57 protein-coding genes and 1 riboswitch (2 of these 58 cut by a window edge) are annotated in these 54,781 nt (G+C 71.5%); of the genes, 23 read left to right on the top strand and 34 right to left on the bottom strand.

The features are described from left to right. The 5 genes from carB to pyrR all read right to left on the bottom strand — a co-directional run. Positions 1–2,484: the 5' portion of a carbamoyl-phosphate synthase large subunit gene (carB, locus tag ACTWPV_RS11915; protein WP_443151781.1), read on the bottom strand. The gene continues 804 nt to the left of window position 1, outside the view; 2,484 of the gene's 3,288 nt are visible here — the first part of the coding sequence; the start codon lies at positions 2,482–2,484; its stop codon lies beyond the left edge, outside the window. Further along, positions 2,471–3,565, bottom strand: coding sequence for a glutamine-hydrolyzing carbamoyl-phosphate synthase small subunit (carA, locus tag ACTWPV_RS11920; RefSeq protein ID WP_443151782.1), 1,095 nt, complete (start codon positions 3,563–3,565; stop codon positions 2,471–2,473). Before carA ends, carB begins: the two co-directional genes overlap by 14 nt. Positions 3,566–3,657: 92 nt before the next feature. Next, complete coding sequence (locus tag ACTWPV_RS11925; RefSeq protein WP_443151978.1) at positions 3,658–4,947, bottom strand: dihydroorotase; 1,290 nt, start codon at positions 4,945–4,947, stop codon at positions 3,658–3,660. A 32-nt stretch (positions 4,948–4,979) separates the two neighbouring features. Beyond that, on the bottom strand, positions 4,980–5,897 hold the full coding sequence (locus ACTWPV_RS11930) for an aspartate carbamoyltransferase catalytic subunit (RefSeq protein ID WP_347642702.1): 918 nt from the start codon (positions 5,895–5,897) through the stop codon (positions 4,980–4,982). Further along, the gene (gene pyrR, locus ACTWPV_RS11935) at positions 5,894–6,439 is read right to left on the bottom strand and encodes a bifunctional pyr operon transcriptional regulator/uracil phosphoribosyltransferase PyrR (protein WP_347642701.1); all 546 of its coding nucleotides are present in this window, start codon (positions 6,437–6,439) and stop codon (positions 5,894–5,896) included. The genes ACTWPV_RS11930 and pyrR overlap by 4 nt, the downstream gene beginning before the upstream one ends. A gap of 287 nt (positions 6,440–6,726) precedes the next feature. On the opposite strand from pyrR, the gene ACTWPV_RS11940 reads away from it, so the two are divergent. The 5 genes from ACTWPV_RS11940 to bldD all read left to right on the top strand — a co-directional run bounded on the left by ACTWPV_RS11940 (position 6,727) and on the right by bldD (position 12,099). Next, complete coding sequence (locus tag ACTWPV_RS11940) at positions 6,727–7,980, top strand: arginine deiminase (RefSeq protein ID WP_347642700.1); 1,254 nt, start codon at positions 6,727–6,729, stop codon at positions 7,978–7,980. Beyond that, positions 7,980–8,915, top strand: coding sequence for a carbamate kinase (arcC, locus tag ACTWPV_RS11945; RefSeq protein ID WP_443151783.1), 936 nt, complete (start codon positions 7,980–7,982; stop codon positions 8,913–8,915). Before ACTWPV_RS11940 ends, arcC begins: the two co-directional genes overlap by 1 nt. 10 nt (positions 8,916–8,925) lie before the next feature. Continuing rightward, positions 8,926–10,347: an amino acid permease gene (locus ACTWPV_RS11950; RefSeq protein ID WP_443151784.1), complete on the top strand. Its 1,422-nt coding sequence runs from the start codon at positions 8,926–8,928 to the stop codon at positions 10,345–10,347. A gap of 89 nt (positions 10,348–10,436) precedes the next feature. Beyond that, entirely contained in the window at positions 10,437–11,303 is an 867-nt protein-coding gene (locus ACTWPV_RS11955) for a universal stress protein (RefSeq protein WP_443151785.1), read from the top strand. Positions 11,304–11,604: 301 nt separating this feature from the next. Then, a complete protein-coding gene (gene bldD, locus ACTWPV_RS11960) occupies positions 11,605–12,099 on the top strand; it encodes a transcriptional regulator BldD (RefSeq protein ID WP_026214021.1) in 495 nt (164 codons plus the stop codon). 269 nt (positions 12,100–12,368) lie between these two features. Here the strand turns inward: bldD and ACTWPV_RS11965 are convergent, their stop codons facing one another. From ACTWPV_RS11965 to ACTWPV_RS11975, 3 genes are all read right to left on the bottom strand, one after another. Beyond that, complete coding sequence (locus ACTWPV_RS11965) at positions 12,369–12,815, bottom strand: SAV_6107 family HEPN domain-containing protein (RefSeq protein ID WP_347642696.1); 447 nt, start codon at positions 12,813–12,815, stop codon at positions 12,369–12,371. 458 nt (positions 12,816–13,273) lie between these two features. Continuing rightward, positions 13,274–13,465, bottom strand: coding sequence for a ferredoxin (locus ACTWPV_RS11970; RefSeq protein WP_347642695.1), 192 nt, complete (start codon positions 13,463–13,465; stop codon positions 13,274–13,276). A 6-nt stretch (positions 13,466–13,471) separates the two neighbouring features. Next, positions 13,472–14,665: a cytochrome P450 gene (locus tag ACTWPV_RS11975; RefSeq protein ID WP_443151786.1), complete on the bottom strand. Its 1,194-nt coding sequence runs from the start codon at positions 14,663–14,665 to the stop codon at positions 13,472–13,474. 96 nt (positions 14,666–14,761) lie between these two features. Between ACTWPV_RS11975 and ACTWPV_RS11980 the strand changes: the two genes are divergently transcribed. Further along, the gene (locus tag ACTWPV_RS11980; protein ID WP_443151787.1) at positions 14,762–15,367 is read left to right on the top strand and encodes a TetR/AcrR family transcriptional regulator; all 606 of its coding nucleotides are present in this window, start codon (positions 14,762–14,764) and stop codon (positions 15,365–15,367) included. A 54-nt stretch (positions 15,368–15,421) separates the two neighbouring features. Continuing rightward, positions 15,422–15,955, top strand: coding sequence for a hypothetical protein (locus ACTWPV_RS11985; protein ID WP_443151788.1), 534 nt, complete (start codon positions 15,422–15,424; stop codon positions 15,953–15,955). A 33-nt stretch (positions 15,956–15,988) separates the two neighbouring features. Here ACTWPV_RS11985 and ACTWPV_RS11990 read toward each other — a convergent pair whose 3' ends face one another. Further along, the gene (locus ACTWPV_RS11990; RefSeq protein ID WP_347642691.1) at positions 15,989–16,822 is read right to left on the bottom strand and encodes a L,D-transpeptidase family protein; all 834 of its coding nucleotides are present in this window, start codon (positions 16,820–16,822) and stop codon (positions 15,989–15,991) included. A 98-nt stretch (positions 16,823–16,920) separates the two neighbouring features. Between ACTWPV_RS11990 and ACTWPV_RS11995 the strand changes: the two genes are divergently transcribed. Continuing rightward, entirely contained in the window at positions 16,921–17,397 is a 477-nt protein-coding gene (locus ACTWPV_RS11995; RefSeq protein ID WP_443151789.1) for a YbaK/EbsC family protein, read from the top strand. 274 nt (positions 17,398–17,671) lie between these two features. Further along, positions 17,672–17,980, top strand: a complete 309-nt coding sequence (locus tag ACTWPV_RS12000) for a GNAT family N-acetyltransferase (protein WP_347642689.1) — start codon at positions 17,672–17,674, stop codon at positions 17,978–17,980. A gap of 428 nt (positions 17,981–18,408) precedes the next feature. Here ACTWPV_RS12000 and metF read toward each other — a convergent pair whose 3' ends face one another. Next, entirely contained in the window at positions 18,409–19,329 is a 921-nt protein-coding gene (gene metF / locus ACTWPV_RS12005) for a methylenetetrahydrofolate reductase [NAD(P)H] (RefSeq protein WP_443151790.1), read from the bottom strand. 90 nt (positions 19,330–19,419) lie between these two features. On the opposite strand from metF, the gene ACTWPV_RS12010 reads away from it, so the two are divergent. Beyond that, positions 19,420–20,487, top strand: coding sequence for a polyprenyl synthetase family protein (locus ACTWPV_RS12010; RefSeq protein WP_443151791.1), 1,068 nt, complete (start codon positions 19,420–19,422; stop codon positions 20,485–20,487). Between the two features lie 41 nt (positions 20,488–20,528). Here the strand turns inward: ACTWPV_RS12010 and thiE are convergent, their stop codons facing one another. From thiE to ACTWPV_RS12025, 3 genes are read right to left on the bottom strand one after another with little or no spacing between them, the layout of a single operon-like run. Next, on the bottom strand, positions 20,529–21,164 hold the full coding sequence (gene thiE / locus ACTWPV_RS12015) for a thiamine phosphate synthase (RefSeq protein ID WP_443151792.1): 636 nt from the start codon (positions 21,162–21,164) through the stop codon (positions 20,529–20,531). Then, positions 21,142–21,516, bottom strand: coding sequence for an Rv2175c family DNA-binding protein (locus ACTWPV_RS12020; protein ID WP_443151793.1), 375 nt, complete (start codon positions 21,514–21,516; stop codon positions 21,142–21,144). The genes thiE and ACTWPV_RS12020 overlap by 23 nt, the downstream gene beginning before the upstream one ends. 30 nt (positions 21,517–21,546) lie before the next feature. After that, positions 21,547–22,710 (bottom strand): NAD(P)/FAD-dependent oxidoreductase, encoded by a 1,164-nt coding sequence (locus ACTWPV_RS12025; RefSeq protein WP_443151794.1) that lies wholly within the window; start codon positions 22,708–22,710, stop codon positions 21,547–21,549. 59 nt (positions 22,711–22,769) lie between these two features. Beyond that, a riboswitch (TPP riboswitch) is annotated at positions 22,770–22,886 on the top strand. Here ACTWPV_RS12025 and thiO point away from each other — a divergent pair. The 4 genes from thiO (at position 22,876) to pknB (ending at position 27,258) form a co-directional block, all read left to right on the top strand. After that, the gene (thiO, locus tag ACTWPV_RS12030) at positions 22,876–24,012 is read left to right on the top strand and encodes a glycine oxidase ThiO (RefSeq protein ID WP_443151795.1); all 1,137 of its coding nucleotides are present in this window, start codon (positions 22,876–22,878) and stop codon (positions 24,010–24,012) included. It overlaps the preceding riboswitch by 11 nt. Further along, entirely contained in the window at positions 24,009–24,209 is a 201-nt protein-coding gene (gene thiS, locus ACTWPV_RS12035; protein ID WP_132510617.1) for a sulfur carrier protein ThiS, read from the top strand. Before thiO ends, thiS begins: the two co-directional genes overlap by 4 nt. Continuing rightward, complete coding sequence (locus ACTWPV_RS12040; RefSeq protein WP_443151796.1) at positions 24,202–24,957, top strand: thiazole synthase; 756 nt, start codon at positions 24,202–24,204, stop codon at positions 24,955–24,957. The genes thiS and ACTWPV_RS12040 overlap by 8 nt, the downstream gene beginning before the upstream one ends. A 381-nt stretch (positions 24,958–25,338) precedes the next feature. After that, entirely contained in the window at positions 25,339–27,258 is a 1,920-nt protein-coding gene (gene pknB, locus ACTWPV_RS12045) for a Stk1 family PASTA domain-containing Ser/Thr kinase (RefSeq protein ID WP_443151797.1), read from the top strand. A gap of 57 nt (positions 27,259–27,315) precedes the next feature. Here the strand turns inward: pknB and alc are convergent, their stop codons facing one another. The 4 genes from alc to ACTWPV_RS12065 form a co-directional block, all read right to left on the bottom strand. Next, a complete protein-coding gene (alc, locus tag ACTWPV_RS12050; protein WP_443151798.1) occupies positions 27,316–28,275 on the bottom strand; it encodes an allantoicase in 960 nt (319 codons plus the stop codon). Then, complete coding sequence (gene allB / locus ACTWPV_RS12055; protein ID WP_443151799.1) at positions 28,276–29,586, bottom strand: allantoinase AllB; 1,311 nt, start codon at positions 29,584–29,586, stop codon at positions 28,276–28,278. After that, entirely contained in the window at positions 29,583–30,812 is a 1,230-nt protein-coding gene (locus tag ACTWPV_RS12060) for a glycerate kinase (protein WP_443151800.1), read from the bottom strand. The genes allB and ACTWPV_RS12060 overlap by 4 nt, the downstream gene beginning before the upstream one ends. Before the next feature lie 370 nt (positions 30,813–31,182). Continuing rightward, positions 31,183–31,383, bottom strand: coding sequence for an EF-hand domain-containing protein (locus tag ACTWPV_RS12065; RefSeq protein ID WP_443151801.1), 201 nt, complete (start codon positions 31,381–31,383; stop codon positions 31,183–31,185). Positions 31,384–31,459: 76 nt separating this feature from the next. On the opposite strand from ACTWPV_RS12065, the gene ACTWPV_RS12070 reads away from it, so the two are divergent. Continuing rightward, entirely contained in the window at positions 31,460–31,981 is a 522-nt protein-coding gene (locus ACTWPV_RS12070; protein ID WP_347642677.1) for a GNAT family N-acetyltransferase, read from the top strand. On the opposite strand, the gene ACTWPV_RS12075 is transcribed toward ACTWPV_RS12070, so the two are convergent. From ACTWPV_RS12075 to ACTWPV_RS12105, 7 genes are all read right to left on the bottom strand, one after another. Further along, positions 31,971–33,395: an 8-oxoguanine deaminase gene (locus tag ACTWPV_RS12075; RefSeq protein ID WP_443151802.1), complete on the bottom strand. Its 1,425-nt coding sequence runs from the start codon at positions 33,393–33,395 to the stop codon at positions 31,971–31,973. The two genes, ACTWPV_RS12070 and ACTWPV_RS12075, sit on opposite strands and share 11 nt — an antisense overlap. After that, complete coding sequence (locus ACTWPV_RS12080; RefSeq protein WP_347642675.1) at positions 33,392–33,862, bottom strand: (2Fe-2S)-binding protein; 471 nt, start codon at positions 33,860–33,862, stop codon at positions 33,392–33,394. Before ACTWPV_RS12080 ends, ACTWPV_RS12075 begins: the two co-directional genes overlap by 4 nt. Next, positions 33,862–34,722, bottom strand: a complete 861-nt coding sequence (locus tag ACTWPV_RS12085) for an FAD binding domain-containing protein (RefSeq protein ID WP_443151803.1) — start codon at positions 34,720–34,722, stop codon at positions 33,862–33,864. Before ACTWPV_RS12085 ends, ACTWPV_RS12080 begins: the two co-directional genes overlap by 1 nt. A 6-nt stretch (positions 34,723–34,728) precedes the next feature. Then, positions 34,729–35,589: a factor-independent urate hydroxylase gene (pucL, locus tag ACTWPV_RS12090; RefSeq protein WP_443151804.1), complete on the bottom strand. Its 861-nt coding sequence runs from the start codon at positions 35,587–35,589 to the stop codon at positions 34,729–34,731. Beyond that, positions 35,590–35,889: a hydroxyisourate hydrolase gene (gene uraH / locus ACTWPV_RS12095; RefSeq protein WP_347642672.1), complete on the bottom strand. Its 300-nt coding sequence runs from the start codon at positions 35,887–35,889 to the stop codon at positions 35,590–35,592. Next, positions 35,886–36,395 carry a 2-oxo-4-hydroxy-4-carboxy-5-ureidoimidazoline decarboxylase gene (gene uraD / locus ACTWPV_RS12100; RefSeq protein WP_443151805.1) on the bottom strand — a complete coding sequence of 170 codons (510 nt, stop codon included), beginning with the start codon at positions 36,393–36,395 and terminating at the stop codon, positions 35,886–35,888. Before uraD ends, uraH begins: the two co-directional genes overlap by 4 nt. Positions 36,396–36,503: 108 nt before the next feature. Further along, complete coding sequence (locus ACTWPV_RS12105; protein ID WP_443151806.1) at positions 36,504–37,445, bottom strand: NADP-dependent oxidoreductase; 942 nt, start codon at positions 37,443–37,445, stop codon at positions 36,504–36,506. 233 nt (positions 37,446–37,678) lie between these two features. Here ACTWPV_RS12105 and ACTWPV_RS12110 point away from each other — a divergent pair, with 233 nt between their 5' ends. Then, positions 37,679–38,518, top strand: coding sequence for a deoxyribonuclease IV (locus ACTWPV_RS12110; RefSeq protein ID WP_443151807.1), 840 nt, complete (start codon positions 37,679–37,681; stop codon positions 38,516–38,518). Between the two features lie 368 nt (positions 38,519–38,886). On the opposite strand, the gene ACTWPV_RS12115 is transcribed toward ACTWPV_RS12110, so the two are convergent. From ACTWPV_RS12115 to ACTWPV_RS12135, 5 genes are all read right to left on the bottom strand, one after another. Continuing rightward, on the bottom strand, positions 38,887–40,428 hold the full coding sequence (locus ACTWPV_RS12115; RefSeq protein WP_443151808.1) for a sodium:solute symporter family transporter: 1,542 nt from the start codon (positions 40,426–40,428) through the stop codon (positions 38,887–38,889). Next, positions 40,425–40,724 (bottom strand): hypothetical protein, encoded by a 300-nt coding sequence (locus ACTWPV_RS12120; RefSeq protein ID WP_347642667.1) that lies wholly within the window; start codon positions 40,722–40,724, stop codon positions 40,425–40,427. Before ACTWPV_RS12120 ends, ACTWPV_RS12115 begins: the two co-directional genes overlap by 4 nt. 22 nt (positions 40,725–40,746) lie before the next feature. Further along, a complete protein-coding gene (locus ACTWPV_RS12125; protein WP_443151809.1) occupies positions 40,747–41,487 on the bottom strand; it encodes a LytR/AlgR family response regulator transcription factor in 741 nt (246 codons plus the stop codon). Between the two features lie 69 nt (positions 41,488–41,556). Next, positions 41,557–42,756 (bottom strand): sensor histidine kinase, encoded by a 1,200-nt coding sequence (locus tag ACTWPV_RS12130; protein ID WP_443151810.1) that lies wholly within the window; start codon positions 42,754–42,756, stop codon positions 41,557–41,559. 65 nt (positions 42,757–42,821) lie between these two features. After that, positions 42,822–43,418 (bottom strand): molybdopterin-dependent oxidoreductase, encoded by a 597-nt coding sequence (locus ACTWPV_RS12135; RefSeq protein WP_347642664.1) that lies wholly within the window; start codon positions 43,416–43,418, stop codon positions 42,822–42,824. A gap of 238 nt (positions 43,419–43,656) precedes the next feature. On the opposite strand from ACTWPV_RS12135, the gene aroF reads away from it, so the two are divergent. Continuing rightward, a complete protein-coding gene (aroF, locus tag ACTWPV_RS12140; protein ID WP_443151811.1) occupies positions 43,657–44,688 on the top strand; it encodes a 3-deoxy-7-phosphoheptulonate synthase in 1,032 nt (343 codons plus the stop codon). A 121-nt stretch (positions 44,689–44,809) separates the two neighbouring features. On the opposite strand, the gene thiI is transcribed toward aroF, so the two are convergent. The 3 genes from thiI to macS form a co-directional block, all read right to left on the bottom strand. After that, complete coding sequence (gene thiI / locus ACTWPV_RS12145) at positions 44,810–46,006, bottom strand: tRNA uracil 4-sulfurtransferase ThiI (protein WP_347642662.1); 1,197 nt, start codon at positions 46,004–46,006, stop codon at positions 44,810–44,812. Between the two features lie 61 nt (positions 46,007–46,067). After that, entirely contained in the window at positions 46,068–46,709 is a 642-nt protein-coding gene (locus ACTWPV_RS12150; RefSeq protein WP_347642661.1) for a response regulator transcription factor, read from the bottom strand. Between the two features lie 80 nt (positions 46,710–46,789). Continuing rightward, entirely contained in the window at positions 46,790–47,896 is a 1,107-nt protein-coding gene (gene macS / locus ACTWPV_RS12155) for a MacS family sensor histidine kinase (protein ID WP_443151812.1), read from the bottom strand. Between the two features lie 112 nt (positions 47,897–48,008). Between macS and ACTWPV_RS12160 the strand changes: the two genes are divergently transcribed. Both ACTWPV_RS12160 and ACTWPV_RS12165 read left to right on the top strand, forming a co-directional pair. Continuing rightward, the gene (locus ACTWPV_RS12160) at positions 48,009–49,025 is read left to right on the top strand and encodes an MHYT domain-containing protein (protein WP_443151813.1); all 1,017 of its coding nucleotides are present in this window, start codon (positions 48,009–48,011) and stop codon (positions 49,023–49,025) included. 60 nt (positions 49,026–49,085) lie between these two features. Continuing rightward, positions 49,086–49,901 (top strand): MHYT domain-containing protein, encoded by an 816-nt coding sequence (locus ACTWPV_RS12165; protein WP_443151814.1) that lies wholly within the window; start codon positions 49,086–49,088, stop codon positions 49,899–49,901. A gap of 137 nt (positions 49,902–50,038) precedes the next feature. Here the strand turns inward: ACTWPV_RS12165 and ACTWPV_RS12170 are convergent, their stop codons facing one another. Continuing rightward, positions 50,039–51,064 carry a 6-phosphofructokinase gene (locus tag ACTWPV_RS12170; protein ID WP_132514396.1) on the bottom strand — a complete coding sequence of 342 codons (1,026 nt, stop codon included), beginning with the start codon at positions 51,062–51,064 and terminating at the stop codon, positions 50,039–50,041. Between the two features lie 566 nt (positions 51,065–51,630). Between ACTWPV_RS12170 and ACTWPV_RS12175 the strand changes: the two genes are divergently transcribed. Genes ACTWPV_RS12175 through ACTWPV_RS12185 form a run of 3 tightly spaced genes read left to right on the top strand, consistent with a single transcriptional unit; the run spans position 51,631 to position 53,681 of the window. Beyond that, positions 51,631–52,440 carry a HesA/MoeB/ThiF family protein gene (locus tag ACTWPV_RS12175; RefSeq protein ID WP_443151815.1) on the top strand — a complete coding sequence of 270 codons (810 nt, stop codon included), beginning with the start codon at positions 51,631–51,633 and terminating at the stop codon, positions 52,438–52,440. Next, complete coding sequence (locus ACTWPV_RS12180; protein WP_443151816.1) at positions 52,437–53,324, top strand: hypothetical protein; 888 nt, start codon at positions 52,437–52,439, stop codon at positions 53,322–53,324. The genes ACTWPV_RS12175 and ACTWPV_RS12180 overlap by 4 nt, the downstream gene beginning before the upstream one ends. Before the next feature lie 33 nt (positions 53,325–53,357). Beyond that, positions 53,358–53,681 carry a hypothetical protein gene (locus ACTWPV_RS12185; protein ID WP_443151817.1) on the top strand — a complete coding sequence of 108 codons (324 nt, stop codon included), beginning with the start codon at positions 53,358–53,360 and terminating at the stop codon, positions 53,679–53,681. Here ACTWPV_RS12185 and ACTWPV_RS12190 read toward each other — a convergent pair. Beyond that, entirely contained in the window at positions 53,674–54,576 is a 903-nt protein-coding gene (locus ACTWPV_RS12190) for a lactonase family protein (RefSeq protein ID WP_443151818.1), read from the bottom strand. The two genes, ACTWPV_RS12185 and ACTWPV_RS12190, sit on opposite strands and share 8 nt — an antisense overlap. A gap of 94 nt (positions 54,577–54,670) precedes the next feature. Here ACTWPV_RS12190 and ACTWPV_RS12195 point away from each other — a divergent pair, with 94 nt between their 5' ends. Further along, positions 54,671–54,781 carry the beginning of a bifunctional helix-turn-helix transcriptional regulator/GNAT family N-acetyltransferase gene (locus ACTWPV_RS12195; protein WP_443151819.1) on the top strand. It continues 750 nt past the right edge of the window, so 111 of the gene's 861 nt are visible here — the first part of the coding sequence; it begins with the start codon at positions 54,671–54,673; its stop codon lies beyond the right edge, outside the window.

Genomic DNA, 54,781 nt, shown 5'->3' on the forward strand with positions numbered 1-54,781 from the left:
GACGTTCAGCAGCCCGCGCACCCCCACCCCGGAGGCGATGGCCTCGGTGGCGGCGCGGATGCGCTTGATGTCGTTGCCGCCGAGCGTGATGGGCGGCAGCGCGCACGCCGAGTCGCCGGAGTGGATGCCGGCCTCCTCGATGTGCTCCATGACGCCCCCGAGATAGAGCTCCTCGCCGTCGTAGAGGGCGTCGACGTCGATCTCGATGGACTCGTCGAGGAACTTGTCCACCAGCACCGGATGGCCGCCCTCCTGGGCCGCCATGTAGGTGGCCAGCGTCTCCTCGTCGTAGACGATGGCCATGCCGGCCCCGCCCAGCACGTAAGAGGGGCGCACGAGCACCGGGTAGCCGATGTCCTCGGCGATCTCCAGCGCCTCCGGGACGGTCAGCGCCGTGCCGTGCTTGGGCGCGGGCAGCCCCGCCTCGGCCAGCACCCGCCCGAACGCGCCGCGCTCCTCGGCCAGGTGGATGGACTCCGGCGAGGTGCCGACCACGGGCACGCCCGCGTCCTTCAGCGCCTGCGCGAGCCCCAGCGGCGTCTGGCCGCCGAGCTGCACGATCACGCCCGCCACCGGTCCTGTCTGCTGCTCGGCGTGCACGACCTCCAGGACGTCCTCCAGGGTGAGCGGCTCGAAGTAGAGCCGGTCGGAGGTGTCGTAGTCGGTGGAGACGGTCTCGGGGTTGCAGTTGACCATGACGGTCTCGAACCCGGCCCGCGACAGCTCGAACGAGGCGTGCACGCACGCGTAGTCGAACTCGATGCCCTGCCCGATGCGGTTGGGCCCGGAGCCGAGGATGATGACCTTCTCCCGCTCGCCGGAGGGGACCTCGCTCTCCTCGTCGTAGGTGGAGTAGAGGTAGGGGGTCTTCGCGGCGAACTCGGCGGCGCACGTGTCGACGGTGTTGTAGACCGGCCGCAGCCCGAGAGCGTGCCGCAGGTCGCGCACCCGCGCCTCGTCGATGCCGCGGATGTCGCCGATCTGCACATCGCTGAACCCGTGGCGCTTGGCGCGTTCGAGCACCTCCACCGTCAGCTCGGCCGCCGCGGCGACCGTCTCGGCCTCCTCGTGCAGCAGGAAGAGCTGGTCGATGAACCACGGGTCGACGCGCGTGGCCTCGAACAGCTCTCCGGGCGTGGCGCCCGCCCTGATGGCCTGCTGCATGGTGTGCAGCCGCCCGTCGTGCGGCGTGCGGCACTCGGCCAGCAGCTCGTCCTTCGGCCGGAGCTCGCCGGCCCAGGTGAAGGAGGAGTCCTTCTTCTCCAGCGACCGCAGCGCCTTCTGCAGCGCTTCGGGGAAGGAGCGGCCGATGGCCATGGCCTCACCGACCGACTTCATGTGCGTGGTGAGCGTCTGGTCGGCGCCCCTGAACTTCTCGAACGCGAACCGCGGCACCTTCACCACGATGTAGTCGAGCGTCGGCTCGAAGGAGGCGGGGGTCTCCTTCGTGATGTCGTTGGGGATCTCGTCGAGGGTGTAGCCGATGGCCAGTTTGGCCGCGATCTTCGCGATCGGGAAGCCGGTGGCCTTGGACGCCAGCGCCGACGAGCGCGACACGCGCGGGTTCATCTCGATGACGATCATGCGGCCGGTGCGCGGGTCGACCGCGAACTGGATGTTGCAGCCGCCGGTGTCGACCCCGACCTCGCGGATGACGGCGATGGCGACGTCGCGCATGTTCTGGTATTCGCGGTCGGTCAGGGTCAGCGCGGGCGCGACGGTGACGCTGTCGCCGGTGTGGACGCCCATCGGGTCGATGTTCTCGATGGAGCAGACGATGACGACGTTGTCGGCCTTGTCGCGCATGACCTCGAGCTCGTACTCCTTCCAGCCGAGGATCGACTCCTCGAGGAGCACCTCGGTGGTCGGCGACGCGTCGAGCCCCGCGCCGGCGATGCGCCGCAGGTCTTCCTCGGTGTACGCGAACCCGGACCCGGCGCCGCCCATGGTGAACGACGGCCTGACCACCACCGGGTAGCCGAGATCGCCCGCGGCGGCCAGGCACTCCTCCATCGTGTGGCAGATGACCGACCTCGCGGACTCGGCGTTGAGACCGTGCTCGCGGGCGACCTTGGCGACGATCTCCTTGAACCGCTCGCGGTTCTCGCCCGACTGGATCGCGTCGAAATCGGCGCCGATCAGCTCGACGTCGTACGTGTCCAGGACGCCCGACTCGTGCAGCGCGACCGCCGTGTTGAGCGCCGTCTGCCCGCCCAGCGTCGGCAGCAGCGCGTCGGGGCGCTCCTTGGCGATGATCTTCTCGACGAACTCGGGGGTGATGGGCTCGACGTACGTGGCGTCGGCGAACTCCGGGTCCGTCATGATCGTCGCGGGGTTGCTGTTGACCAGGACGACGCGGAAGCCCTCGTCCCGCAGCACCCGGCACGCCTGGGTGCCGGAGTAGTCGAACTCGCACGCCTGTCCGATCACGATCGGCCCGGAGCCGATCACCAGGACCGACCTGATGTCCTCACGCTTGGGCACGGGTCATGACCTCACAGAACTCGTCGAAAAGGTAGGCGGCGTCGTGGGGCCCCGCGGCGGCCTCCGGGTGGTACTGCACGCTGAAGGCAGGCTGCTCCAGCAGGCGCAGGCCCTCCACACAGCGGTCGTTGAGGTTGACGTGGCTGACCTCGGCCGGCCCGTACGGCGTCTCGAACGGCCCGTCGAGCGGCGCCTCCACCGCGAACCCGTGGTTGTGCGCCGAGATCTCCACCTTCCCGGTGCGCACGTCCTGCACCGGCTGGTTGACGCCCCGGTGCCCGTAGCGCAGTTTGTACGTCGACAGGCCGAGGGCCCGGCCGAAGAGCTGGTTGCCGAAGCAGATGCCGAAGAAGGGCACCCTGGCCTCCAGCACCTGCCGCAGCGCCGACACGTCGGCGGTGGCGGGGTCGCCGGGGCCGTTGGAGAAGAACACGCCGTCCGGCTTCACCGCCATGATCTGCTCGTACGTGGCGGTCGCGGGCAGCACGTGCACCTCGCAGCCGCGCTCGGCCATCCGGTGCGGCGTCATGCCCTTGATGCCCAGGTCGACGGCCGCCACCGTGAACTTCTTCGGCCCCGCCGCGGGCACGACGTAGGGCTCGGCCGTGGCCACCTGGGCGGCCAGGTCGGCGCCCTCCATGCCGGGCGAGCGGCGCACCCGCTCGACCAGCTCCTCGACGGGCTCGGACGGGCCGGTGAAGATGCCTGCGCGCATGGCGCCGCGTTCGCGCAGGTGGCGGGTGAGCGCGCGGGTGCCGGAGATGGCGATGCCGACGACGCCCTGTTCCTTGAGGTAGGCGTCGAGCGATCGGTTGGCCCGCCAGCTGGAGACCACCCTGGACGGTTCGCGCACGACGTAGCCGGCCACCCAGACGCGCGACGACTCGGGATCGTCGTCGTTGACGCCGGTGTTGCCGATGTGGGGCGCCGTCATGGCGACGATCTGCCGGTGGTAGGACGGGTCCGTCAGCGTCTCCTGGTAGCCGGTCATGCCGGTGTTGAAGACCATCTCGCCGAACGTCTCGCCTTCGGCGCCGTACGGGGTTCCGTGGAAGACGCGCCCGTCTTCCAGGACGAGCACCGCCCCTCGGTGGGCTGCGCCCCCCAAGTGCCCCCCGAAGGGCGTGGCGCCGCTTCGCGGCAGGTTGTCATTCACGTCAGCAGGGTTGTCGTTCAAACCAGCTTCCCTTCGAGAACGGTCGGCCTGCCGCGCAGGAACGTGGCGACGACCCGGCCCGGCAAAGTCATGCCTTCGTAGGGTGTGTTCCTGCTCTTGGACGCGAAGGCGGAGGGGTCCACCTCGGTGCGCGCGGTCGGGTCGTACAGCATGATGTTGGCCGGCTCGCCCGCCTCGAGCGGACGGCCCTGGCCGGGCAGGCGGCCGATGCGCGCGGGAAGCGCGGACATCCGCTGCGCGACGCCCGCCCAGTCGAGCAGCCCGGTCTCGACCATGGCCTCCTGGACGACGCTGAGCGCCGTCTCCAGGCCGACCATGCCCAAGGCCGCCGCCGACCACTCGGTCTCCTTGTCCTCGACCGGGTGGGGCGCGTGGTCGGTGGCCACGATGTCGATCGTGCCGTCGGCCAGCGCGGCGCGCAGCGCCTCCACGTCGGCGCGGGTGCGCAGCGGCGGGTTGACCTTGTAGATCGGGTTGTAGGCCCCTACCGGCGACTCCTCGACCAGGTCGTCGGTCAGCAGGAGGTGGTGGGGGGTGACCTCGGCGGTGACGTTCCAGCCCTTGGACTTGGCCCAGCGGATGATCTCGACCGAGCCCGCCGTGGAGACGTGGCACACGTGCAGCCTGGAGCCCACGTGCGCGGCCAGCAGGCAGTCGCGGGCGATGATCGCCTCCTCGGCGACCGCCGGCCAGCCGGCCAGGCCGAGCCTGCCGGAGACGACGCCTTCGTTCATCTGGGCGCCGGAGGTGAGCCTGGGCTCCTGAGCGTGCTGGGCGACGACGCCGTCGAACGCCTTGACGTATTCGAGGGCGCGGCGCATGAGAACGGCGTCGTCGACGCACTTGCCGTCGTCGGAGAAGACGCGCACGCGGGCGGCCGAGTCGGCCATCGCGCCCAGCTCGGCCAGCTGCCTGCCCTCCAGGCCGACGGTGACCGCGCCGACGGGGTGCACGTCGCACAGGGCGTGTTCGCGGCCCAGCCGCCACACCTGCTCGACCACGCCGGCGGTGTCGGCGACGGGCGAGGTGTTGGCCATGGCGTGCACGGCGGTGTAGCCGCCGCGGGCCGCCGACTGCGTGCCGGTCCGCACGGTCTCGGCGTCCTCCCGGCCCGGCTCGCGCAGGTGGGTGTGCAGGTCGACCAGCCCGGGGAGGGCGATCGCTCCCGCGCCGTCGATCGCCTCGGGCGCGTCCATGCCCGGCGCGACCTCCGCGATCACGCCGTCGGCGATCCGGATCGAGACCGGCTCGCCGCCGAGAATCCTGACGTTCTTGATGATCATCATGCTGTGCCCGTCGGTTGGTTCGCTGCGCTCTTTCACGTGGTCTCTCCTCCGAGCAGCAGGTAGAGGACGGCCATCCGGATGGTCACGCCGTTGGCGACCTGCTCCACGATCGTCGAGCGCGCCGAGTCGGCCACCTCGGCGGCGATCTCCATGCCGCGGTTCATCGGACCGGGGTGCATGACGATCGCGTCGTCCGGCATCTTGGCGAAGCGGTCGCGGTCGAGTCCGTAGCGGCGCGAGTATTCGCGCTCGCTCGGGAAGTAGGCGGCGTTCATCCGCTCCTTCTGCACCCGCAGCATCATCACCACGTCGGACTTCGGCAGCACCGCGTCGAGGTCGTAGGAGACCTCGCAGGGCCAGGTGCCGACGGAGACGGGCAGCAGCGTGGGCGGCGCGACCAGCGTGACCTCGGCGCCGAGCGTGCCGAGCAGCAGCACGTTGGAGCGGGCGACCCGGCTGTGCAGCACGTCGCCGACGATCGTGATCTTGCGCCCTTCGAGCGCGCCCAGGCGGCGGCGCATGGAGAAGGCGTCGAGCAGCGCCTGCGTCGGGTGCTCGTGGGTGCCGTCGCCGGCGTTGACGACGCTGCCGTGCACCCAGTTGGCCAGGCGGTGCGGCGCGCCGGAGGCGCTGTGGCGGATGACGACCGCGTCGGCCCCCATGGCCTCCAGGGTGAGCGCGGTGTCCTTGAGCGACTCGCCCTTGGACACGCTCGACCCCTTGGCCGAGAAGTTGATCACGTCGGCGGACAGCCGCTTGGCCGCCGCCTCGAACGAGATGCGCGTGCGGGTCGAGTCCTCGAAGAAGAGGTTGACCACCGTGCGCCCGCGCAGCGTGGGCAGCTTCTTGATGGAACGTTCCGAGACACTCGCCAGCTCCTCGGCGGTGTCGAGGATGAGCAGCGCGTCGTCCTTGGTGAGGTCTCCGGCGGAGATCAGATGCCGTTTCACCTGCCGCCCCCCTTGACCAGCACGACGGCGTCCCGGCCGTCGATCTCCTGCAGGTAGACCTTGACCTTCTCGCTCTTGGCGGTCGGCAGGTTCTTGCCGACGTAGTCGGCGCGGATGGGCAGCTCGCGGTGGCCGCGGTCGACCAGCGTGGCCAGCTGCACGGCGGTGGGCCGGCCGAGGTCGTTGAGCGCGTCGAGCGCGGCCCGCACGGTGCGGCCGGAGTAGAGCACGTCGTCGACGAGCACCACGACCTTGCCGTCGATGCCGTCGGGTGGGAGCTCGGTGTGGCCGAGCGGCCGGGCGGGCTTGAGCCGCAGATCGTCGCGGTACATCGTGATGTCGATCGAGCCGACGGGGATCTTCACGCCTTCGAACTGCTCGACGCGGTCGCCGAGCCGGCGGGCCAGCGTCGCGCCACGGGTCGGGATGCCGAGGAGGACGACGTCGTCGGCGCCCTTGGTCCGCTCGAGGATCTCGTGCGCGATCCTGGTCAGCGCCCGGTGGATGTCGGGGGCCTCCAGCACGGCGCGGGAATCGGACATGGCGAATCTCACCACCTTTCCCGCCTCACGGGACGGGTCTTAAAGGGTGTTGGTCGGGAGACAGAGTACCAGGGGCTACCAGCTACAACGTGAGCGCCCTTCCGAAGCGCCGCGACGGCTCCCCTACAGGGGGTGACCGGCCGGGGCGGGTTCCGCCACCCTCATCCGCGGCCCGCTGCCAGGTAAAACTCCCCTCTTCCGCCGTGTCGGCCGTTCTCGCGCGGGCAGGTCACGGAGGGCTTGCCGGGCGATCGTTCATGTCCGGCTTTTGGGGGGATAGAGCGAAGATGACCTTTCATGTTGATTCGGAGGTCGGGCGGCTGCGCCAGGTCCTCCTCCACAAGCCCGACCTGGCGCTCAAGAGGCTCACCCCCACCACCAAGGACGCGTTCCTCTTCGACGACGTGCTGTGGGTCCAGCGCGCGATGGAGGAGCACGAGGAGTTCAGGCAGGTGCTGACCGGCCGTGGCATCAAGGTGTACGAGCTGGCCGACCTGCTGCGGGAGACCGTCGACATCCCCGAGGCGCGCAAGCACATCCTCGACGCGGTCATCGACGAGCGCTGGCTCGGCCCGGCCGCCATCGACGACATCCGCAACACCCTCGACGGCATGGACGCGGCCACGCTGCAGCTCTACCTGACAGGCGGCATCACCAAGGACGAACTGGTCGCCATGGGCTGCGCCCCCAAGTCGGTCACCTTCCACACCACGGCCGGCGACGACTACATCCTGCCGCCGCTGCCCAACCACCTCTTCACCCGCGACACGTCCTGCTGGATCTACGACGGCGTGTCGATCAACGCCATGCGCAAGAAGGCCCGCATGCGCGAGACGGTCAACATGGAGGCCGTCTACATGTTCCACCCCACGTTCGCCGGCGGCTTCGACCGGCCGGGCCAGGGCGGCTACCACTGCTGGATGCCCGGCCAGGCGGTGGCGCCCGCCACCCTCGAAGGCGGCGACGTGCTGGTGATCGGCAACGGCGCGGTGCTGATCGGGATCAGCGAGCGCACCCGGGCGCAGGCGGTCGAGATGCTGGCGCAGCGGCTGTTCAGAGCCGGCTCGGCGCGGAAGATCGTGGCGCTCGACATGCCGAAGGCGCGGGCGGTCATGCATCTCGACACCGTGATGACGATGCTGGACGTGGGGGTGTTCACCAAGTACGCGGGCCTCGGGATGCTGCGCTCGTACACGATCGAGCCCGGTGAGACGCACAAGGAGCTCAAGGTCACCGACCACCCGCCGGAGGACATGCACAAGGCCATCGCCCGCGCGCTGGACCTGGACGACATCAAGGTCCTCACCCCCACCCAGGACGTGTACGCCGCGGAGCGGGAGCAGTGGGACGACGGCTGCAACGGGCTGGCGCTGGAGCCCGGCGTGGTGGTCGCCTACGAGCGCAACACCACGACGAACAACTTCCTGCGCGACAACGGCATCGAAGTGATCACCATCAGGGGCAGCGAGCTCGGCAGGGGCCGGGGCGGCCCTCGCTGCATGAGCTGCCCGCTCGAGCGGGACGCGGTCCAGGAGGCCTGATGCGGGTCATCGTCGCTCTCGGCGGCAACGCCGTGCTCAAACGCGGCCAGAAGGCGGACGCCGACGTCCAGCTGGCCAACGTGCGCACGGCCGTCAAGACGCTCGCCCGGCTGGCCGGCGAGCACGAGCTGGTCATCACCCACGGGAACGGCCCGCAGATCGGCATGCTGGCGCTGGAGAGCGCGGCCGATCCCGACCTGACCCGGCCCTACCCGTTCGACACGCTGGTCGCGCAGACGCAGGGCATGCTCGGCTACTGGATGCAGCAGACCCTGCAGAACGCGCTGCCGGGCCGGCAGGTCCTCGCCATGGTCACGCAGACGCTGGTGACGGCCGTCGACCCCGCCTTCGAGCAGCCGGCCAAGTTCGTCGGGCAGGTCTACGACCAGGAGGAGGCCGAGAAGCTGGCCGCCGAGTACGGCTGGACCGTCGCTCAGGACGGCCTTCACTGGCGGCGGGTCGTCCCCTCCCCCACGCCCCGGCGCATCGTCGAGACCCGGCTGATCCGCAAGATGATCCGGGAGGGCGTGGTCGTCATCTGCGCGGGCGGCGGCGGCATCCCCGTCGTCCGCGACGAGTCGGGCCGGTTGATCGGCGTCGAGGCGGTCGTGGACAAGGATCTCACCGCCGCGATGCTGGCCGAGTCGCTCGAGTGCGACGCGTTCCTGATCCTCACCGACGTGCCCCGCGTGATGCGCGGCTTCGGCACGTCCGAGGAGACGGAGATCGCCCACACCACGCCGCACGAGCTGCGGACCATGGAGTTCCCCCCGGGGTCGATGGGCCCGAAGGTGGACGCCGTGTGCCGCTTCGTCGAGAACACCGGTGACATGGCCGCCATCGGGAAGCTTGACCAGGCCGAGCGCATACTCGACGGCTCAGCGGGCACGATCGTCACACCCAACGGCAGGTGGCCGCTGACGAGCACGTTGTAGGGGGTGTCTGATGGCACTGGCCCAGCGGCTCTTGCGTACGAAACCGGCCGAGCGCATCGTGGCCGAGGGTGGACGGGGCGAGGGCGGTGAGCTGCGGCGCACGATGTCGCTGTGGCAGCTCACGCTGTTCAGCGTGGGCGCCACGCTGGGCACCGGCATCTTCGTGATCCTCGGGCAGGCGGTCCCCAAGGCGGGGCCCGCGGTGGTGCTGGCGTTCGTGCTGGCCGCCTTCACCGCGCTGCTCTCCGCCCTGTCGTACGCCGAGCTGGCCGGGACGATCCCGGTGTCCGGATCGTCCTACTCCTACGCGTACGCGACGCTGGGCGAGCTGGTGGCCTGGATCTGTGGCTGGTGCCTCATGCTGGAGTACGCCGTGTCCGTGGCGGCGGTCTCCGTGGGCTGGGGCGAATATCTGAACTCGTTCCTGCGGTCGTTGTTCGGCTTCACCCTGCCCGACGCGATCACCCGCTCCCCCGGCCAGGACGGCGGCGTGGTCAACGTCACCGCGATCCTCATCGTGCTGCTGGCCACCTGGCTGCTGCTCTACGGAGCGTCCGAGAGCGCCACGGCCAACGCGGTCTTCGTGCTGATCAAGATCGCGGTGCTGCTGTTCTTCTGCGCGGTGGCGTTCACCGCGTTCGACGCGGGCAACCTCTCGCCCCTCGCGCCCATGGGGGTGGCCGGCATCACCGCCGCCGCCTCCCAGGTCTTCTTCTCCTACATCGGCTTCGACGCCGCCTCGACCGCCGGCGAGGAGGCCAAGAACCCCAGGCGCGACCTGCCCCTGGCCATCGTCCTCTCCCTCGCCATCGTCACGATCGTCTACGTGCTCGTGGCCCTGGCCGCCGTCGGCGCGATGCCGTGGACCGAGTTCGACCCCGAAAGCACCGAGGCCAGCCTGGCCTACATCGCCGACCTGGCCATGGGCGCCACCTGGCCCGGCCTGATCGTCTCCTTCGGCGCGGTCATCGCCATCGCGAGCGTCGTGCTCACCGTCATGTACGGCCAGACCCGCATCCTGTTCGCGATGTCCCGCGACGGGCTCATCCCCCGTGTCTTCCAGAAGGTCAACCCGCGCCACCAGGTGCCCGTCGCCAACACCCTCATCGTCGCCCTGTTCATCTCGGTGCTGGCGGGGCTCGTGCCGCTGGGCCAGCTCGCGGAGGCGACCAGCATCGGCACGCTGTTCGCCTTCGCCATCGTGAACGTCGGCGTGCTCGTGCTCCGCTACCGCAGCCCCGAGCTGCCGCGCAGCTTCCGCGTGCCGTTCTTCCCCGTCACGCCGATCCTCGGCGCGGTCTTCTGCCTCGTCGTCATGGCGGGGCTCGCCGGGGTCACCTGGCTGGCGTTCGCGTTGTGGATGCTGGTGGGCCTGACCTGCTACTTCCTCTACGGCTACAGCCATTCGCGGCTGAATGTCGAGGTGGGCTGATTGGCTTCCCCGACAGGTCTTCGAGCCGGACACCCGACTGGCCGGCTCCCCAGGGCTGAGGTCCGGGGTCTCCGGCGAAGGAGGAGCCGATGAAGCTGGGGAACGTGCTCGCCGGATATGCGCCGGGGCCGCGGGGCAGGGACGGGCTGGCGCTGGCCGTCCTGCTCAAGGAGCAGGCGCGCGGGCGCCTGACGGTGGCGAGTGTGCAGCCGCCCGTCTGGACGCCGCCGGGACCCGCCAGGGCCGAGGAGAGCGCCTGGCGCGCCTACCTCGCCGAGCAGGCGGCCACGACGCTCGCGCAGGCCCGCGAGCTGGCCGGCGAGGACGCCGAGTATGTCAAGCACACCCATCGGGGCAGCGGGCGCGGCCTGGTGGAGCTGGCCCGCAAACGCGGCGCGGACGTCGTGGTGATCGGCTCGGCCCCGCGCGGCGGCAGGGGCCGCATCGCCCTGGGCAGCACGGCCGACCAGCTGCTGCACTCTTCCTCCGTCCCCGTCCTGCTCGCTCCCCGCGGCTACGGCGAACGGCCGCCGGCCGCCTTCGACCGCCTCACCGTCGCCTACCGGCGCGGCCCCGGCGGTGACGCGGCGGTCAAGGACGCGGCCAGGGCGGCCGCGACGCTCGGCGTGTCCCTGAGGCTGGTCACGCTCGTGGTCAGCAGCGGCAGGCGGGCGCGGGTCGCGGAGGAGATGCTCGTACGCCTGCGTGACCAGGCCGCGGCCGACCTGCGCACGGCTGCGCGGGGGCACCGGCGGAGGTTGTCCGTGGAGGCCGAGGTGCTGGAGGGCCGGAGTGTCCCCCAAGCGCTCGGCACGACCTCGTGGCTCGCCGGCGAGATGATCATATGCGCTTCGAGCGCCACCGGGCCACTCAGACGGGTCTTCCTGGGCGACACGTCCATAAAGATCGTCAAGGCCGCGACATGCCCGGTCATGGTGCTCACCCGCCAGACGTGAGTGGGCACGCTCCCTCGTCAAACTATGACGAAGTACTGGTATTAGTGGGACATCAGAGGCGTTTGTGGCGATTCCTAACGGACCGGATTCGGCATCTTTTTTCCAATCAGCTTGACCTGGGGCGTCCACCCCTTTACCGTCACTGTGCGTAACCGCACTGCGCGGCGTTACCGGGGTAAACCCAGGCCGTGGCTACCGATGGTGCCGAGCATGGCACCAGACCCCCCGGTGGCCGGGGCATACGCCGCAAGGGAGCACAATCTACTAAGAGCGATACATACGAGAGCCGGGGGGCCACACGATGCCGTCTGAGTACGCAAAGTCGCTGGGTGCACGACTCCGCGCCATCCGCACCCAGCAGGGCCTGTCCCTGCATGGAGTCGAAGAGAAGTCGCGTGGCAGGTGGAAAGCCGTAGTCGTGGGCTCATATGAGCGCGGCGACCGGGCCGTGACCGTGCAGAAACTTGCCGAACTTGCCGACTTCTACGGGGTGCCCGTCTCCGAGCTGCTGCCGGGCGGCGCCGCCCCCAGCCCGCTCGGGCCGACACCCAAGCTTGTGATCGACCTGGAGCGCCTGGCGACCCTGCCGAAGGAGAAGGCGGGCGCGCTGGCCCGTTACGCCGCGACGATCCAGAGTCAGCGTGGCGACTACAACGGCAAGGTGCTGTCGATCCGCCAGGAGGATCTGCGCTCCCTGGCCGTGATCTACGACAAGTCGCCCAGCGAGCTGACCGAGGAGCTCATCAGCTGGGGCGTCCTCGACGCCGAGGCCCGCCGGGCCGTCGAGTCGTTCTGAGGTCGGCTCCTCAGGGATTGCTCGTTTCGAGGTCACCCGCCCGAGGCAGCGGGGCTCGCCGTGCGCCGGCGAGCCCTTCGTCCTTTCCACGGGCCTCGCCTTCGCCACCGGTCACCATGTGGAGCGGCCCGCACGGCATCCGGTCGAACCCTCTCGGAAGGGCACGTGACCGAGGTCCTCGGAAGCCAGGGCCGGTCGAGACCGGCCGGAGGGGCACGTGACCGAACCCCCGGGAAGCCCGCCAGGAAGGGCTCGCGCGTGAGGGAGCGTCAGCCCGCCAGGGGGACGTCCGCGGGAAGCTGGGGCTGGCTGGGAACGCCGAGCAGGTCTTCGATGGCGCAGACGAAGGTCTCCGCCTCGGCCAGGATCTCGTCGGCGTCGGCCGCGCCGATCCCGCGGACCATGCCCGCCTCGGCGGCGGCCCGCTTGGCGGCACTCGCCGCGAAGTAGGCGGCCCACTCGGACAGGTGCGGCTCCGCCTCGGGCAGCAGCTCCCACGCGCTGCGCAGGCGGCGCCTGCGGCCCTCCATGGGCCGCGGGCGGGCGGCCAGGATCGCCGCCGCCGCCCTGAGGGCGGCGAGGTGGGCGGCCACATATCGGGATGCCGGGGTGCGAGCGCCGGTCGCCTCCGCCAGGCAGGAACGTGAATCGATCAGGTGTGCCCGAACCGCAGCCGACAGCCGGGGCCCGGGCGTTTCTCTAGGCCGTGGTGCCATCTTGCGCGCCTCCTCTGGAGTCGTGGGCGGGCGGCCGGCGTTGCGCCGGTGGAGTCAACACTCGCAGACGCCACCGACATTTCCGCCGGGCCGGCCGGACGAGGAGCTTCCCCTCTCCCCGTCCGGCCAGGACACGCCCGCTCGTCTCCGCCGACGACGAGGACGCGCCCTTCGCCCGTGGACCTGGCCGCGGGGATCGCTTGGGGAAGCGAGCCGCCCGCGACCAGGCCCAGGTGACGCCGAGCCGCGAGCCTCACCGTCACTGCTTCGAACATAATTTCGATGAGGTTCGGTGTCAACCACATCCACGAACACAGGTTCGATGACCATGAACGAAACGGCCGGCTGGCCACGCGGGCAACCCGTACGACGAAAGCAGCCGCCACCGCGGATGGGCACGCGGCGGCGGCTCGGGTCCGGAGGGCGCCGAAGCGGCGCCCAGGACGGCCAGGAGACGCTCAGGAGGCGGAGATCGCCCCCGAGGGACAGAGGGTCACGGCGCGCCGCACGGCCTCCTCCTGCCCGTCCGGCGGCGTCTGGCGCAACAACACCACCGTGCCTTCGTCCTCGCTCTGGTCGAACACCTCCGGCGCCGTCAGCGCGCACATGCCGGCACCGATGCACACCGTGGTGTCTGCCTTGATCTCCATGATGACCTACCAAGTGACAGGGAGGCGGTGCACTCCATAGATGGTCATGTCCGAGCGCATCGGCACCTCCTCGGGCGTTACCGCCAAGCGTAGGCCAGGGAAGCGCCGCAGCAGCGCAGGGTAGGCGATGCGCATCTCGGCCCGGGCGAGCTGCTGGCCGAGGCACTGGTGGATGCCGTGGCCGAAGGTCATGTGACCGCCGGCGGGGCGGGTGACGTCGAGGTGCTCGCCGCCGGGGAAGCGGGAGGGGTCCCGGTTGACGACGGGCAGGTGGACGCCGACCATCTCCCCCTCCTTGATGAGGTTGCCCGAGATCTCGACGTCCTCCGTCGCGAGCCTGAACGGGCCGAGGTGGATGATGGTGAGGTAGCGCAGCAGTTCCTCGACGCCGTTGTCCACCACCGACGGGTCGTCGCGCATGGCGGCGAGCTGGTCGGGGTTGGTGAGCAGCGCGTACGTCCCGAGGCCCAGCATGTTGGCGGTCGTCTCGTGCCCGGCCACCAGCAGCAGGAACGCCACCCCGGTGAGCTCCTCGTCGTCGAGCTCCCCGCCCTCGATGAGCCCGCTCAGCAGGTCGTCGGCCGGTTCCTTGCGCTTGCGCTGGATCAGCCCGTACAGGTAGGCCGAGACCCGCCCGAGCGCCGCCAGCACGTCGTCGGCCTTGGTCTCCAGGTTGACCAGGATCTTGGAGTCCTCCTGGAACTGCGCACGGTCCTCGTACGGCACCCCGAGCAGCTCGCAGATCACCAGCGACGGGATCGGCAGCGCGAACGCCTGGACGAGGTCCGCGGTGCCGTCGGCGGCCGCCATGTCGTCCAGGCAGGCGTCGGTGATCTCGGTGATCCGCGGCTCGAGAGCCTTCATCCTGCGCACGGTGAACTGCCCGGTCAGGAGCTTGCGGTAGCGCGTGTGCTCGGGCGCGTCCGTGCGCAGGAAGAACCCCCGCGGCACCCCGCGATCCCTGCGCTCGCCCACCAGGTCGACTCTGGACGGGATCGGGGCGTGCATCTTCTCCGGCCGGTTGCTGAAGCCGGGGTGGGCCAGCACCGCACGGGCCTCCGCGTAGCCGGTCACCAGCCAGCCGACGTGGCCGTCGGCGTACGTCATGCGGTGCATCGATGCCTGTTGCCGCAGCTCCGCGACCTCGTCCGGCGGGTCGAACGGACGCTGCCTGGTCATGGGCAGGGTGAAGTCGGACATGTCTCTGCTCCTTTCCGAGCGACCTCCCTAGAAAACCTCAATCGTTGCAAATTTTCAACCAGTGAAAACAATAAGAGCGTGCAGTATAGTTCCGGCATGGTGGGATTGCGGGAGCGCAAGAAGCAGCGCACGCGCCGGGCGCTGATCGAGTCGGCGCTCCAGCTGTTCGACGAGAAGGGGTTCGAGGAGACCACGCTGGCGGAGATCGCCGCTGGGGCCGACGTGTCGACGCGCACGTTCTTCAGCTACTTCGCGAGCAAGGACGACGTGGTCTTCTACGACACCAACGAGCGCATGGAGCTGGCGAAGTCCATGCTGGCCCGCGCGGAGCCGGGGATGGCGCCGGCCGACCTGCTGAACAGCCTCATCGACAACAGCCTCGCGTGGTCGAGCGCGCAGGAGGAGCTCACCTTCGAGGACGCCGAGCTGCGGCTGCGGCTCATCCTGACCGAGCCGACGCTGCAGGCACGGGCGCTGACGGTGCTGTTCGAGACCCAGCTCGCGCTGGCACGGACGTTGCACGAGACGTACGCCGACGAGCTGAGCCTGATCGAGGCCTCGGCGGCGGTGGGCGCGCTGTTCGGGTCGGTCAAGCTCGCGGTGATCGCCAACCTGGAGCACAACAGGTCGCTGGAGGAGATCTGGGACACCGCTCGCCGGGCGGCCGACGTCGCGCTCGCCGGGATGCGCTCGCTCGGCTAGCACCTCGCCCACGGCTTCTGAGAGGCTGTCCCCTGAGGCGGGAGAGGAGTGCGCATGGCGGAAAGCCGGCGGTGGCCCAACGATCTGGTCCTGCTGGCTCTGGGGCCGGTCCTGGCGGCGGCGTACGCGGCCGCCAATTACGCGGCCATCCGGGCGGGCGTGCGGGCGGAGATCGCCGGCCCGGGGTGGGAGGGCGGCCGGCTCGGCGCCGGCGAGATGACGGCGCTGGGCGCCGACACCTGGCAGTTGACCTGGTGGACCGCACTGTTCGCGGGGCTCATGGCGGTGGCCTACGTCGTCCTCGGGGCGCTGCTGCGGCGGCGTGGCCGGGGCCGCACGCCGCTCATGGTGCTCTCGGGCGTCCTCATCGTCCCGTACGCGCTCGCGTTCTTCGTCGCGCTGCTCAACCCCGTACACGTCCTGCCAGGCCTGTACGAGTCCCCCGACTTCGCCGCGGGGGTGCCGGGCTGGCAGGTGGCCACGCCACTCATCGTGCTCGTGGGCGGGCTGGCGCAGGCGGTGGGGATGACGATGGCGGCCTCGACCGGCCGGCGCGCGGCGCGGGCAGGCGTGGAGCCCGCCCGCTGAGCCGCCGCGCACGCGAGCGCCGCGGCGGAGGGATCACGCGCGCCTGAACGTGCCCCGCACGTGCACCGGCACGCCCTTGCCGAGCATGTCGGGAAGTTCCTCGGCCACGTTCATCGGCATGCGTACGCAACCGTGCGAGGCAGGGTGGAGCGGCACGGACAGCGCCCCGTGGAAGGCGATGCCGCCGTTGAAGAAGATCGGGTTGTACAGCTCGCCCAGATAGGACTTGTGCCACCCGCTCGCGCGCCAGGTCGTCCGGTAGTTGCCGGTCGGCGTCGTGGCCGAGCCGCAGAAACGCTGCTGCTTGCCCTGCCACACGGCCGTCTCGCAGTAGGCGATGCCGCTGCCCGACGACACGTGGGTGATGAGCTTGGCCTCGCCCTTGACGTACATGACCATGATCTGCTTGGTCAGGTCGACCTCGGCGCGGGTCGGCCTGCCGTTCCTGGCCAGGACTCTCGGGGCCCTCGGCGTCTCCAGCGCCTCCCAGGTGCGCCTGGCGACGGTGCTGGTCGGCTTGATGCCGTTGACCTTCTGGAACGCCCACACGGCCGCCAGCGTCGTGCCGCCGTATTTCCCGTCCACCTTGCCCGGGCGGTAGCCCAGCTCGGTCAGGCGCTCCTGCATCCAGGTGACGGCCTCGCCCTTGGCGCCGAGCTTGAGCGTCCTGCCCGGCGCGGTGACCGTCGCGGCGGGAACGGCGGCGGCCGGCCCGCCCGCCGTCGCGGGTGTCGTGGTGGTCGTCGCCGGCGCCAGCACAGGTGACGACGCGTGCGTACGGTGCGGCGCCGGCGTGCCGCATCCCGAGACGATGACGGCGCCGGCCGTCAGGAGAGCAGCTACCCCGGGTAGCCGTCGAGCCCTCACCTGTACCACCTCTCACCCCGGTAACGAATGGATCAGTGGACCTTACACCACTCACCATCATTCGGTAATCAAGCAGTCATCCTGTTTAGAGTGTGTCCATGTCTGAGAAGTTGCCGGCCAATGCCGTCATTGTGGAATCAGCGCTTCGCCGGCTCGGGGTGACCGGCGAGATCGTCGTTCTGCCGGAGAAGGCCCCCACCGCCGCGACCGCCGCGGCGCAGATCGGGTGCGAGGTCGGGGCCATCGCCAACAGCCTGATCTTCGACGCGGACGGCGGGCCCCTGCTCGTGCTGACGAGCGGCGCGCACCGGGTCGACGTTGAGCTGATCGCCCGCACGGCGGGTGTCCAGCGGGTACGCCGGGCGTCGCCGGAGTTCGTCAGGGCCGCCACCGGCCAGCCGATCGGCGGGGTCGCCCCGGTCGGGCATCCGGCGCCCGTGCCGACGCTGGTGGACACCTGGCTGAGCAAGCACGAGGTGGTCTGGGCGGCCGGCGGGCATCCGCTGACCGTGTTCCCGACCACGTTCGACGAGTTGGTGCGGATCACCGGGGGCACCCCTGTGGACGTCGAGTAGTGTGCGACAGGTGATCGAGTTTCGCGGGGTGGGTCCCGCCGGGTTCACCGAACGGCTGGAGACGGTGATCGGCATCTACACGGCCGCGATGAACCCGCCCGCGGACCAGATCGCCGGCCGCAAGACCATCATGCGAAATCATGGGACATATCCCCATTTTCAGTGTTATTTCGCTGAATTGCGTGATTCATCCCCACAGCTACCCCCTTCGGAACCCCAAATCGTGGGTTTCGCGTACGGCTTCCGGGGCGCGCCGGGGCAATGGTGGCATGACGTGGTTCTCCGGGCCCTGCGCGACGAGATGGGCCCGGAGGCCGCCAACGCCTGGCTGGGATTCGCGTTCGAGCTGGCCGAGATCCACGTCCACCCCGACTACCAGGGCAAGGGCATCGGCCGGGCCATGATCAGGACACTGTGCGCCGGCCGGCCGGAACGCTCGGCCGTCCTGTCCACGCACGACCAGCCCACGGCCGCCCGGCGCCTCTACGCCAGCATGGGCTTCACCGATCTGCTGACGCGGTTCGTCTTCCCCGGCGGCCACGAGGAGTACGCGATCGCCGGCCGTCCCCTGCCCCTCCCCTGACCGGCGCGGAGGAAAGCCGCCGCCCCCGGGCGCCGCCTCCCCGACCCGCGGTCTCCGGTGACAGGGAAAAACCTTGATGACGACGTGACCCGTGGGTTTACCGGGCATGGCCGAGGGCATCATCCATGACAGAAAGTAACCGACCCTTTACTCACCGGCTACCAGTCCCCCGCCCGTCACCCGCCCGGTCCCCCTGCGGGCGGGTGACGGGCCTTCCTCATGCTCGCTGACCGGCCCACGCCTCGAACCACGCGCCCGGCCGGCGTCGCGCCGTGACGGCGGCCCGCCCCGAGCGGGTCAGCGGGCGTCTCCCTGGAGGCCGCCGGCCCCGGTCGGCGGGTGGCGTGCCGCCGGCCGTGCCGTAACGACAACAAGACCGCGCCGAGCGGAGAGCCACGTCGGGCGGACAGCCGCAGCCCACCACCACGTCAGGCGGACAGCTGCGCCCCGGACAGTCTCTGGAACACCTCACGCGTGGCGCTGGAGCGGTTGAACGTGATGAAGTGGATCCCCGGCGCGCCCTCGTCGAGCAGCCGCTGGCACAGCTCGGCCCCGTGCTCGACGCCCAGCCGCCGCACCGCTGCCGGATCGTCCTTGACCGCCTCGAAGCGCGCCGCCAGGCGGGGCGGGAACGGCGCCCCGGACAGCTGTTCCGAGCGCGCGATCGTGCTCATCTGCGTCACCGGCATGATGCACGGGATGATCGGCGTGTCACAGCCCTGGGCCGCCACCCGGTCGCGCAGCCGCAGATAGTCGTCGGCCTCGAAGAACATCTGCGTGATCGCGTAGTCGGCACCCGCCCGGCACTTGCGGACGAAGTAATCGGTGTCGGACTCGATGGACGGCGAGCGCGGGTGCTTGTAGGGGAAGGCGGCCACGCCGACGCAGAAGTCGCCCGCCTGCCTGATCAGCCGCACCAGGTCTTCGGCGTAGAGCACGCCCTCGGGGTGCGGCACCCACTCGGCCGTCGGGTCGCCGGGGGGATCGCCCCGGACGGCCAGGATGTTGCGCACCCCGGCGTCGGCGAAGCGCCCCACGAGGTGGCGCAGCTCGCGGACGGAGTGGTCGACCGCCGTGAAGTGCGCCACGGGCGTGAGCGTGGTGTCGTGGGCGATGCGCTCCACGATGTCGACCGTGCGGTCGCGGGTGGAGCCGCCCGCGCCGTAGGTCACCGACACGAACGTCGGCCGCAGCGACTCGAGCTCCCTGATCGCCCGCCACAACAATCGCTCGCCCTCGTCGGTCTTCGGCGGGAAGAACTCGAAGGAGAACGACCGCCCACCGTCGGCGAGCATGTCGCGAACCGTGGGAACACGTTCGGGGAAGAAGGAAGGTCGACCAAGCGCCATGGTCACCAGGCTACAGTGGCGCCGCGGGACCGGCAGCCCGACAGGCCATGGAGATCCTGACGCCCGCGTCCGGCCATTAGTCTCAGTGTCATGACCATTGACGCCGCCCGCATGGACGTCCTGCGCCCGCAGGTGGAGCGCTCCCTCGGAGACTTCGTCGAACGGAAGTTGCCGGCCGGGGGCGATGCCGCCTTCGCCCCGCTGCGCACGGCCGCCGACGCGCTGCTGTCCGGGGGCAAGCGGCTGCGCCCGGCGTTCTGCTACTGGGGCTGGCGCGGCGCGGGCGGCGCCGACGTCCCCGCGATCTTCACCGCCGCCGCCTCGCTGGAGCTGCTGCAGGCCAGCGCGCTCGTCCACGACGACGTGATGGACAAGAGCGACCTGCGCAGGGGGATGCCGGCCGCGCACCGCCGCTTCGAGTCCATGCACGAGCAGTCCCGCTGGCAGGGGTCGGCGCAGCAGTTCGGCGAGGGGGCGGCGATCCTGCTCGGCAACCTGCTGCTCATCTGGTCGGGCGAGATGTGGCGCACCAGCGGCCTGCCGCCCGCGTCCCTGGAGGCGGCCCAGCCCGTGCACGACCACATGCGCACCGAGCTGATGTGCGGCCAGTACCTCGACCTGCTGGAGCAGGCCAACGGGGAGAACACGTTCGAGTCGGCGCTGCGGGTGGCGCTGTTCAAGAGCGGCAAATACTCGGTGGAGCAGCCGCTGCGGCTCGGGCTGGTGCTCGCCGGCCAGGAGCGCGCGCCGTGGATGGACGAGCTGTGCACCGGCTACGGCACCCGCGTGGGGATCGCCTTCCAGCTCAGGGACGACGTCCTCGGGGTGTTCGGCGACCCCGCGCAGACGGGCAAGCCCGCGGGCGACGACCTGCGCGAGGGCAAGCGGACGATGCTCGTGGCCCGCACGCTGGCGGCCGCGTCCCCCGGGGCCGCGCAGACCGTCCGGCGGCTGCTCGGCGACCCCGAGCTGGACGAGGCCGGGGTGGCGACGCTGCGGGGGATCATCGACGACACCGGCGCGTTGCGGGAGTGCGAGGACCTGATCGGCGACTATCTGGGCCAGGCGCTGTCCGCCCTCGACGAGTCGCCGGTGACGACCGAGGCCCGCTCCGCCCTGACCGAGCTCGCCATCGCCGCCACGTCCCGCAAGACCTGAGGCGGCCGGGCGGGCCGGTCAGGGACCGCCCGGCGTCGGGCTCAGGGAGACAGGCGTTTGGCGAACTCGGCCGCCGCCGCCCCCGGATCGTCCGCGTCGGTGATCGCGCGTACGACGACCACCCGCTCGGCGCCGTACGACATGACCTCGTCGAGATTCTCGAGGTCGATGCCGCCTATCCCGAACCACGGCCGCGAGGTGCCGAGCCCCGCCGCGTGCCTGAGCAGCGGCGGTCCGGGCGCCGGGCGGCCGGGTTTGGTCGGGGTGGGCCAGATGGGGCCGCAGCAGAAATAGCCGACGCCCTGCTCCACGGCCGCGGCGGACGCCTCGGCGGCGGAGTGGGTGGACCGTCCGATGACGATGTCGTCGCCGAGTATCTCTCGCGCGACCGTCACGGGAAGGTCGTCCTGCCCCAGGTGGAGCACGTCGGGCCGGGCGGCGTAGGCGATGTCCGCCCGGTCGTTGACGGCCAGGAGTTTGCCGTGCCGGTCGCAGGCGTCGCGGAAGACCTCGAGGAGCGTGAGTTCTTCGCGGGCCTCCAAACCCTTCTCCCGCAGCTGGATGATGTCCACGCCGCCGGCCAGCACGGAGTCGAGGAACTCTGCCAGGTCGCCGCGGTCGCGGCGGCCGTCGGTGCAGAGATAGAGGCGGGCCTCAGAAAGCGAGAGCTTGGGCACGCCGCTTGACCTCCGTGTGACGGCCGGCCCGGATCGCCTCGATGGGCGATCCCGGCAGGGACTCGTCCGGGGTGAAGAGCCAGCGCAGCGACTCGACGTCGTCGTAGCCGGCGTCCTGCAACACGGTCAGCGTGCCGGGCAGGCCCTTCGTCACGTCTTTTCCGTCGAGGAACACCGCGGGCACCTGAGGCCCGCCGCTGCCCCTGCGTACGCCGAGCAGCTTGTGGTCCTTGAGGAGTTGCTTGGCCCGCCCCAGCGGAAGGTCGAGGCGTGAGGCCACTTCGGGGAGAGTGAGCCACTCGTCGACGAGCTGCTCGGTCTCCCGGTCGATCTGTGCAACAGAAAGTGTCACGAAACCACAACTACCACATGGCGCGCTTGCTCAAACAACACAATCTCGTAGGGACACTTCGGGATCTACCAGGCGTTTGGCATCGAGGCGTTGGCCCGAGGCGATGATTCTGCGGCCCTGTACGAGGTCTCGCGGCCGGTCGACGGCGAGCACGGCGGCGAGGGCGTCGTCGGCGGTGAGCCAGACGGCCGACCATTTACCCTCCGTGTCACCGCGGTAGAGGAGGCGTTCGCCGGCGGGGTGGTGGCCGGCGTACTGCACCATGTGCCCGAACTGCTCCGACCAGAAGTAGGGCACGGGATCGTAGACGGCGTCCTCGCCGAGCAGCGTCGCGGCGGCGACCTCGGGCGCGTTGAGCGCGGAGTCCCAGTGTTCGACGCGGAGCCGGGTCTGCCAGCGGCGCGACCACCAGGCGGCGCAGTCGCCGACGGCGACGACGCCGGGCAACGAAGCGCGCAGATGCTCGTCGGTGACGACGCCGTTGTGCAGGTCGATGTCGGCGTCGGCGAGCCACTCGACGGCGGGACGCACGCCGATGCCGGTGACGACCACGTGGGCGTCGACGAACGCACCGCCCACCAACCGCACGCCGCCCTCGTCCACGGAGTCGACCATGGCGCCGAGCCGCAGGTCGATGCCGGAATACCAGGGCTCGGTGCGCGCGCCGATCTCGGCGCCGACGGCGGTGGCGAGCGGCGCGGGGCCGGCCTCGATCACCGTCACCGCGCACCCGGCCCGGCGTGCGGCGGTGGCGACCTCGGCGCCGATCCAGCCGGCGCCGATGATCGCGACGCGGGCGCCGGGGACGAGCATGGCCCTGAGCTCGTGGGCGTCGTCGAGGGTGCGCAGCACGTGCTGGGGACCGTCGCCGGGAAGCCTGATCGGGTCGGCTCCGGTCGCGATGACCAGGCCGTCGTAGCCCAGCTCGCCCTCGGTCGTCTCCACGACCCCCGCGCGCAGCGACTTGGCGCTGACGCCGGGCCAGAACTCGACGCCGAGCGCGGCCAGGTCGGCGCCGACGTAGCTGTCGTCGGCCTCTCCCGACAGCACGGCCTTGGACAGGGGCGGGCGGTCGTAGGGGCGATGGCGTTCCCTGCCGACCATGGTGACGCGCCCGGTGAAGCCCTTCGAGCGCAGCGCCTCCACGGTGCGCAGACCGGCCAGTCCTGCTCCGACGACGACGACGTGGTTCACGCTGATGACCATAACGGGGGCGGTGTCCGGGCGTGACACCGAGGCCGTAGGCTGGTGAGGGAAAGACGCGCGGGAGTCCGGCCGTGACCGGGCTGAGAGGAAGGCTTGACCGGGCCTTCGACCGCAAGACACCTGATCCGGGTCATGCCGGCGAAGGGAGCGCATGTGGACGTGATCGTAGGCGGCGGGATCGTCGGGCTGTCGGCCGCCTGGCGGCTGGCCCGCTCCGGCCGGCCGGTCACCGTGGCCGATCCGGCTCCCGCCTCGGGGGCGTCGCACGCGGCCGCGGGGATGCTGGCTCCGGTCAGCGAGGTGACCTACACCGAGGCGCCGCTGCTGCGGCTGGGGATGGCGGCGCTGCGCCGCTGGCCGTCCTTCGCCGCCGAGCTGGCCGCGGACGCCGGGCTCTCCGGGCCGGCCGCACTCGACTTCCGTACGAACGGCACGCTGGACGTCGCGTTCGGCGCCGACGACCTGGCGGCGCTGGACGAGCTGGCCGCGTTCATGGAGAAGCTGGAGCTGCCGGTCGAGCGGCTGACGGGGCGCGAGTGCCGGCGCCTTGAGCCCATGCTGGCCCCCTCCGTGCGCGGCGGCCTGCTGGCTCCCGGCGACGCCTGGGTCGATCCGCGCCGCGTGACGGCGGCCCTGCTCGCCGCCCTCGACCGGCTGCGCGTCCCGCTGGTGCGGGCGCGCGTGAGCGAGTTCCTGCGTGACGGCGGCAGGGTCACAGGGGTACGCCTCGCGCCACCGGACGTCCCGGCCCCCGCCGTGGCCGATGGCGGCGTGCCGCGGCAGTTGCGGGCCGAGCGGGTGATCCTGGCGGCCGGGGCGTGGAGCGCCGGGCTCGCCGGGGTGCCGGTGCGGCCGGTCAAGGGGCAGATCATGCGGTTGCGCTCCGCCCAGCCCCTGCTCGGCCGGTGCGTACGCGGCACCGTGCACGGCTCGTCCGTCTACCTGGTCCCCAGGGGCGACGGCGAGCTGGTCGTGGGCGCGACCCAGGAGGAGATGGGGTTCGACACCAGGGTGACGGCCGGCGGGCTCTACGAGCTGCTGCGTGACGCCAGGGAGCTGGTTCCGGGCGTCACCGAGCTGGAGGTGGCCGACGTGGTGGCCGGGCTGCGGCCGGGCACGCCGGACAACCTGCCCGTCATCGGCCCGAGCGGCACGCCCGGGCTCACGCTGGCCACCGGGCACCATCGGGGCGGCGTGCTGCTGGCCCCGTTGACGACGGCCATCCTGCTGGGCGAAGAAGGCGAGCTGGCGGCGCTGTGCTCGCCGGAAAGGTTTCAGGAGATTTCATGATTGTGATGATCAATGGGACCGCGCACGAGGTGATCGACGGCACGACCGTGGCGCAGGCCGTGAGCACGTTGACCGCGGCCACCACCGGAGTGGCCGTGGCCGTGAACGACGAGGTGGTCACGCGCAGCGCCTGGGAGACGACGGCGCTCAGCGACAGCGACCGCGTGGAGGTTCTGACGGCGGTGCAAGGTGGATGACCTGATCATCGCCGGGGAGAAGTTCTCGTCCCGGCTCATCATGGGCACCGGCGGCGCCCCGTCGCTCGATGTGCTCGACCAGGCGCTGGTCGCGTCCGGCACCGAGATGACCACGGTCGCCATGCGGCGGCTCGACCCGGAGGCCCGCGGTTCCGTCCTCGACGTGCTGCGCAGGCGGGACATCAAGGTGCTCCCCAACACCGCGGGCTGCTTCACCGCGGGCGAGGCCGTGCTGACGGCGCGGCTGGCCAGGGAGGCGCTCGGCACGCCCTGGGTCAAGCTGGAGGTCATCGCCGACGAGCGCACGCTGCTGCCCGACCCCATCGAGACGTTCGACGCGGCCGAGCGGCTGGTGGCCGACGGGTTCGTGGTGCTGCCGTACATCGGCGACGACCCGGCGCTGGCGCGGCGCCTGGAGCAGGCGGGCTGCGCGGCCGTCATGCCGCTGGGCGCGCCGATCGGCTCCGGGCTGGGCATCCGCAACCCGCACAACATCGAACTGATCGTGGAGGCCGCGTCCGTGCCGGTCATCCTCGACGCGGGCATCGGCACGGCCAGCGACGCGGCCCTGGCGATGGAACTGGGCTGCGACGCCGTCCTGCTGGCCACGGCGGTCACCCGGGCACAGCGGCCCGACCTCATGGCCACGGCCATGCGGGAGGCCGTGACGGCCGGGCGCCTGGCCCGCCAGGCGGGGCGCATCCCCCGCCGCCGCTACGCCGAAGCCTCCTCCCCGATGACCCCGTAACCCATCTCCCCCGGCGAGGGCTCGCGACCGCTCGCGCGGGCGACGTTGACGGTCGCCGGGGCGCCCCCGCGCGGTATCACCGCGCGGGGAACGTACGGGCACGGCCCCGGTGACCGGCGCATCCGGCCGGCCCTCGTAGGGGGAGCGGCCGCCCGGACGACACGCCCGGACTGCCGCGGGTGAAGGGATGGTCCGCCTCCGGGTCTCCTGCCTCGGTCCGGAGCCCGGGGACGCGGGGCGCGCGGCCGACCGGTAAGGGCGTGACGCCGGTGAGGCTGTGTCCGCTTCCCCGGGACGAAGGGCGTACGAACGAGAACGTCTCCGCATCGGTTTCGGGCGGCCGGGCCCTGTCAGTGGCAAAACGCCCGTAAACTCAGCGGGGTGGACACGACGACTGCGGACCCCCTGGTCGGGCGGCTCCTCGATGGGCGCTATCGCATCGAGAGCCGGATCGCCCGGGGCGGTATGGCGACCGTCTACCTCGCGCTGGACATCCGGCTCGACCGGACGGTCGCGCTGAAGGTCATGCACCGCTCACTCGCCGAGGACCCGGCGTTCGTCCGGAGGTTCATCGGCGAGGCCAAGTCGGTGGCCAGTCTCTCCCACCCCAACATAGTGCACGTTTTCGACCAGGGCACCGACACCGACGTGGTCTACCTGTCGATGGAATACGTGCCAGGCCGCACGCTGCGCGACATCCTGCGCGACCGCGGCCGGCTGCCGGCCCGCGAGGCGCTCGAGATCATGATCCCGGTCCTGGCCGCGCTCGGCGCGGCCCACCAGGCGGGCCTGGTCCACCGCGACGTGAAGCCGGAGAACGTCCTCATGACCGACGACGGCCGGGTCAAGGTCGTCGACTTCGGCCTGGCCAGGGCCATCGAGGCGACCAACCAGACCCGCACCGGCGTGATGATCGGCACGATCGGCTACATGTCGCCCGAGCAGGTCACCACGGGCGGCGCCGACGTGCGCAGCGACGTCTACGCGGCCGGCATCATGCTGTTCGAGCTGGTGACCGGGCAGCAGCCGTATGACGGCGAGACGCCGATGTCGGTGGCCTACCGGCACGTCCATGACACCGTGCCGGCGCCCTCGTCGTTCGTCCACGACGTGCCGCCGCTGATCGACACGCTGGTGGCGCACGCGACGGCCCGCGAGCCGGGCGACCGTCCCGCGGACGCCACCGCGATGCTGGTGGCCGCCGTCGACGCGCACCGCATGTTGCCGCGGATGACCGGCCAGCCCGTGAGCGGCCCCGTGCCGCCGCGCGTCCACCAGCAGGGCGCCCACCAGCAAGGCGCCGGCTCCGCGGCGCGGTCGCGCCCGCAGGCCGCTCCCGCTCACACGCTGATCCAGCCGCGGGCGGAGGTGCCGCAACGGCGCGCGTTCCGGCCCAACTGGTTCCTGGTGACGCTGGCCGCCGTGATGGCGGTCGCGGTGGGGCTGACCGGCTGGTACTTCTCGCAGTCCGACCCCGTCATCGTCCCCGACCTGGTCGGGAAGGACATGGCGATCGCGGAGAAGAACGCCGCCGCGCTCGGCCTCGTGGTCCGCAAGGCCGACGGCAGGCACGACGAGAAGGTGGCCGCCGGCCTGGTCCTGCGCACCGACCCGGTGGCCAAGACCGAGCTCGACAACGGCGACACGATCACGCTGGTGCCCTCGCTCGGTCCCAAGCGCGTCATCGTGCCCAACGTGGCCGGGATGACCGGCAACGACGCCCGCGTGGCCCTCGCCGACGCGGGGCTGACCGTCGACTCGGTCAAACGCCTGGCCAACCAGGAGGTCGAGCGCGACAAGGTGATCCGCACCTCGCCGCAGGTCGGCGAGAAGGTGAAGGAAGGCACCAAGGTCGACATCTTCGTCAGCGCCGGGCTGGTCATGCCCGACGTGGGCGGCATGCCGAAGGACGAGGCCGCCGGCCATCTCAGCGGCCAGGGTTTCCAGGTGCAGGTCAACGAGGTCGACGACGACGCCGAGCCGTGCACGGTCATCGCCCAGGAGCCCAAGGCGAAGACGGAGGTCGACAAGGGCGCCCAGGTCATGATCACGGTGGCGCGGTGCCAGACGGACTTCTGGGACTGGTTCGGCGGCCGCGACGGCGAGGGCCGCGACGACCGGCATCTCCGCGTGGTGCCAGGGGTGCTCGGCAAGGAGCTCAGGGACGCCAGGTCCGAGTTACAGGCCCTGGGCTTCCAGGTGCGGGTGCAGCGGCTGGTCAACGCCGGCGTGGTGAAATACCAGCGCCCGCTGCCCAACAGCGAACGCCCGTCGGGAAGCACGGTCTACCTCTGGCAGTGAGCGCCGGTCCCGCCGGCCCGGCCCGCACCCCTGCCCGCCTGCACGCGCCGGGCATGGTCAGGACAGGTGGCCGTGGAGGCGGATCCTGGCCAGACCGCCGTCCGGGTAGATGTCGACCCTGACGTGGGTGACCGGGCCGGGGTGGTGGAGCCGGAAGCGGTGCGGGGTGTCGGGCTGGAGCCTGGTCCTGGGCAGCAGCTCGACCTCGCGCTCCCCGTCGATCCCGGTGAGCGCGACCGCGCCGGGCGCGTTGAACAGCAGGTTCGTGGTGTCGATCTCAGCCAGCTTGACGACGCCGCGGCCGGCCAGCCGGATCACCAGCCAATCGTTGCCCTCGTCCCGGCGGCGCGCGGTCTCCCAGCCCTCCGCCTGGTGGCGGGCCAGGCCGGGGGCGATGACGTTGTTGGGGGCGGAGTAGAAGTCGTTGGAGCAGGCGGTGACCAGGCCGCCGTTCGCCAGGGCGGCCAGGTCGAGGCCGAGGCCGTCGTAGGCGGACATATCGGGGCGGGCTTCGCCGTGCACGCGCAGGCGGGCGACGCCCCCGTCGGGGTGGATGTTCAGGCGGACGTGCGTGTAGCGGGTCTCGCCGGCGACCTGGAAGTGGTGTTCGGCGTCGCCCTTCAGCGCGGCCTTCGGCACGATCTCCGTCCATGGGGCGGCCAGCAGCTCGTCCGGGGACGGATGGCCGTGGACGGCGGCGGCCTCGACGGAGGCGTACGGCGGGTAGTTGCCCTTGAACCAGGCGGTGTCGATCACCACGGCGCGGATGACGCCGGGGACGCCCAGGCGGACGAGGGCCCAGTCGTGGCCGGGCTCGCGCCTGCGCCGGGTCTCCCACCCGTCGTAGACCTGCCCCTTGTTGCCGAAGGTCCCGGCCTGGAAGCCCGGACGGCCCGGCCTGATCAGGCTCTCCTTCTCGGCGAACGACTCGTCGCTCGCCGCCACCACGGAGCCGCCGAGGGCGCGCCCAGCCAGATCGGGCAGGTTCAGGTCGGGCTGCGCGTCGGAGTGTGACATCTAGTGCTCTCCCAGCAGAAGCCGTCCGCAGGGCTCGCCGTCCACCGGCCTGCCGCGCAGCCAGGTGGTCAGGACGGCTCCCCTGAGGGTGCGGCCGTGGTAGGGGGTGACGGGGTGCCTGTGGTGCAGGAGTGCGGCGTCGACCGGGCCGGCGGCGGCCGGATCGAAGGCCACCAGGTCGGCATCATTGCCCGGCTTGATGCTCCCTTTTCCTGATATTTCAGCCATTGCGGCGGGGTTGGCGGACATCCAGCGGACCACATCCGCAAGCCCGAACCCCCTGCGCGACGCCTCCGTCCACACCGCGCGCAGCCCGAGCTGGAGCGAGGCGATGCCGCCCCAGGCGGCGGCGAAGTCGGGCGCCTTCAGCTCGGCGGGCGACGGCGAGTGGTCGGACACGACACAGCTCAGGACACCCCTCCTCAGGCCGTCCCACAGCAGGTCGCGGTTGGCCTCCGAGCGGATGGGCGGGCAGCACTTGTACGCGGTGCCCCCCTCGGGCACCTGCTCGGCGGCCAGCGTCAGGTAGTGCGGGCAGGTCTCCGCCGTGACGGCCGCTCCGCGGGCCCGGGCCTCCTCCAGGACGTCCAGGCAGGCGGCGCTGGAGACGTGCAGGATGTGCACCCTGGCCCCGGTCTCCCCGGCCAGCCGGACGACCTGCTCGACGGCGCTGCGCTCCGCCCTGTCCGGCCGCGAGTCCAGGAACTCGCGGTACGTCGGGCCGGACGGCTCGCCGAGCAACGCCGGATCCTCGGCGTGCACCACCATCACCCCGCCGAACCCGGCGATCTCCTCCAGAGCCTGCCGTGCCTCGGAGACGCCGAGCGGCGGGAACTCCTCCACGCCCGACGGCGACATGAAGCACTTGAAGCCGTGCACCCCGCGCTCGCGCAGCGGCGCCAGGTCCTTGACGTTGCCCGGCACGGCCCCGCCCCAGAACCCGACGTCCACCCGGCACTGGCCGGCGGCGGCACGCAGCTTGGCCTCGAAGGCCCCGACGTTCACGGTGGGCGGGAGCGAGTTGAGCGGCATGTCCAGGATCGTGGTGACGCCGCCGGCGGCGGCCGCCCGGGTCGCCGAGGCGAACCCCTCCCAGTGGGTGCGTCCCGGCTCGTTGACGTGCACGTGCGTGTCGACCAGGCCGGGGAGCAGGGCCAGGTCGCGCAGGTCGATGTCCTCGGCGGCGTCGAGCGGTGCCGCGTGGTCGTACAGGGCGACGATCTTCTCCCCGCGCACGGCCACCGCGGCCGCCCGCTCGCCCTCGGGGGTGACGGTCCTGCGGGATCGCACGACGAGGTCGAACCCGGTCATCCGGCGCCTCCCTGGAGATGGTCGGCGGCGAGCCGGGCGGCGAGGCGTTCGAGCAGCGGGCCCGCCTCAGTCATGCAGCGGTCCTCGTCGGGCTCCAGGTCGGTCAGGGCGTAGGCGGCCTCGATGCCCGCCGCCTTCAGCTCGGCGTCGGAGAGGGTACGGCGGCCGCAGACGGCGACGACGGGAACGCCCGCCCTGGCCGCGGCCTGGGCCACGCCGACCGGCGCCTTGCCGCGCAGCGACTGCTCGTCCAGGGACCCCTCGCCCGTGATCACCAGCCGCGCGTTCTCCGCCAGCTCGCCGAACCCGAGCAGGCCGAGCAGGTAGTCGATGCCGGGCCGCAGCTCCGCGTGCAGGAACGCCAGCGCCGCGAACCCCACCCCGCCGGCCGCGCCCGCCCCCGGCGCTCCGGCCACTCCCATGGCCCGGGGGGTGTCGTCATGCTCGTGCTCATGGTCGCGCCCGCTTCGCTCCTCGTTGGCTCGTTCCTCGCTCTCTCGTCCCGAGCTCCTGCGCTCGACGGCGCCCACCAGCCCATGGGTGGCGGTCGCCACCGCCGCCAGCCGGGACAGGGAGCCCTCCAGGATCTCGACGTCGTCGGGGGTCGCGCCCTTCTGCGGCCCGTAGACGGCGGCGGCGCCGTGAGGGCCGAGGAGCGGGTTGTCCACATCGCTCGCCACCACGAACTCCACGCCCGACACGTCGAGGAAACCGGACATGTCGATGCGGGCGAGCTCCTTGAGCGCGGCCCCGCCCCGGGGGAGCTCGTCGCCGCCGGCGTCGAGCAGGCGCGCGCCGAGGGCCTGCACCATGCCCGCTCCCCCGTCGGTGCACGCGCTGCCGCCCAGCCCCAGGACCACCCGCTTGGCGCCGCGGCGTACGGCGTCGGCGACCAGTTCGCCCGTGCCGTAGCTGGTGGCGGTCAGGGGCTCGCGCCCGCCGGGCAGCCGGCGCAGCCCGGACGCCTCCGCCAGCTCGACCACGGCCGTGCCGGCCGCCTGCCAGGCGTACGAGGCGGGGATCCGCTCGCCCGTGGGGCCGGTCACCTCGATCGTGACCCGCGTGAAGCCGCCGGCCACGGCGGCGTCGACGGTGCCGTCGCCCCCGTCGGCGACCGGCAGCTCCACCGTGGGGACGCCGAGCCCGGCCGACACCCGGGAGGCCACCTCCGCCGCCGTCAGCGACCCCTTGAACTTGTCCGGAGCGACCAGAACAGGCTGAACCACAACGAACTCCCGCATGATGGTGAACAATGTCCTGACGCGCCTTCCTGCCCGGTGCGAGCGGGCAGGAAGGCGTGACTCATCATCATCACATCCCGGGCCGTTCATCCCATACGCTGCCCAGGGCGATCGGCGGGGGCGCGCCGGGGACCGCTAGGAGACCGCTCTGTTGACATCCTCCCGGTCCTGAAGGACCGGGATTCCAGCCGTCGCCGACTGGCCTTCCTGCTTCACGCCGGTCGCCCGCCCGAGAAGGAACTCTCGTTGAGGTCTTACACCAGCTCCACAGGCGTTTCACCTCTCCGCAAGCCCTGCGGCGAGGGTGCTTCTGATCGTGCGTCCGGTGGCTTGGTCATCGCCACCGTCGAACACACTACCGAACCGTGCGGTGTCGTGCAGCGCTTTGACGGCCGTCCTGGTCGAGGTCGGCCTCCTGGCTCATCGCCCCGAGGGCCTCGGGCGGCAGGTCGGGGAAGTGCCGCCTGAGCTCGGACTCGCTGATGTAGCCGTCGCCGTCGGTGTCGATCGACGCGCTGAGCCGGGCCAGCCGCTCGTCTGATAGCTCCGCCGCCACGGGACCGCCTTCCGGATGCTCGTTCGTACGGGTGCTCGTTGTCCGGATGCCCCCACACCCTAGTCATCATTGACCCATGACAACCGGATGGAACCCCGTTTACCGGCGAGCGGAGAAGGGCCGGGAGGATCAGGTCCTGGCGGTGCTGGACGAGTGCGCCGCCTGGCTCGCCGCGCTGGGGGTGCGGCAGTGGCCGGACAGGTTCGAGCGGGCGTGGATCGAGCCGGCCGTCGCGCGGGGCGAGACCTGGCTGGTCCACGTCGGGGACGAGGTGGCCGCCACCGTCACGCTGGACTGGTCCGACAACCTGTGGGACGACGACGGGACGGCCGGATACGTGCACCGCATGGCCGTACGCCGGTGGGCGGCCGGGCTGGGCGCGCACGTGCTGGGATGGGCGGCGGACACGACACGCGGGCAGGGGCGCGACCGGCTGCGGCTGGACTGCGTGGCTTCGAACCGGCGGCTGCGCGGCTATTACGAGTCCGCCGGATTCGCGCACCGCGGGGACGTCGCCGTCGGCGGCGCGCCGGGGCAGCGCGACCCGGACGGCCCGGTCACCCTCGTGAGCCGCTACGAGCTGCCGCTCACGCCGTGAAGCCTTCGTGGACGTGCCTCGCTGGGCGCACGCCGCGCTCCTCCGCCAGCCGCACCAGTCGCCGGCGGGCGGCGGCGCCCGCGCGCCCTGCCGCGTCCTGGGAGACGGTCGTCAGCTCTCCGCCGGCCACCACGGTCCGCCCGCCGACCAGCACCAGGGCCGGCGGCGGCGCGGGCCCGAAGACCAGCGCGCACACCGGGTCGGCGACGGCGGCGGCGAAGGACCCGACCGACCACAGGACGACGTCGGCCAGCTTGCCCGGCTCGAGCGAGCCGAGCTCGTCCGCGCGGCCCAGGTTGCGGGCGCCGCCCAGGGTGGCCAGCTCCAGGGCCTGCCGGGCCGTGAGCGCCCCGGGACCGTATCGGGCCCGCTGGAACAGCAGCGCCTGCCGCATCTCCCCGGCCAGCGGGGTGAGCTCGGAGGAGGCGCTGCCGTCCACGCCGAGGCCGACGTTCATGCCGCGGCGCAACATCTCGGACACGCGGGCGATGCCCGCGCCGAGCCGGCCGTTGGAGGAGGGGCAGTGGGCGGAGCCGGTGCCGGTGGCGGCGAGCTTGCCGATGTCGGCGTCGCTCAGGTGCACGGTGTGCGCGAACCACACGTCGGGCCCGAGCCACCCCAGCTTCTCCATGTAGTCGACGGGCCGCGTCCCGAACTGCTCCAGGCAGTGCTCGTCCTCGTCGAGGGTCTCGGCGATGTGGGTGTGCAGGCGAACGCCCTTGGACCTGGCCAGCGCCGCCGACTCCGTCATCAGCTCGGCACTGGCCGAGAACGGCGAGCACGGCCCCACCGCGACCCGCACCATCGAGGAGAACGACGGGTCGTGGTGGGCGTCGACGGCCTCGGCCGTGGCGGTCAGGACCTCGTCGAGCTCCTCGACCACGATGTCCGGCGGCAGCCCGCCCTTCGACTCTCCCATGTCCATGGAGCCGCGCGCCGGGTGGAACCTGAGGCCGATCTCGCGGGCGGCCTCGATGCCCGCCGCGAACAGGTCGCCTCTCCCCTTGGGGAAGAGGTAGTGGTGGTCGCTGGAGGTGGTGCAGCCCGACAGCGCCAGCCAGCCCAGGCCGGCGGCGGCGGCCCCCTTGACCACCTCGGCGTCCATGGCGGCCCACACCGGATAGAGCGCGACCAGCCACTCGAACAGCGTGGCGTCCTGCGCGAGCCCTTGCGAGGCCCACTGGTAGAGATGGTGGTGGGTGTTGACCAGGCCGGGCGTCGCCAGGCAGCCGGAGCCGTCGATCCGGGTCGCCCCCGGGGCGGCGGGCGCGGGCCCGGGACCCACCGCGGCGATGCGATCTCCCTCGATCCTGATGTATCCGGATGGGATCTCGGGGCCGGTGACCGGCGCGACATGCACGTTCTCGATCACGATGACGGGTTCGGACGTCGAGCCGGTGCGCGGGTCGTTCACGTGGCCGCCTTCCGCCGCGCGGCCAGCCGTACCGCCTCGAGGATCTTCTCGTAGCCCGTGCACCGGCAGAGGTTGCCCGCCAGCGCCTCCCTGATCTCCGCGTCCGACGGCCGCTCGACGCGCGCGATCAGGTCGTGCGCCTGCACGATCAACCCCGGCGTGCAGAAGCCGCACTGCACCGCGCCGCACTCCGCGAACGCCTCCTGCACCGGGTCGAGCCGGTCCCCCTCGGCCAGCCCCTCGACGGTGCGCACCCGCCGCCCCTCGGCCTGGCCGGCGGCGACCAGGCACGAGCAGACCGGCACGCCGTCGAGATAGACCGTGCACGAGCCGCACTCGCCCTGCTCGCAGGCGTTCTTGGAGCCGGGCAGGCCGAGCCGCTCGCGCAGCACGTACAGCAGGCTCTCTCCCTCCCACACGTTGTCGGCGCTCTCCTCGCGGCCGTTGACGGTGAAGGTGACGCGCATCAGGCGGCCCTCCTTCCCAGATGGTCGTTCCAGGCCCACGTGAGCGTGCGGCGGGCCATCACCCCGATGGCGTGCACGCGGTAGGCGGCGGTGCCGCGGACGTCGTCGATCGGCGCGGCCGCGGCCGCGCACAGCTCGCCGAACCTCCTGAGCAGCGCCGGGTCGAGCGGCGCCTGCCAGTCGAGCTCCCGCGCCAGCAGTTCCTCGGCCTCGTACGCCCGCCGCGGCGTGGGCGCCGCCGACCCGAGCCCCGTGCCGACCCGCCTCTCCTCGGGGCGCAGCGCGACCGCGAACGAGCACACCGCGATCACCATGGCGTTGCGGGTGCCGACCTTGGAGAAGTACTGGGGCCCCGTGGCCGGCCTGACGTGCACGGCCCTGATGAGCTCGTCCGGTTCGAGCGCGCTGCGCTTGACCCCGAGGTAGAACGCGGTGGCGGGGATCATCCTGACCCCCCGGTCCCGCGACTCCACCTCGACCACCGCGTCGGCGGCGAGCAGCGGCGGATGGCTGTCGCCCGCGGGTGAGGCCGCGCCGAGGTTGCCGCCGACGGATCCGCGGTTGCGGATCTGCGGCGAGCCGACCGTGCGCGAGGCCTGCGCGAGCCCCGGCAGCGGCCCGCCCAATTCCTCGATGATCGTCGTGTACGGCACCCCCGCCCCGACCCGGCAGACGCCGCCCTCCATGCCCCACGCGCGCAACTCGGCCACCTGGCCGAGGTCGAGCAGCGCGGCGGGCCTGCGCACGTCGAAGTTGAGCTCGACCATCACGTCGGTGCCGCCCTGGATGGGCACCGCGTCGGGCCGGTCCGCCTTGGCGGCCAGCGCCTCATCCCACGTCGTGGGGCGCAAGAAGTCCATCGGTGTCTACTCCCAGGCGAATCCGGCGTCGGGCGCGTCCTCACGCAGCACACTGCCCTCGATCAGGCCGTACGGGCGGTCGGCGGCGAAGAAGACCTCGTTGTCGTTGTCCAGGCCGAAGGGCGACAGGTCGACGGCGAAGTGGTGCTTGTTCGGCAGGGCCAGCCTGACCTCGCAGATCTCCTCGCAGGCGGTCAGCGCCCGCTCGCCCATGGCGTACAGGGTCTGCTGGAGCGAGCGGCTGTGCGTGTCCGCGAACGCCTCGACCAGGCATCGCCGCACCCGCTCGTAGGACGAGCCGTAGGAGGGGGTGTCACCGGCGTGCCGCCACCGTGCCTCGACGGCTGTGGCGAGGACCCGGTCGGTGGCGGGCGGCAGCGTGGTGTACTCGTCGGCGATGTAGCCGTGGAACTCCGACCCCGTCGAGTTGAGCAGCACCAGGTCCTTGAGCCCGGACACCACGGTGGCGCGGCCGTCGCGGTCGCGGTGGACGACGCAGGTGCGCACCTCGCCGCCCGCGCGCGCGAACGAGTGCGGACCCTCGCGGCGCCAGGCGTACTCCTCGATCTCCACCCTGGCGTGGTGGATCGAGGGTTGCGACCCGGCGAAGTGGCCGGCCAGCAGGAGGGCGAACTCCTCGATCTGGCCGACGCCGTGTTTGCTCGCGAACGCGTACACGGTGTTCTTCTGCGTGTCGGTCGGCAGCACGGCGGCGTTGTCGCCGGTCAGGTGGACGGCCTCCATGTCGCCCGACAGGGACGTGCTGACGTTGACGTCCTTGACGTGGTGCACGGGGCCGTCCTTGACGACGTGGACGAGCCGCGTCTCCGCCTTGCCGTAGCGGTTGGGCCCGAGCTTGACGGCCATCTAACTCCCTCGGTAGGTGGAGTAGGCGTACGGGCTGAGCAGCAGGGGCACGTGGTGGTGCCGGCCAGGATCGGTCACGGTGAAGGTGACGACGACCTCGGGATAGAACGTCTCGGGCAGGTAGCCGCCGGTGTCGAAGACGACGCGGTGCACCCCGGTTCCCGGCTCCCAGCCCTTGATCCGGCCGTCGGCGTCGGTCCGCCCCTCGGCCAGGACGCTTCCGTCGTGCTCCAACCGCACGCGGACGCCCTCGGCGGGCAGCCCGGTGACCGCGTTCAGCACGTGCGTGGAGAAGCTCATCTCCCCTCCTCGATGAGCTTGCGCAGCCGCACCCGCGTGATCGCGGCCAGCTCGGCGCGTACGACGTCGCGCTCGGTCTCCTCGTCGTTGCGCAGCCGGGACGTGAGCTTGGCCAGCAACTCCGCGCCGTCGAGGCCGGTGGCGCAGACGAGGTAGACGTGCCCGAAACGCTCCTCGTAGGCCCGGTTGCCCTCCGCCAGGGCCGCGCGCGACGCGTCGTCGACCCCTGACTGCTCCTGCCGCGACCAGGCCGCCTCCGTGCCGGTGCCGGCCGCCCGCTCGCCGATCCTCGGGTGCGCGCCCAGCGCCTCCAGCACGCCGGACCACGCAAGTTCCCGAACGGCCGCGTCCGCGGCGGCGAGCAGCTCGCCGAGCCCGCGGTACGGTCGCAGGCCCGCGACCTTCACGGCGAAGGCGCGGCAGGCGCAGCAGGCGAGCAGGTCGCGCTCGGCCGCGTCGGGCGGCCGTGCGTTGAAGGCGTCGAGCGCGGTGAGCGTGTCGGGCATGTCTGAAGTACACACATGCGCTACGTGCCCGGTCCATCCGCGAGAACTCCGAACCGGCCGCCCCGATGGTCGGGACTTTTGTGTCATGCTCCAAGTCCCGGGCCAGGGTCAGATCGTGATCACGGTCTTGCCCCTGGCGTGGCCTGCGGCGATGTCGCGCAGCGCGGCCGGCGCCCGCTCCAGCGGCACCAGCGACTCGACCCGCACGCGCAGCTCGCCGCCGTCGATCAGCTCGGCCAGGCCCGTCAGGACCTCCGGGGTGACCCGGTTGATCACGTTGACGCCGCGCAGCCCTCTCGCGGCCAGGGCGTCAGGGTCGAGCGCGTGGACGACGCTGCAGATCACGCCGCCCGGGCGCAGTACGCCCGCCATGGCGTCGACGGCGCCGGCTGGGGTGGCCAGGTCGAACACCGCGTCGATCCCGTCGGGCCAGGCGGCGAGCACCTGTCCTGGCACGTCTCCCTTGGTGTGGTCGACCGTCTCGTTGGCGCCCAGGTCGCTCATGAGGTCCTCCGCGTCCGGCGCGGCGGTGGCGATGACGTACGCGCGGCGCAGGGCGGCGAGCTGGGCGGCCGCCTGGCCCACACCGCCCGTCGCCCCGACGATCAGCACGGTCTGGCCCTCGGCCAGTTCAGCCGTCTCGACCAGGGCGTACGCGGTCGCGCTCGCGGTGGGCACGGCCGCGGCCTGCTCGGGCAGCAGGCCCTTGGGCATGCGGGCGACGGGCCCGTCCTGGGCCACCACGCCGTACTCGGCGTAGCCGCCGAGGCCGCGGGCGGGGTCGCTGAAGCGGCCGTAGACCTCGTCACCGGGCCCGTACGCGGTGACCTCGGCCCCGACGGCCTCCACGACGCCGGCGGCGTCCTGCCCCATGATGAGCGGGAACCTGGGCGACAATCCTGTCATGGCGCCGCTCGCGATCTTCGTGTCGACCGGGTTGTAGGCCGCGGCCCGCAGGCGGACCAGCAGCTCGCCGGGTCCTGGCACGGGCTCTGGCAGCTCGACGAGCTCCGGCCGGGCTCCGAAGGCGGAAATGGCGATGGCACGCATGGGCTCTCCCCGTCTGGCCTGCGTTGGCGAACGAAAGAGGCGTTACCCGCCCGCGTGCCCGCCAAAGGGGACAGGCCAGCCTCTTGGAGCAACCTTTGTGCGGGCCACCTCATCCGGCCGCCTCACCGCGTCACCTCACCGGGTCATACGGGGCCGTCTCACGGGCCTGCTGACCAGACCGGCGCGGTGGCGTACGGGAAGTGTCCGCCACTGCGCCTACACTGTCGGTCATCATGACCCTGAAATCCCTGATCGGCGGACACGTGTCCGTGACGGGCGGCCTCGCGACGGGCGGCCTGAAATACATGGCGGAGATCGGCGCCGAGATGATCCAGGTGTTCGTCACCAACCCGCGAGGGTGGGCGCTCACCGAGGGCAAGCCCGAGCAGGACGCCCGGCTGGCGGAGTCGGGCGTCGACGCGTTCATCCACGTGCCCTATCTCGCCAACTTCGGCTCGCCCAGTCCCGAGACGCTGGCCAACTCCATCGCGATCGTGCGCCACACGCTGCGCCGCGGCGTGGCGACCGGCGCCAAGGGGGTCGTGGTGCACACGGGTTCGGCCGTGACGCAGCCCCGCGACGACGCGCTGCGCCAGACCCGCGAAAACCTGCTGCCGCTGCTCGACGAGATCCCCGACGGCGGGCCCGACCTGCTGCTCGAGCCGATGGCGGGCCAGGGCGCCATGCTGTGCGCCACGGTCCAGGACATCGAGCCCTACCTAGCGGCCCTCGACTGGCATCCGCGGGCCGGCATCTGCCTCGACACCTGCCACGCCTTCGCCGCCGGTCACGACCTGGCGGCCGAGGGCGGGGTGCGGGAGACGTTCGACGCCCTGCACACGATCGCTCCCGGGCGGCTCAAGCTGATCCACGCCAACGACTCGAAGGACGCCTGCGGCGCCAAGAAGGACCGCCACGAGAACATCGGGGCCGGCCTCATCGGCGCGCGGCCGTTCGCCGAGCTGATGCGGCACCCGGCGGTGGCGGGCGTGCCGATCTGCATCGAGACGCCGGGCAAGGCTCCCAAGCACGCCGAGGACATCGCCCTGCTCAAGCAGCTCCGCGACGGCTGAGCGCGCGTACACGGTCGACGCGGGCATGGAGCGCCCGCCGTGCGCGGTCGCGCGACCACCGGTGGCAGCCGGACACAACCGTAACGGGGCCACCGAACATGATGAGGGACGCCCGCTCGCGTGATCCGGAGCCCCCGTGGCCCGGATCGCGGGGCCGGTATTGCGGCCTCAGCGGGCGCCCCCTCACGGAACGGCGTGGCGGGCCCCACCCCCCGGTCAGGGCCCGGCCGCCGCGGCGACCTGCGCGGTCGCCGGTGAATCCGGCGCATCAGATCTGCTGTGAGCCTTGCGGCTTGTCCCCCCAACGCGCCGGGGTGGCTATCCGATGCCGAAACACTACGGTCGCGATCATGCGGGCGAAACCCCGTTTACGGACAGCTCGTCGAACGGTCTGTAGTCATCGCCATACGGAGAGTGCTAATGCGACGAGCGGTCACCGGGCTGCGATGAGCGGCAGTTGGGGGGCCCGCACCCGGCTCGGGCACGTGCATCCTGGCCATCATCCACCCCACCCCGCTCGGCACCCGGCCCGGCGTGACCAGGGACATCATGACCATGGCCGCGAACGCCACCGGCACCGCGACCAGCGCGGGATAGGACGCCGGCTCCCCCACGCGCACGCCTGCCTGCTCGCTGAGCACGAGCGCGGCGGTCACGCCCCCTCCCAGGGCGAACCCCGCCGCCACCCCCGCGTCCGTCAGCCGCCGCCACCAGATGCCGAGCACCAGCATCGGGCAGAACGTGGCTGCGGAGAGGGTGAAGCCGACCACCACCAGCGCCACCGATTCCCGCGGGGTGCTGGCCGCGGTCAGGGCGAGCGCCGCCAGCAGCACCGCGGTCACGGCGGCGCGGAAGGAACGGGCGCCCGCCGGCGGCACGCATGACGACACCGCGCCCCCGACGGCCACCAGCACGCCCACCATGGTCGCGAGGAGCGCCGCGAACGCCCCGGCCGCCAGCACCCCGGTGAGCACCTCTCCGGCGGCCCCGGGCAACATCCTGGCGGGCAGCAGGAGCACGATCTCGTCCGCCGCCGCGTCGCGCGCGTGCCGGTGCCCCAGCGCCCCGTACAACGGCGGGACGACGCCGAACACCGCCAGCATCACCTGGGCCGCCACGATCGACCGCCTGGCCGCGCGGGCGTCCCTGTTGGTGTAGACGCGGACGATCACATGCGGCAGCCCCATCGTGCCCAGCGCGCACGCCAGCAGCACCGCCAGCACCCCGGGCAGCGACGGGTCGCCGGCCCCCGCCAGCCCGGCCACCCCGGCCCGGTAGGAGCCCTCGAACAGGGTGATCGGCCGCGCGCCCGACATCCACCAGCAGATGACCCCCACGCCCAGGAAGACGACCAGCTTCAGCCAGAACTGCGAGGCCTGCAGGCTCGTCACGCTCCCCAGGCCGCCCGCGACCGCCACGCCCAGCGTCGCCGCCCCGACGGCCGCCCAGCCCAGCCACGGCGGCAGCCCGGTCAGCAGCCGCACCACGATCCCGGCGGCGTGCAGCTGGGCGACCATGAACGCCAGCCCGATGACCAGGAGGAAGCAGGTGGTGAACGGGCGCAGCCGGGCCGAGCGGAGCCGCCATCCGGCGAAGTCGGGGAGCGTGTACGTCCCCGAGCGGCGCAGCGGCGCCACGACCAGCGCCAGGATGACGACGAACCCGGCGGCGGCCCCGACCGGATACCACAACATCGGCCCGCCGTGGGTGGCGATGAGCCCCGCGGTGCCGAGACAGGCCGCCGCCGAGGTGACCTCGGAGGAGATCGCGGCACCGTTCCACCAGGGCGGCACCTCCCTGGCCGCCACGTGGAAGTCGGCCAGGCCGCTGGAGCGGCGCGGCCGCGCGGCGCCCACCATCACGCCCAGTACGACGACGAAGGCGATCCCGGTGAGCACCGCGACGGTCATTTCTCCAGCCGCTCCGCCCGTCTCAGCTGCACCACGGCCAGCCCCACCCAGGCGGCCTGGGCGGCCAGCGAGAGCGCCACCCAGACCTCGGGGGCGGGCACCCACATGGCGATGACGGGGACGCCCGCCAGCACCGCGGCGACGGCGGCCACCGTCAGCATGGCCTGCCGTAACTGGCGCCCCACGATGGCCGGCACGTCGGGCGGGACCTGCCTGCCGTGCTCGTCGACGCGCCGCCGGCCGCGCCCGAGGGCGACCGGCCGTCGCGAGACGACGACACGGCGCTCCGCCGTCACCGGACCACTCCTCCGCCGACCGTCACGAGATCACGCCCCTGTGCTGGCGTACGAGCTGTTCGCGGACCTGGCGGCTGTGCCGCCTGCTGACCTGCAGCGTCTCGGTGCCGACGGTGAGCGACACCCGCCCGCCCTCGAACCTGAGCTCGCTGACGTGCTTGGCCGACACCAGAGTGCTGCGGTGGATGCGGATGAACCCGGCCTCCGACCAGCGCCGTTCCAGCGCGGCCAGCGACATGCGCACGAGATAGCTGCCGTCGACGGTGTGCAGGCGCACGTAGTCGCCCTTGGCCTCGGCGAACCAGACGGCCTGCTGGGGCACGAAGCGGGTGCGCCCGCCCAGCTCGACGGGGATCACGTCGTCCTGGCCCGGCTCGGCGGCGGGCGAGGTGGCGGCCTCCAGCCTGCGCACGGCCTCGGCCAGCCGCTCGGCCCTGACCGGCTTCAGCAGGTAGTCGACCGCCTCCAGCTCGAACGCCTGCACCGCGCACTCCTCGTGGGCCGTCACGAAGACCAGCCGGGGCGGGCTGGGGAAGCCGCCGACGAGCCGGGCGAGGTCGAGCCCGTCGAGCCCGGGCATCCGGATGTCGAGGAAGACGCCGTCGAGCCGCTCGCCCGCGCCGATCATCTGCACCATGTCCTGGAGCGCGGTGACGCCGTCGGCCGCGGTCGTGACCTGCTCGATCCGGTCGTCCTGGCGCAACAAGTAGGCGAGCTCCTCCAGAGCCGGCACTTCGTCGTCGACGGCCAGAACTCTCAGCATGTCCACCACGCTGCCGTAGAAAAGCAGAGGCCACAAGGGGTAAGCCAGCTTAGTGTAATGAATTGACTACTATGAGCCAAGTTGTGTCTTCGGTACGCGCAACCGCACCTTGGTGCCGGCGCCCAGCGCGGTCTCCACGACGAGCCCGTAGCCGTCGCCGTAGATCTGGCGCATCCTGAGGTCCACGTTCGCCAGCCCGATGCCGCCGCCCTCGCGGCCGGGTTCGTCGTCGAGCATGCGCCGCGCGCACTCGGGATCCATCCCCGCGCCGTCGTCCTCGACGGTGATGTGCGCCTCGGGGCCCGCGTCGCGCACCACGACCCGCACCTCCCCCGCGGCGCCGCCGTCGCCCCGCATGCCGTGCTTGATGGCGTTCTCCACCAGCGGCTGCAGGCACAGGAACGGCACGGGCACCGGCAGCACCTCCGGAGCCACCTGCACGGTGAAGCGCAGCTTGTCGCCGAAGCGGGCGCGCTCCAGCAGCAGGTAGCGGTCGACGCAGGTCAGCTCGTCGGCGAGGGTGGTGAAGTCGTTGGCCCTGCGCAGGGCGTAGCGGGCGAAGTCGGCGAAGTCGAGCAGGAGCTCGCGGGCGCGCCTGGGGTTCGTCCGGACGAACGAGGCGATCGTGGTGAGCGCGTTGTAGATGAAGTGCGGCGAGATCTGGGCGCGCAGCGCGCGCATCTCGGCCTCCAGCGCGCGCTGCCGCGAGGCGTCCAGGTCGGCCAGCTCCAGCTGGCCGGAGACCCAGCGGCCGACCTCGGTGACGGTGCGCACGAGCGCGGCGCTGACCTCGTCGTCGTGGGCAGCCAGCGTGCCCACGACCGCGCCGTCCACGGTCAGCGGCACCACCACCGCCGCGTACGGCTCGCCGGGGAACACCTGGGCCCGGCCGGCGGCCAGCGTGGCGCGGGCGTGGGCGAGCACGTCCCCTTCGCGCGGCCCTTCGCGCGGCCCTTCGCGCGGCCCTTCGCGCGGCCCTTCGCGCGGCGCGTCCGCCGGGCCGTCCCAGGCCAGCACCGCCTCGGCCGAGGTGATCGCGACGGCGTGGGTGCCGAGCAGCGTGCGCAGGTGCCGGACGGCCTTGCGGGCGGAGTCGCGGCCGAGCCCCGCGCGCAGGGCGGGGGCGGCGAGCGCGGCGATGTGCAACGTGGTGAACGTCGCCTCGTCCGACCTGCGGCCCTGCGGCAGCGCGTCACGGCACGGCCGCGTCCTGGCCAGCCCGTAACCGGCGGCGAAGGCCAGCAGGAACAGCGCCACGCCAGTCAGCATGCGGGCCACCGTAGCCAACAACGCGCCGTGTCCGGGGCGAAACCCGCAGTGAGACCGCTCTTGCGCTACGGCGGGCCCTCGCCGGGTTCTTCCTGGTAGGAGTAGCGCTGTTCGCGCCAGGGGTCGGCGAGGTTGTGGTAGCCGCGCTCCTCCCAGAAGCCCCGGCGATCCTCGAGGAGATATTCGATGCCGCGCACCCATTTGACGCTCTTCCACGCGTAGAGGTGGGGCACCACGATCCGCACCGGGTGGCCGCGGTCAGGGCTGAGCGGTTTCTCGTCGAGCTCCATGGCGAACAGCGTGCCGGGGGCGGTGAAGTCGGACATCCGCAGGTTGGCGCTGTAGCCGTACTCGGCCCAGATCATCACGTGGCGCACGCCGGGGTCGGGCGGGAATGCGCCGATGATGGTGGCGGGGGCGACGCCGCGCCACTCGTTGGCCATGAGCGAGAACTTGGTGACGCAGTGGAAGTCGGCGAGCCGGGTCGTGCGGGGCAGCCGCTCGAACTCCTCCCAGGTGTAACAGTGCTCCTCGCCGGTGGCAGTGGCCCCGAACACGCGGAAGTCCCAGCTCTCGGGCTTGAACGTGGGGACCCTGCCGTAGTGGATCACGGGTCTGCCGCGCGGGACGTACTGGCCTGGAGGCAGGCGCGACTCCTCCACGATCACTCCCCTCGCCGGTCTCGCGTCTTGGGCCATCCTGCCATCGGGCCGCCGATGGCACGCGGCCGGGTGCGGTGCGCTACGATTGGGGTCTATGCGCACAGCGTTCTGGTTTTGGTATGGCGACGGACCCGAGTCCGTTCGCCATCTGACGCTGCGCTAGCAGACAGGCGAACGAAAGGCCCCGGGTCCACGTGGACCCGGGGCCTTTCGTGTTTTCAGGCAGAAGGAGAAGCAGATGGTGATCGTGATGGGCCCGGAGGCCACGCCGGACGATCTCACGTCGATCGTGTCGGTCGTCGAGGCGGCCGGGGTGGAGGCTTTCATCAGCAAGGGGGTGCGCCGCACCATCGTCGGCCTGGTCGGCGACGTCACCCAGCTCGACGCGGCCGGCCTGCGCGGCATGCCGGGGGTGCGCGACGTGATGCGCGTGACCACGCCGTACAAGCTGGTCAGCAGGGAGAACCATCCGGAACGCTCCACGGTCCACGTGGGCGGCGTGCCGATCGGCCCCGACACCGTGACGCTGATCGCGGGGCCGTGCGCGGTGGAGACGCGCCAGCAGACGCTGGACGCGGCCAGGATGGCGCAGTCGGCGGGAGCGGTGCTGCTGCGGGGCGGGGCGTTCAAGCCGCGCACGTCGCCGTACGCGTTCCAGGGGCTGGGCGAGGCCGGCCTGCGCATCCTGGCCGACGTGCGCGAGGAGACCGGGCTGCCGATCGTGACGGAGGTCGTGGACGCCCAGGACGTCGAGCTGGTGGCGTCGTACGCCGACATGTTGCAGGTCGGCACCCGCAACGCGCAGAACTTCGCGCTGCTGCGGGCGGTCGGCGCGGCCGGGCGGCCGGTGATGCTCAAGCGCGGCATGAACGCCACGATCGAGGAGTGGCTGATGGCCGCCGAGTACATCGCGCAGCGCGGCAACCTGGACATCGTGCTGTGCGAGCGGGGCATCAGGACGTTCGAGACGGCGACGCGCAACACGCTCGACGTCTCCGCGGTCCCGGTGGCGCAGCGGCTGTCGCACCTGCCGGTGATCATCGACCCGTCGCACTCCGGCGGCCGGCGTGACCTGGTGTTGCCGCTGACCCGCGCGGCCATCGCGGTGGGCGCCGACGGCGTGATCATCGACGTGCACCCGCAGCCCGAGCAGGCGCTCTGCGACGGCCCGCAGGCGCTCGTCGACACCGACCTGGGTGAGCTGGCCCAGGTCATGACGGACTTCCCCGCGCTGCTCGGCAAGTCGACCGCGGCCGCGGTCGCCGCCTGACCCGGCCCTTCATCCTCTGCCCGGGCTCCTGTCGTTCGCCGTCCCGGTCGTCCCGGTGACGACCGCCCTGATCCGCCCGCCGGCCGAGGGGTGGATCAGGGCGCCGGCCGTGCAGGACCGCCTAGAGCGTGTACTCCTGGATCGAGTCGGCCAGTTGCACGCACAGCTCCTCGGCGTCGAGCCGCTTCTCGATCTGCTTCAGGTCGTCGATCTTGGCCCGCGTCTCGGCGCGCTTGGGCGCCAGCAGGGAGCAGCAGTCCTCGTCGGGCAGCTCCGAGATCTCCAGCGTGCCGATGCGCCGGGCCTCGGCCATGATCTCGGTCTTGTCCCAGCCCACCAGCGGCCGCAGGATCGGCAGCTCGACCGCGTTGTCCTGAGCCGTGATGTTGGTCAGGGTCTGCGAGGAGACCTGCCCGAGCGCGTCACCGGTGATCAGCGCGGCGGCGCGGATGCGGTGGGCGACCTCTTCGGCCGTCTTGAGCATGAGCCGCCGCTGGGCGATCACGGCCAGGCGGTCCTGGCCGGAGGTGCGGATCGACTGCTGCGCCTTGCCGAACGGCACCACCCACAACCGCGAGCCGCCCTGGAACCTGTCGAGCTTCCGCACCAGCGCGTACGCCTTGTAGATCGACTCGGAGGTGGTGAACGGGATGCCCGAGAAGTGCAGGAAGTCGACGTGCAGGCCGCGCCGCATCATCCGGTAAGCGGCCACCGGCGAGTCGATGCCGCCCGACATCAGCACCAGCGCCCGTCCGCTGCTGCCGACCGGCAGGCCGCCCTGGCCGGGGATGCCGTCGGTGAAGACGAACACCTCGTCCCTGTCGACCTCGATGAACACCGTCAGCTCGGGGTTCTTCAGGTCGACGGGCAGGCGGTATTCGTCGTTGATCGCGCCGCCCACCATGCGGTCGAGTTCGTTGGAGCGCAGCGGGAAACGTTTGTCGCGGCGGCGCGAGCGGACCGCGAAGCGGGCGCCGCGCTTTGCTTCCTCGCTCTCCCCGACGAGCTCGAGACCGGCCTTCAGCACCGTTTCCGGGTCTTTCTCGACCCTCCAGGCCCGGTGGATCCACACCAGCCCCGGCACGTCGGCGACCCGCTCGGCCACGGCTCCGGCCTGCTCCGCGGTGGCGCCCTGGGGGAGGAAGATCGCGATCACGCCGTGCCGTCTGCGCACGTCGACCTTGATCCCGAGCGGCTGGAGCGCGTCGCGGATGTTACCGATCAGGCGGCGTTCGAACAGCTCGCGGTTCTTGCCCTTGAGGACGATCTCGCCCAGCTTGAGCAGCACGCACGGCTCGCCCAGGGCAGACATCGTCATGGTGGAACCTCCGGGAAATGGGGAAAAGGCGTGTTGGTGCCAACGTCGCGCGCCCCCGAGTTTAGTCCGCGTCGAGGCCCTGCTCGATCGCATATCGCACCAGCTCCACCCTGTTGTGCAGCTGGAGCTTGCCGAGGGTGTTCTGGACGTGGTTCTGCACGGTGCGGTGCGAGACCACCAGCCGCTCGGCGATCTGTTTGTACGACAACCCCTTGGCGACCAGCCGGAGCACCTGCGTCTCGCGCTCGGTGAGGCGCGGGCCCTCGGCGGGCGCGGGCTGCGCGGCCAGCCGCCGGTATTCGCCCAGCAGGAGCCCGGCCAGCCCGGGGGTGAACACGGCGTCGCCCTCGGCTGTCCTGCGTACGGCGTCGAGGAACTCCTCCCGGCTCGCCGATTTCACCAAATATCCGGACGCGCCCGCCTTGATGGCCTCCAGCACGTCCTCCTGCTCGGCGCTGGCCGACAACACCAGCACGCGCGGCGGCGCCTCCAGCCCGGACAACCCGGCGGCCACCTCGTGGCCCGGCATGTCGGGCAGCCGCAGATCGAGCACCACGAGGTCGGGCCGGACCGCGCCGGCCACCCTGACCGCCTGCCGCCCCTCACCCACGGTGGCCACGACGTCGTAGCCGGCCTCGGCCAGATCTCTCGAGATCCCGTCACGCCACATGGGATGGTCGTCCACCACCATGACCCGCACCATGCCCGCAACTCTAACGCCGGCCGCGCCCCGCGCTCCGGCCTCGGCGGAGCAGGGCCACGATCAGCGTCGCGGGGGCGGGGTCACGCGGGGAGGCTGATCTCGACCTCGGTGCCCTGCCCGGGGACGCTGACGATCAAGACGTCACCGCCCAGGTCGGCCACCCGGCCGCGGATGGAGCGGGCGACCCCCATGCGCCCCTCGGCCAACGCCTCGTCCAGCCGCCCTTCCGGGATGCCCGGCCCGTCGTCCCGCACGCTGACCGTCACGGTGCCCTCGCCCGGCTCCGCCAGCACCCAGGCGCGCGCCGACGGCCCGCAGTGCGCCCTGACGTTGTCCAGGGCCGCCCCGACGGCGGCCACCGCCTGCTCCGCCACCGGCGCCGGCAGGACCAGCGGCGTGGCGGGGGTGGAGACCGTCACCTGGGACGAGGCGTGCCGCAGCAGGAGGGTGCGCAGGTCGGCGGAGCCCGGCTCGCCGGCCTCGCCGGGGCGGTCGGCGACGAGGCGGCGTAAGGCGGACTCCTGCTCACCGGCGAGGCGGCCGAGCTCGGCCGCCTCGCCGCCGAGCCGCTGCCCGCGCCGGTGCACCAGGGCGAGCACCTGGAGGACCGAGTCGTGGATGTCGCGGGCCAGGCGGTCGCGCTCGCGCTGGGCGGCCTCCATCTCGACGGCCCGCTGCATGCGCTCCTCGGCCTGCTTGGCGAGCCTGGCCACGTGGCCGACCACGACGCCCGACAGGAAGAGCAGGACCGCGCCGTTGATCAGGATGGGCACATCGGGGGCGCGCACGCGCAGCCACAGGTCGCCCGCCGCCATGGCGAGCGCCGCCACCGCTCCCGCGCGCCGGCCGCCGTGCACGGCCCAGGCGAGCACGGGCCCGGCGACCCAGGTCGCGGGGACGGGCGTCGTGCCCGCCTCGCCCTGCTCGGCGCCCTGGACGTACGGCGAGGCCAGCAGGCAGGCCAGCACCACGAGCAGGTCGGTCACGAGCAACGGCCACCGGCGCAGCGCGGCGGCGGAGTAGGCGAGCGTCGTCCCCGCGGTCCAGAGCACCATCACGCCGATCACCAGCCAGCCGAGGACCGGCTGCTCGTAGCCGCGGTGCTGGGCCATCAGGACGATCGCGTACACCACGGACGCGACGCGGAAGACGGCGATCGCCCGCCAGAACGGCCCCTCGATAGCCATGAGCCTTTCTCATATTTCCGACATAACAAGTTGACAGATAGTTGCAATATCCATGCGTAAGGGACATTCCCGATGGCAGAATCGGGGACCCCTAATGCAAGGAACGCGATAGATGACCGCTGTGAATCATTTCACCTATGGGCCGCTCACGCCGCTGCTGGCCTACGTGATGTCGTGCATCGGGTCAATGCTCGGCCTGCGTCTCACCGCGCAGGCCCACGCTTCGCGCGGGGGTTCCAAGGTGCGGTGGCTGCTCGGCGCGGCCATCTCCATCGGCGGCACGGGCGTCTGGGTCATGCACTTCATCGGCATGATGGGCTTCCAGGTGGAGGGCACCCAGATCAAGTACGACGTGTGGCTCACCGCGGCCTCCGCGGCCGTCGCCATCATCGTCGTGGGCACCGGCCTGTTCCTCGTCTCCTACGGCCGCGGCCGCCTCCTGGCCCTGCTCGGCGGCGGCCTGCTGACGGGGCTCGGGGTGGCCTCCATGCACTACCTGGGCATGTACGCGATGAACATGTCCGCCCAGGTCTCCTACGACCGCGTCACCGTGGCGATCTCCGTGGTCATCGCCGTGGTGGCCGCGACGGCGGCGCTGTGGTTCACCCTCCGCGTCAGGAAGCCCATCTGGATCACCGGCGCCGCCCTGGTCATGGGCGTGGCCGTGTCCGGCATGCACTACACCGGCATGTACGCGATGCACGTCACGGTCGATTCGGAGCCCGGCGTGATCGCCGGCGCCGACGCGCTCGACTTCCTCGTGCCCCTCATGACCGTGATCAGCCTGATCACCCTGACCATGCTCCTCATGGTGATCCTCTCTCCGTCGGAGGAGGAACTGCACGAGGACGCGGAGCTCCTCGCCAAGCTGGAGCTGCGCCGGCGCACCGCGCAGCAACAGCAGCAGCAGCTCGCCTATCCCTCGCCCGGTGTGGCGCCCGCGCCGATGCCGATGGCGGCTCCCACGCCCCAGGCTCCCTTCTCCCAGACTCCCTTCCCCCAGGGGTCCTATCCCCAGGCGCCCGCCCCGCAGGCCGATCCTTCGTCCATGCCGGCGCCCGGCGGCCAGGCCCAGGCTCCGCGCAGGCAGCCGTCGCGCAGGCAGCCATCGCGCTCGCGCAGAAGGTAGTTGCGCGGCCGACGATCACCCGCCCATACTCCCTTATCAGTACGCGAGGGATGGGTGGGTATGTCGTTGGTCGATCATTTCTCTTTCGGGCTCGTGACGCCCGTCGCCGCCTACGCCGTCTCCAGCATGGGTTCGATGCTGGGCCTGCTCCTGACCTCGCGGGCCCGTGTGGTCGGCGGGCGCGCCGGCGCGTTCTGGCTGGTGGGAGCCGCCCTCGCCATCGGCGGCACGGGCATCTGGACGATGCACTTCATCGCCATGCTCGGCTTCTCCATCCCCGGCATGGCCATCCGCTACGACGTGCCGCTCACGGTCACCTCCGCGCTCATCGCGGTCGTGGTCGTGGGGGTGGGGCTGTTCCTCGCCGCGTACGGCGCCGATCGCCTGAGCTCCCTGCTCGGCGGCGGTCTGCTGACCGGAGCCGGCGTGGCGAGCATGCACTATCTCGGCATGGCCGCGATGAACATGTCAGCACATGTCTCCTATGACCCGGTGATCGTCTCGGTCTCGGTGCTGATCGCGATCGCGGCGGCCACGGCGGCGCTGTGGTTCACCGTACGGGTCAGCGGCGCGCTCAAGATCGGCGCCGCGGCGCTCGTCATGGGCGTGGCGGTCGCGGGCATGCACTACACCGGGATGTACTCCATGACGGTGACGCCGCACCACGAGGTGGGGGCTGTGCCCGGCGCCCAGGGCGTCGACTTCCTGCTGCCGCTGATCGTCGGCACCAGCGTGATCACCGTCGGCCTGCTGCTCGCGGCCCTGCTGTCGCCGTCGGAGAAGGAACTGCGCAACGAGGCGGCCTACCGGGAACGGCTGCGCGCGCACGACGAGGGCGCGCCGGAGATGGATCTCTCCGCCGCGCCCCGCCGATGATCTATGTCATGGGTACGGCCCGCGTCGCACAGGTGGGCCGCCAACTCGCTGCGGCGCAAGCCGTACCCCTTAGGGGGTTGTAGCGGTAACCCCGCTGACGCAGAAGCTACGGCCGCCCGCTTGCAGCCCGCTTACAGTCAGCCGAAGAACACCTCCGCCTCCGCGTAGCGCGAGACGGGCACGGTCTTCAGCTCGGCCGTGGCCTCGTCGAGCCCGACGCGGACGATGTCGGTGCCGCGCAGCGCGACCATCTTGCCGTAGTCGCCCTCGTGGGCCGCGTCGATGGCCTGCAGCCCGAACCTGGTGGCCAGCACCCGGTCGTAGGCCGTCGGGGTGCCACCGCGCTGGATGTGACCGAGCACCGTCGTGCGGGCCTCCTTGCCGGTGCGCTTCTCGATCTCCTTGGCCAGCACCTCGCCGATGCCGCCAAGCCGGACGTGGCCGAACGCGTCGAGCTCGCCCGCCTGCAGCTCCATCTGGCCCTCGACGGGGTGGGCGCCCTCGGCGACGACGATGATCGGCGAGTAGCGGGTGCGGAACCGCGACTCCACGTATTCGCAGACCCGGTCGATGTCGAACGGCTTCTCCGGGATGAGGATGACGTTCGCGCCGCCGGCCATGCCCGCGTGCAGGGCGATCCAGCCGGCGTGCCGGCCCATGACCTCGCAGATGAGCGCCCTGTGGTGGGACTCGGCGGTGGTGTGCAGGCGGTCGATGGCCTCCGTCGCGATGTTGACGGCGGTGTCGAAGCCGAAGGTGTAGTCGGTGCCCGACAGGTCGTTGTCGATCGTCTTGGGCACGCCCACGACCTTGACGTCGCGGTCGTAGAGTTGCTTGGCGACGCCCAGGGTGTCCTCGCCGCCGATGGCGATCAGCGCGTCGACGCCGGTCGAGGCGAGGTTGTCCTTGATCCGGTCGACGCCGCCCTCGATCTTGATCGGGTTGGTGCGCGAGGAGCCGAGAATGGTCCCTCCGCGCGGCAGGATGCCGCGCACGGCCTGGATGTCGAGCGGCATCGTGTCGCCTTCGAGCGGGCCGCGCCAGCCGTCACGGAAGCCGACGAACTCGTGGCCGTACACGCTCACCCCCTTGCGGACCACTGCCCGGATCACGGCGTTCAGGCCGGGGCAGTCGCCGCCCCCGGTGAGCACTCCAATACGCATGGCGGGTTCCTCCCGATGGGGTTCACGTCCAGAATCATATGGTCAGAATCACATGTTCAGACCACGTTCAGACCGCATTCTGCCGGTCGGGCGGGCAGTGGTCTAGACCAAACGCCAGGTCCGCCGGCCCGAACTGACGACGATGCCATTCTGCCGGAGTCGCGGTGGCCGGCGCGCACCCCGCGGCGCGCGGCGTACCGGTCCGCGTGTCCCGCCGCGACGGCGCCCGCACCTCGCGAAGGAGCGATCGAGGACCAGGCGAGGACGGACGCCCCTACCGTCTCACTGATTCGCGTGACGTGCGGATGCGCCGGGGCGGCTGTGAGCGCTCCGGCGCAGCGCACCGTACGGCAGAGGAAGGAGCCGTCATGGACGAGACCGCCCAGATCGAGACCGACAGCCCGGTTGAGGAGAAGAAGAAGGTCACTCTCACGATCCGGCGCCTGGAGAGGATCGAGACCACCACCGAGCGATCCATGGACGCCTGATCTGTGACGTCCTGGCCGGCCTGGCCGCGCCTGGCCGCGCCTGGCCGGCCGCTCCGTGCAACGACCTGGAAGGCAGGCATGCGACTCCCGCAGATCAAGCGCGTTCACCGGCCCATGGCCATGCCCGGCGGCCGCATCGTCATCGGCCTGATGCAACAGGGCGTCTCTGCCGAGATCCAGGATGACGCGGACGGCGCCATCGCCCTGCTGATCACCTTGATGGACGGGACCCGGACCGTCGATGAGATCTGCGCCGCCTTCACAGCCGCCCATGGCGAAGCGGACGAGGACAGCATCCGTGGCGTCATCGGCGAGCTGATCGCCGGCGGCTTCGTCGAGGACGCGGGCGCGCCGGTCCCCGGCAACCTGACCGCGCGCGAGGCCGAGCGTTACGGGCCGCAGAAGAACCTGTTCACGTGGGTCGACCCCACGCCGCGCAGCTCGCCGTACGAGGTTCAGTCGAGGATCAAAGACGCCAGGGTGAGCCTGCTCGGCCTCGGCGGGACCGGCACGGCCGTGGCGGCCGGGCTCGTCTCCAGCGGAATCGGGGCGCTGAACGTCGCCGACTTCGACGTCGTGGAGGAGCCGAACCTCACCCGGCAGCTTCTCTACACGGAGGCCGACATCGGCCGCCCCAAGGTCGACGCCGCCGTGCACCGGCTGCGCTCGATGAACAGCCTCGTCGAGGTGACGGGCAACACGATCAAGGCGGACGGCGCGGACGACATCGCCTCCCTGATCGAGGGCTCCGTCTACCGTCTCGGCGGCCTCCCCACCCAGGCACGGGGGCGGATCTTCCACTGGAACTTCGCCATGTGGGACCACTACTACTTCGTGGACGTCCCGCGCTACGACGACTGCCCGGCCTGCGGGGTTCAGGCTTCGTGAGCGCCGTCACCGCGGAGAGCAGGGTCGCCTTTCACCGGCTGATCGTCCGCACGCACGACGACGATCCGGAGATCGCGGTGGTCGGCAGGCCCGAGATCGGGGAGTTCGTCGAGCTGCCCGCCGTGTACGGTGCGGCGATCACCCTCATGGCCGCGGACCTGTCCGTCGGAGCCGTACGGCGGCGGATGGCCGAAGTCCACCATGTGGAGATCGACCTCGCGGAACTCGTGGAGGCTCTCAGCGCGCTCGGGTTCATCGCCTCCATCGAAGGGGATCCGCTGCCCGACCCTGCCGCGGACGTGCCCCCGAGCCATTTCCACCGGCTGACCGCGCGGCATGTCGCCTGGCTCTTCAGCCCGCCGGTGAAGGCGCTCTGGCTCGTCGTCGTGGCCGCGGCCCTGCTCACCCTCGCCACGCGCGACGAGCTGGTGCCGGTCTACGCCCACTTCTTCTGGTCCGACTATGTCGGCCTCACGGTTCTGGTCAACACGGTAATGATGTCGGCCTCCATCTCGGTGCACGAGCTGATGCACCTCGCCGCCGCGCGCTCCCTCGGGGCGCGGGGACGCATCGGCTTCGGGACCCGTCTGCACAACCTCGTCGTGCAGACGGACGTCACCGGCGTGTGGGGGCTCCCCAGGCGCTCGCGCTACCGCGTCTACCTGGCCGGGCTGGCGTGGGACGTCTTCGTGATCGCGTCCGTGATCCTGGTGGCCGCCCATGCCCCGCTGCCCGAGGTCGTACGGGCTGTCCTTCAGGCGCTCGCCCTCACCGTCCTCATGGCGATCCCCTTCCAGCTGCAGGTCTACATGCGCACCGACCTCTGCTACGTGCTGTGTGAGCTGCTGCGGACCCGGAACCTCTTCGGCGACGGGATCGCCTAGGCGAGATACCTCAGAACGCGCATCCTGGACACGTTGCGGCGCCGTCCGCCCTCCGTCACGGATCCGACGGCCGGTCTCGCTCCCCACGCGCGCCGGGCCACGCGCGTCTACTCCCTCTTCCTGGTGGGCGGAGCGACCGTCGCGCTGACCGCGTTCGGGTTGTTCACCGCACCCATCGTGATCGGCACGCTGCTGCGAGCGCTGGAGGGCCTCACCGGAGGGTCCGCCCTCGCGGCGCTCGACTCCGGGCTCCTGCTCCTCGTCGAGGGCGGCATCCAGATCCTCTTCATCGTGACCTTCGTTCGCAGCCATCCCCGCCTGCTCCGCAGGGCACAACCCGGTCGGCCCCTCACGTGATCAGCACGCAGGCCGGGCTCTCCACGTCGTACACCTGCCCGGTCGGCTCGGGGACGCCGTCCTTCAGCGCGAAGACGTTCACGGTGCCGGAGCGCTGGTTGGCCACGTACATGCGGTCACCGTCGATGGCGAAGTGCCGCGGCCAGTCGCCGCCCGACGGCACCTCGGCCACCACCGACAGGTCGTCCCGCAACACCGAGATCGTGTTGGGGCCGCGGTTGGCGACGTAGACCAGGCCGCCGGCGAGCTCCAGGTGCGAGGGGGCGTTCTCGCCCGCCTGCCCGGAGGCGGGCACGGAGGTGCGCCGCTCGCCCTCGACGAGGGTGACGGTGCCGCCGAGCTCGCCCGCGACGTACAGGCGTGAGCCCGTGAAGGCGAAGTGGCGCGGACCGGTGCCCGGTCCCATCGTGATCGGCTCCAGCGGCGTTCCGTCGGGGCGGTAGCGGCGGATCTCGTCGGTGCCGAGGTCGGAGACGTGCAGGAGGCCGTCGTGGAAGACGGCCTCGTGGGCGTGCGGGCCCGCCTGGCGATCAGGGTCGGGGCCCGAGCCCTCGTGCCGCAGCACGATCGGCTCGCCCTCGAACGCGCCCCTGGAGTCGAGGTGGTAGACGACGGCCGTGCCGTCGCCGTAGTTGGCCGCCGCCAGGAGCCTGCCCGTGGGATCCACGGCGACGTGGCAGGGACTGTCTCCCTCGCTCGGCCGCTCGTCGAGCGGGCTGAGGCCCTCCTCCCCCACGGTGTACGCGGTGAGCCAGCCGCGTTCGAGCTCTCCCACGGCGTACAGCACCGGCAGGGTGGGATGGGCGGCCAGGAACGACGGGGCCGCCACCCTGGTCAGGTCGCCGCCGGTCGTCACGATGCCCGGGCCGTATCCGCCTATGTACACGTGCTTCACGGTGGGTATCCTCCTGTGATTGACTATGGCAATGAGTTCGTTGCCAGAAGCAAGAGTTTCTGAGGTAAGAGCCTTCAACAGGTTCTATACGAAGGTGATCGGCGCGCTACAGGCAGGGATGCTCGACTCGCCGTACTCGCTGACCGAGGTGCGGGTGCTGTTCGAGCTGGCGCACGCCGAACGGATGGAGACCGGCGAGCTGCGC

It is taken from the genome of Nonomuraea sp. KM88 (genome assembly GCF_052245635.1).
Classification (GTDB): Bacteria; Actinomycetota; Actinomycetes; order Streptosporangiales; family Streptosporangiaceae; genus Nonomuraea.

What these genes read in the sequence shown, in the direction of transcription:
- ACTWPV_RS11925 (WP_443151978.1), bottom strand. Translation starts at nt 4,947, where the DNA reads ATGATGATCATCAAGAACGTCAGGATTCTCGGCGGCGAGCCGGTCTCG.
- pyrR (WP_347642701.1), bottom strand. Translation starts at nt 6,439, where the DNA reads ATGTCCGATTCCCGCGCCGTGCTGGAGGCCCCCGACATCCACCGGGCG.
- ACTWPV_RS11940 (WP_347642700.1), top strand. Translation starts at nt 6,727, where the DNA reads ATGACCTTTCATGTTGATTCGGAGGTCGGGCGGCTGCGCCAGGTCCTC.
- arcC (WP_443151783.1), top strand. Translation starts at nt 7,980, where the DNA reads ATGCGGGTCATCGTCGCTCTCGGCGGCAACGCCGTGCTCAAACGCGGC.
- ACTWPV_RS11950 (WP_443151784.1), top strand. Translation starts at nt 8,926, where the DNA reads ATGGCACTGGCCCAGCGGCTCTTGCGTACGAAACCGGCCGAGCGCATC.
- ACTWPV_RS11955 (WP_443151785.1), top strand. Translation starts at nt 10,437, where the DNA reads ATGAAGCTGGGGAACGTGCTCGCCGGATATGCGCCGGGGCCGCGGGGC.
- bldD (WP_026214021.1), top strand. Translation starts at nt 11,605, where the DNA reads ATGCCGTCTGAGTACGCAAAGTCGCTGGGTGCACGACTCCGCGCCATC.
- ACTWPV_RS11965 (WP_347642696.1), bottom strand. Translation starts at nt 12,815, where the DNA reads ATGGCACCACGGCCTAGAGAAACGCCCGGGCCCCGGCTGTCGGCTGCG.
- ACTWPV_RS11970 (WP_347642695.1), bottom strand. Translation starts at nt 13,465, where the DNA reads ATGGAGATCAAGGCAGACACCACGGTGTGCATCGGTGCCGGCATGTGC.
- ACTWPV_RS11975 (WP_443151786.1), bottom strand. Translation starts at nt 14,665, where the DNA reads ATGTCCGACTTCACCCTGCCCATGACCAGGCAGCGTCCGTTCGACCCG.
- ACTWPV_RS11980 (WP_443151787.1), top strand. Translation starts at nt 14,762, where the DNA reads ATGGTGGGATTGCGGGAGCGCAAGAAGCAGCGCACGCGCCGGGCGCTG.
- ACTWPV_RS11985 (WP_443151788.1), top strand. Translation starts at nt 15,422, where the DNA reads ATGGCGGAAAGCCGGCGGTGGCCCAACGATCTGGTCCTGCTGGCTCTG.
- ACTWPV_RS11995 (WP_443151789.1), top strand. Translation starts at nt 16,921, where the DNA reads ATGTCTGAGAAGTTGCCGGCCAATGCCGTCATTGTGGAATCAGCGCTT.
- metF (WP_443151790.1), bottom strand. Translation starts at nt 19,329, where the DNA reads ATGGCGCTTGGTCGACCTTCCTTCTTCCCCGAACGTGTTCCCACGGTT.
- ACTWPV_RS12010 (WP_443151791.1), top strand. Translation starts at nt 19,420, where the DNA reads ATGACCATTGACGCCGCCCGCATGGACGTCCTGCGCCCGCAGGTGGAG.
- thiS (WP_132510617.1), top strand. Translation starts at nt 24,009, where the DNA reads ATGATTGTGATGATCAATGGGACCGCGCACGAGGTGATCGACGGCACG.
- alc (WP_443151798.1), bottom strand. Translation starts at nt 28,275, where the DNA reads ATGTCACACTCCGACGCGCAGCCCGACCTGAACCTGCCCGATCTGGCT.
- allB (WP_443151799.1), bottom strand. Translation starts at nt 29,586, where the DNA reads ATGACCGGGTTCGACCTCGTCGTGCGATCCCGCAGGACCGTCACCCCC.
- ACTWPV_RS12070 (WP_347642677.1), top strand. Translation starts at nt 31,460, where the DNA reads ATGACAACCGGATGGAACCCCGTTTACCGGCGAGCGGAGAAGGGCCGG.
- ACTWPV_RS12080 (WP_347642675.1), bottom strand. Translation starts at nt 33,862, where the DNA reads ATGCGCGTCACCTTCACCGTCAACGGCCGCGAGGAGAGCGCCGACAAC.
- ACTWPV_RS12085 (WP_443151803.1), bottom strand. Translation starts at nt 34,722, where the DNA reads ATGGACTTCTTGCGCCCCACGACGTGGGATGAGGCGCTGGCCGCCAAG.
- pucL (WP_443151804.1), bottom strand. Translation starts at nt 35,589, where the DNA reads ATGGCCGTCAAGCTCGGGCCCAACCGCTACGGCAAGGCGGAGACGCGG.
- uraH (WP_347642672.1), bottom strand. Translation starts at nt 35,889, where the DNA reads ATGAGCTTCTCCACGCACGTGCTGAACGCGGTCACCGGGCTGCCCGCC.
- uraD (WP_443151805.1), bottom strand. Translation starts at nt 36,395, where the DNA reads ATGCCCGACACGCTCACCGCGCTCGACGCCTTCAACGCACGGCCGCCC.
- ACTWPV_RS12105 (WP_443151806.1), bottom strand. Translation starts at nt 37,445, where the DNA reads ATGCGTGCCATCGCCATTTCCGCCTTCGGAGCCCGGCCGGAGCTCGTC.
- ACTWPV_RS12110 (WP_443151807.1), top strand. Translation starts at nt 37,679, where the DNA reads ATGACCCTGAAATCCCTGATCGGCGGACACGTGTCCGTGACGGGCGGC.
- ACTWPV_RS12115 (WP_443151808.1), bottom strand. Translation starts at nt 40,428, where the DNA reads ATGACCGTCGCGGTGCTCACCGGGATCGCCTTCGTCGTCGTACTGGGC.
- ACTWPV_RS12125 (WP_443151809.1), bottom strand. Translation starts at nt 41,487, where the DNA reads ATGCTGAGAGTTCTGGCCGTCGACGACGAAGTGCCGGCTCTGGAGGAG.
- ACTWPV_RS12130 (WP_443151810.1), bottom strand. Translation starts at nt 42,756, where the DNA reads ATGCTGACTGGCGTGGCGCTGTTCCTGCTGGCCTTCGCCGCCGGTTAC.
- aroF (WP_443151811.1), top strand. Translation starts at nt 43,657, where the DNA reads ATGGTGATCGTGATGGGCCCGGAGGCCACGCCGGACGATCTCACGTCG.
- thiI (WP_347642662.1), bottom strand. Translation starts at nt 46,006, where the DNA reads ATGACGATGTCTGCCCTGGGCGAGCCGTGCGTGCTGCTCAAGCTGGGC.
- ACTWPV_RS12150 (WP_347642661.1), bottom strand. Translation starts at nt 46,709, where the DNA reads ATGGTGCGGGTCATGGTGGTGGACGACCATCCCATGTGGCGTGACGGG.
- macS (WP_443151812.1), bottom strand. Translation starts at nt 47,896, where the DNA reads ATGGCTATCGAGGGGCCGTTCTGGCGGGCGATCGCCGTCTTCCGCGTC.
- ACTWPV_RS12160 (WP_443151813.1), top strand. Translation starts at nt 48,009, where the DNA reads ATGACCGCTGTGAATCATTTCACCTATGGGCCGCTCACGCCGCTGCTG.
- ACTWPV_RS12165 (WP_443151814.1), top strand. Translation starts at nt 49,086, where the DNA reads ATGTCGTTGGTCGATCATTTCTCTTTCGGGCTCGTGACGCCCGTCGCC.
- ACTWPV_RS12170 (WP_132514396.1), bottom strand. Translation starts at nt 51,064, where the DNA reads ATGCGTATTGGAGTGCTCACCGGGGGCGGCGACTGCCCCGGCCTGAAC.
- ACTWPV_RS12175 (WP_443151815.1), top strand. Translation starts at nt 51,631, where the DNA reads ATGCGACTCCCGCAGATCAAGCGCGTTCACCGGCCCATGGCCATGCCC.